The organism is Kutzneria sp. NPDC051319 (genome assembly GCF_040682195.1).
In the GTDB taxonomy this organism is placed as follows: Bacteria; Actinomycetota; Actinomycetes; order Mycobacteriales; family Pseudonocardiaceae; genus Kutzneria.
This window is the reverse complement of record NZ_JBFBAM010000016.1, coordinates 1-56,428: the sequence shown is the minus strand read 5'-3', so window position 1 is coordinate 56,428 and position 56,428 is coordinate 1. Positions and strand designations below refer to the sequence as shown.

57 protein-coding genes and 1 pseudogene (1 of these 58 cut by a window edge) are annotated in these 56,428 nt (G+C 70.3%); 36 read left to right on the top strand and 22 right to left on the bottom strand.

What is annotated here, in order from left to right; all coding sequences use genetic code 11:
* The 10 genes from AB0M73_RS18720 to AB0M73_RS18675 all read left to right on the top strand — a co-directional run.
* On the top strand, positions 1-113 hold the final stretch of the coding sequence (locus AB0M73_RS18720) for a hypothetical protein (RefSeq protein ID WP_363891875.1). The gene continues 343 nt to the left of window position 1, outside the view; the window shows 113 of its 456 coding nt (coding positions 344-456); its start codon lies beyond the left edge, outside the window; its stop codon occupies positions 111-113.
* A complete protein-coding gene (locus AB0M73_RS18715) occupies positions 106-552 on the top strand; it encodes a hypothetical protein (protein ID WP_363891873.1) in 447 nt (148 codons plus the stop codon). Before AB0M73_RS18720 ends, AB0M73_RS18715 begins: the two co-directional genes overlap by 8 nt.
* Entirely contained in the window at positions 549-1,124 is a 576-nt protein-coding gene (locus tag AB0M73_RS18710; RefSeq protein WP_363892095.1) for a GNAT family N-acetyltransferase, read from the top strand. The genes AB0M73_RS18715 and AB0M73_RS18710 overlap by 4 nt, the downstream gene beginning before the upstream one ends.
* Positions 1,121-4,096 carry a S41 family peptidase gene (locus AB0M73_RS18705; RefSeq protein WP_363891871.1) on the top strand — a complete coding sequence of 992 codons (2,976 nt, stop codon included), beginning with the start codon at positions 1,121-1,123 and terminating at the stop codon, positions 4,094-4,096. The genes AB0M73_RS18710 and AB0M73_RS18705 overlap by 4 nt, the downstream gene beginning before the upstream one ends.
* Complete coding sequence (locus AB0M73_RS18700; protein ID WP_363891868.1) at positions 4,093-4,809, top strand: 4'-phosphopantetheinyl transferase superfamily protein; 717 nt, start codon at positions 4,093-4,095, stop codon at positions 4,807-4,809. Before AB0M73_RS18705 ends, AB0M73_RS18700 begins: the two co-directional genes overlap by 4 nt.
* Before the next feature lie 5 nt (positions 4,810-4,814).
* Positions 4,815-5,297 carry a hypothetical protein gene (locus tag AB0M73_RS18695; protein WP_363891865.1) on the top strand — a complete coding sequence of 161 codons (483 nt, stop codon included), beginning with the start codon at positions 4,815-4,817 and terminating at the stop codon, positions 5,295-5,297.
* A gap of 51 nt (positions 5,298-5,348) precedes the next feature.
* Entirely contained in the window at positions 5,349-6,266 is a 918-nt protein-coding gene (locus tag AB0M73_RS18690; RefSeq protein WP_363891863.1) for a hypothetical protein, read from the top strand.
* Between the two features lie 133 nt (positions 6,267-6,399).
* Positions 6,400-7,134, top strand: a complete 735-nt coding sequence (locus AB0M73_RS18685; RefSeq protein WP_363891860.1) for a G1 family glutamic endopeptidase — start codon at positions 6,400-6,402, stop codon at positions 7,132-7,134.
* A 151-nt stretch (positions 7,135-7,285) separates the two neighbouring features.
* Positions 7,286-9,118, top strand: a complete 1,833-nt coding sequence (locus AB0M73_RS18680) for an FUSC family protein (protein WP_363891858.1) — start codon at positions 7,286-7,288, stop codon at positions 9,116-9,118.
* A gap of 79 nt (positions 9,119-9,197) precedes the next feature.
* Positions 9,198-9,548, top strand: coding sequence for a ClpX C4-type zinc finger protein (locus AB0M73_RS18675; protein WP_363891856.1), 351 nt, complete (start codon positions 9,198-9,200; stop codon positions 9,546-9,548).
* Here the strand turns inward: AB0M73_RS18675 and AB0M73_RS18670 are convergent.
* Positions 9,525-9,908, bottom strand: a complete 384-nt coding sequence (locus tag AB0M73_RS18670) for a hypothetical protein (protein ID WP_363891855.1) — start codon at positions 9,906-9,908, stop codon at positions 9,525-9,527. The genes AB0M73_RS18675 and AB0M73_RS18670 overlap by 24 nt on opposite strands.
* Positions 9,909-10,045: 137 nt before the next feature.
* Between AB0M73_RS18670 and AB0M73_RS18665 the strand changes: the two genes are divergently transcribed.
* The 4 genes from AB0M73_RS18665 (at position 10,046) to AB0M73_RS18650 (ending at position 14,572) form a co-directional block, all read left to right on the top strand.
* On the top strand, positions 10,046-10,831 hold the full coding sequence (locus tag AB0M73_RS18665; protein ID WP_363891854.1) for an alpha/beta hydrolase: 786 nt from the start codon (positions 10,046-10,048) through the stop codon (positions 10,829-10,831).
* 123 nt (positions 10,832-10,954) lie between these two features.
* The gene (gene ggt / locus AB0M73_RS18660; RefSeq protein ID WP_363891853.1) at positions 10,955-12,799 is read left to right on the top strand and encodes a gamma-glutamyltransferase; all 1,845 of its coding nucleotides are present in this window, start codon (positions 10,955-10,957) and stop codon (positions 12,797-12,799) included.
* Between the two features lie 141 nt (positions 12,800-12,940).
* Positions 12,941-14,149 carry a threonine--tRNA ligase gene (thrS, locus tag AB0M73_RS18655; protein WP_363891852.1) on the top strand — a complete coding sequence of 403 codons (1,209 nt, stop codon included), beginning with the start codon at positions 12,941-12,943 and terminating at the stop codon, positions 14,147-14,149.
* A gap of 9 nt (positions 14,150-14,158) precedes the next feature.
* Positions 14,159-14,572 (top strand): RidA family protein, encoded by a 414-nt coding sequence (locus AB0M73_RS18650; RefSeq protein ID WP_363891851.1) that lies wholly within the window; start codon positions 14,159-14,161, stop codon positions 14,570-14,572.
* On the opposite strand, the gene AB0M73_RS18645 is transcribed toward AB0M73_RS18650, so the two are convergent.
* Positions 14,559-15,575, bottom strand: a complete 1,017-nt coding sequence (locus AB0M73_RS18645) for a putative sulfate exporter family transporter (RefSeq protein WP_363891850.1) — start codon at positions 15,573-15,575, stop codon at positions 14,559-14,561. The two genes, AB0M73_RS18650 and AB0M73_RS18645, sit on opposite strands and share 14 nt — an antisense overlap.
* A gap of 72 nt (positions 15,576-15,647) precedes the next feature.
* Between AB0M73_RS18645 and AB0M73_RS18640 the strand changes: the two genes are divergently transcribed.
* On the top strand, positions 15,648-16,403 hold the full coding sequence (locus tag AB0M73_RS18640; protein ID WP_363891849.1) for a GntR family transcriptional regulator: 756 nt from the start codon (positions 15,648-15,650) through the stop codon (positions 16,401-16,403).
* Between the two features lie 9 nt (positions 16,404-16,412).
* Here the strand turns inward: AB0M73_RS18640 and AB0M73_RS18635 are convergent, their stop codons facing one another.
* On the bottom strand, positions 16,413-16,715 hold the full coding sequence (locus AB0M73_RS18635; RefSeq protein ID WP_363891848.1) for a hypothetical protein: 303 nt from the start codon (positions 16,713-16,715) through the stop codon (positions 16,413-16,415).
* Between the two features lie 21 nt (positions 16,716-16,736).
* On the opposite strand from AB0M73_RS18635, the gene AB0M73_RS18630 reads away from it, so the two are divergent.
* Positions 16,737-17,882, top strand: a complete 1,146-nt coding sequence (locus AB0M73_RS18630; protein WP_363891847.1) for a DUF222 domain-containing protein — start codon at positions 16,737-16,739, stop codon at positions 17,880-17,882.
* Here the strand turns inward: AB0M73_RS18630 and AB0M73_RS18625 are convergent.
* On the bottom strand, positions 17,879-18,193 hold the full coding sequence (locus tag AB0M73_RS18625) for a hypothetical protein (RefSeq protein WP_363891846.1): 315 nt from the start codon (positions 18,191-18,193) through the stop codon (positions 17,879-17,881). The genes AB0M73_RS18630 and AB0M73_RS18625 overlap by 4 nt on opposite strands.
* Before the next feature lie 267 nt (positions 18,194-18,460).
* Complete coding sequence (locus AB0M73_RS18620) at positions 18,461-20,713, bottom strand: excinuclease ABC subunit UvrA (RefSeq protein ID WP_363891845.1); 2,253 nt, start codon at positions 20,711-20,713, stop codon at positions 18,461-18,463.
* A 60-nt stretch (positions 20,714-20,773) separates the two neighbouring features.
* On the opposite strand from AB0M73_RS18620, the gene AB0M73_RS18615 reads away from it, so the two are divergent.
* The 4 genes from AB0M73_RS18615 to AB0M73_RS18600 all read left to right on the top strand — a co-directional run bounded on the left by AB0M73_RS18615 (position 20,774) and on the right by AB0M73_RS18600 (position 24,105).
* The gene (locus AB0M73_RS18615) at positions 20,774-21,478 is read left to right on the top strand and encodes a MerR family DNA-binding transcriptional regulator (protein ID WP_363891844.1); all 705 of its coding nucleotides are present in this window, start codon (positions 20,774-20,776) and stop codon (positions 21,476-21,478) included.
* 37 nt (positions 21,479-21,515) lie between these two features.
* Positions 21,516-21,986, top strand: coding sequence for an Lrp/AsnC family transcriptional regulator (locus AB0M73_RS18610; protein WP_363891843.1), 471 nt, complete (start codon positions 21,516-21,518; stop codon positions 21,984-21,986).
* A gap of 72 nt (positions 21,987-22,058) precedes the next feature.
* A complete protein-coding gene (locus tag AB0M73_RS18605) occupies positions 22,059-23,189 on the top strand; it encodes a cytochrome P450 (protein ID WP_363892093.1) in 1,131 nt (376 codons plus the stop codon).
* Between the two features lie 34 nt (positions 23,190-23,223).
* Positions 23,224-24,105, top strand: coding sequence for an aminoglycoside phosphotransferase family protein (locus AB0M73_RS18600; protein WP_363891842.1), 882 nt, complete (start codon positions 23,224-23,226; stop codon positions 24,103-24,105).
* Positions 24,106-24,117: 12 nt separating this feature from the next.
* On the opposite strand, the gene AB0M73_RS18595 is transcribed toward AB0M73_RS18600, so the two are convergent.
* From AB0M73_RS18595 to AB0M73_RS18580, 4 genes are all read right to left on the bottom strand, one after another.
* On the bottom strand, positions 24,118-25,050 hold the full coding sequence (locus AB0M73_RS18595) for a DJ-1/PfpI family protein (RefSeq protein WP_363891841.1): 933 nt from the start codon (positions 25,048-25,050) through the stop codon (positions 24,118-24,120).
* Positions 25,035-25,571 (bottom strand): NAD(P)H-dependent oxidoreductase, encoded by a 537-nt coding sequence (locus AB0M73_RS18590; protein ID WP_363891840.1) that lies wholly within the window; start codon positions 25,569-25,571, stop codon positions 25,035-25,037. Before AB0M73_RS18590 ends, AB0M73_RS18595 begins: the two co-directional genes overlap by 16 nt.
* Before the next feature lie 76 nt (positions 25,572-25,647).
* Positions 25,648-26,277 (bottom strand): response regulator transcription factor, encoded by a 630-nt coding sequence (locus AB0M73_RS18585; protein WP_363892091.1) that lies wholly within the window; start codon positions 26,275-26,277, stop codon positions 25,648-25,650.
* Positions 26,274-27,305 (bottom strand): histidine kinase, encoded by a 1,032-nt coding sequence (locus AB0M73_RS18580; protein WP_363891839.1) that lies wholly within the window; start codon positions 27,303-27,305, stop codon positions 26,274-26,276. The genes AB0M73_RS18585 and AB0M73_RS18580 overlap by 4 nt, the downstream gene beginning before the upstream one ends.
* A gap of 128 nt (positions 27,306-27,433) precedes the next feature.
* Between AB0M73_RS18580 and AB0M73_RS18575 the strand changes: the two genes are divergently transcribed.
* Positions 27,434-28,465 (top strand): hypothetical protein, encoded by a 1,032-nt coding sequence (locus tag AB0M73_RS18575; RefSeq protein WP_363891838.1) that lies wholly within the window; start codon positions 27,434-27,436, stop codon positions 28,463-28,465.
* Positions 28,466-28,479: 14 nt separating this feature from the next.
* Positions 28,480-29,598 carry a CoA transferase gene (locus AB0M73_RS18570; protein ID WP_363891837.1) on the top strand — a complete coding sequence of 373 codons (1,119 nt, stop codon included), beginning with the start codon at positions 28,480-28,482 and terminating at the stop codon, positions 29,596-29,598.
* On the opposite strand, the gene AB0M73_RS18565 is transcribed toward AB0M73_RS18570, so the two are convergent.
* On the bottom strand, positions 29,588-30,121 hold the full coding sequence (locus AB0M73_RS18565; protein WP_363891836.1) for a CGNR zinc finger domain-containing protein: 534 nt from the start codon (positions 30,119-30,121) through the stop codon (positions 29,588-29,590). The two genes, AB0M73_RS18570 and AB0M73_RS18565, sit on opposite strands and share 11 nt — an antisense overlap.
* 83 nt (positions 30,122-30,204) lie before the next feature.
* Here AB0M73_RS18565 and AB0M73_RS18560 point away from each other — a divergent pair, with 83 nt between their 5' ends.
* From AB0M73_RS18560 to yidD, 3 genes are all read left to right on the top strand, one after another.
* Positions 30,205-31,155, top strand: coding sequence for a hypothetical protein (locus AB0M73_RS18560; RefSeq protein ID WP_363891835.1), 951 nt, complete (start codon positions 30,205-30,207; stop codon positions 31,153-31,155).
* Between the two features lie 81 nt (positions 31,156-31,236).
* Positions 31,237-31,581: an STAS domain-containing protein gene (locus AB0M73_RS18555; protein ID WP_363891834.1), complete on the top strand. Its 345-nt coding sequence runs from the start codon at positions 31,237-31,239 to the stop codon at positions 31,579-31,581.
* 18 nt (positions 31,582-31,599) lie between these two features.
* Positions 31,600-32,037 carry a membrane protein insertion efficiency factor YidD gene (yidD, locus tag AB0M73_RS18550; RefSeq protein ID WP_363891833.1) on the top strand — a complete coding sequence of 146 codons (438 nt, stop codon included), beginning with the start codon at positions 31,600-31,602 and terminating at the stop codon, positions 32,035-32,037.
* A gap of 51 nt (positions 32,038-32,088) precedes the next feature.
* Here the strand turns inward: yidD and AB0M73_RS18545 are convergent, their stop codons facing one another.
* Together AB0M73_RS18545 and AB0M73_RS18540 are read right to left on the bottom strand one after the other, a co-directional pair.
* On the bottom strand, positions 32,089-33,213 hold the full coding sequence (locus tag AB0M73_RS18545; RefSeq protein WP_363891832.1) for a glycosyltransferase: 1,125 nt from the start codon (positions 33,211-33,213) through the stop codon (positions 32,089-32,091).
* A gap of 154 nt (positions 33,214-33,367) precedes the next feature.
* Positions 33,368-33,826 (bottom strand): MarR family transcriptional regulator, encoded by a 459-nt coding sequence (locus AB0M73_RS18540; protein WP_363891831.1) that lies wholly within the window; start codon positions 33,824-33,826, stop codon positions 33,368-33,370.
* Positions 33,827-33,900: 74 nt separating this feature from the next.
* On the opposite strand from AB0M73_RS18540, the gene AB0M73_RS18535 reads away from it, so the two are divergent.
* Genes AB0M73_RS18535 through AB0M73_RS18525 form a run of 3 tightly spaced genes read left to right on the top strand, consistent with a single transcriptional unit; the run spans position 33,901 to position 35,815 of the window.
* Complete coding sequence (locus AB0M73_RS18535; RefSeq protein WP_363891830.1) at positions 33,901-34,470, top strand: NAD(P)H-dependent oxidoreductase; 570 nt, start codon at positions 33,901-33,903, stop codon at positions 34,468-34,470.
* Positions 34,467-34,970 (top strand): cupin domain-containing protein, encoded by a 504-nt coding sequence (locus AB0M73_RS18530; protein ID WP_363891829.1) that lies wholly within the window; start codon positions 34,467-34,469, stop codon positions 34,968-34,970. Before AB0M73_RS18535 ends, AB0M73_RS18530 begins: the two co-directional genes overlap by 4 nt.
* The gene (locus tag AB0M73_RS18525) at positions 34,967-35,815 is read left to right on the top strand and encodes an alpha/beta hydrolase (protein ID WP_363891828.1); all 849 of its coding nucleotides are present in this window, start codon (positions 34,967-34,969) and stop codon (positions 35,813-35,815) included. Before AB0M73_RS18530 ends, AB0M73_RS18525 begins: the two co-directional genes overlap by 4 nt.
* Positions 35,816-35,860: 45 nt before the next feature.
* On the opposite strand, the gene AB0M73_RS18520 is transcribed toward AB0M73_RS18525, so the two are convergent.
* Positions 35,861-36,553 (bottom strand): RraA family protein, encoded by a 693-nt coding sequence (locus AB0M73_RS18520; RefSeq protein WP_363891827.1) that lies wholly within the window; start codon positions 36,551-36,553, stop codon positions 35,861-35,863.
* Positions 36,554-36,618: 65 nt separating this feature from the next.
* Complete coding sequence (locus AB0M73_RS18515; protein ID WP_363891826.1) at positions 36,619-37,173, bottom strand: transglycosylase family protein; 555 nt, start codon at positions 37,171-37,173, stop codon at positions 36,619-36,621.
* Positions 37,174-37,566: 393 nt separating this feature from the next.
* On the opposite strand from AB0M73_RS18515, the gene AB0M73_RS18510 reads away from it, so the two are divergent.
* The 4 genes from AB0M73_RS18510 (at position 37,567) to AB0M73_RS18495 (ending at position 44,108) form a co-directional block, all read left to right on the top strand.
* Complete coding sequence (locus tag AB0M73_RS18510; RefSeq protein WP_363891825.1) at positions 37,567-38,658, top strand: hypothetical protein; 1,092 nt, start codon at positions 37,567-37,569, stop codon at positions 38,656-38,658.
* Positions 38,655-39,563, top strand: a complete 909-nt coding sequence (locus tag AB0M73_RS18505) for an ABC transporter ATP-binding protein (protein WP_363891824.1) — start codon at positions 38,655-38,657, stop codon at positions 39,561-39,563. Before AB0M73_RS18510 ends, AB0M73_RS18505 begins: the two co-directional genes overlap by 4 nt.
* Positions 39,564-39,672: 109 nt before the next feature.
* The gene (locus AB0M73_RS18500; protein ID WP_363891823.1) at positions 39,673-40,506 is read left to right on the top strand and encodes an ABC transporter permease; all 834 of its coding nucleotides are present in this window, start codon (positions 39,673-39,675) and stop codon (positions 40,504-40,506) included.
* Positions 40,507-40,631: 125 nt separating this feature from the next.
* Positions 40,632-44,108 (top strand): hypothetical protein, encoded by a 3,477-nt coding sequence (locus AB0M73_RS18495; RefSeq protein WP_363891822.1) that lies wholly within the window; start codon positions 40,632-40,634, stop codon positions 44,106-44,108.
* A gap of 2 nt (positions 44,109-44,110) precedes the next feature.
* Here AB0M73_RS18495 and AB0M73_RS18490 read toward each other — a convergent pair whose 3' ends face one another.
* From AB0M73_RS18490 to AB0M73_RS18480, 3 genes are all read right to left on the bottom strand, one after another.
* Entirely contained in the window at positions 44,111-45,400 is a 1,290-nt protein-coding gene (locus AB0M73_RS18490; RefSeq protein WP_363891821.1) for a hypothetical protein, read from the bottom strand.
* Positions 45,401-45,642: 242 nt separating this feature from the next.
* Entirely contained in the window at positions 45,643-46,377 is a 735-nt protein-coding gene (locus tag AB0M73_RS18485; RefSeq protein ID WP_363891820.1) for a lipase, read from the bottom strand.
* A gap of 11 nt (positions 46,378-46,388) precedes the next feature.
* A complete protein-coding gene (locus AB0M73_RS18480) occupies positions 46,389-47,171 on the bottom strand; it encodes an inositol monophosphatase (RefSeq protein WP_363891819.1) in 783 nt (260 codons plus the stop codon).
* 82 nt (positions 47,172-47,253) lie between these two features.
* On the opposite strand from AB0M73_RS18480, the gene AB0M73_RS18475 reads away from it, so the two are divergent.
* Positions 47,254-48,216, top strand: coding sequence for an Lrp/AsnC family transcriptional regulator (locus AB0M73_RS18475; protein ID WP_363891818.1), 963 nt, complete (start codon positions 47,254-47,256; stop codon positions 48,214-48,216).
* On the opposite strand, the gene AB0M73_RS18470 is transcribed toward AB0M73_RS18475, so the two are convergent.
* Complete coding sequence (locus AB0M73_RS18470) at positions 48,167-49,060, bottom strand: NAD(P)/FAD-dependent oxidoreductase (protein WP_363891817.1); 894 nt, start codon at positions 49,058-49,060, stop codon at positions 48,167-48,169. The two genes, AB0M73_RS18475 and AB0M73_RS18470, sit on opposite strands and share 50 nt — an antisense overlap.
* A gap of 68 nt (positions 49,061-49,128) precedes the next feature.
* On the opposite strand from AB0M73_RS18470, the pseudogene AB0M73_RS18465 reads away from it, so the two are divergent.
* Both AB0M73_RS18465 and AB0M73_RS18460 read left to right on the top strand, forming a co-directional pair.
* Positions 49,129-49,972 (top strand): annotated as a pseudogene (locus AB0M73_RS18465) (pyridoxal-phosphate dependent enzyme).
* Between the two features lie 8 nt (positions 49,973-49,980).
* Positions 49,981-50,688 (top strand): class I SAM-dependent methyltransferase, encoded by a 708-nt coding sequence (locus tag AB0M73_RS18460; protein ID WP_363891816.1) that lies wholly within the window; start codon positions 49,981-49,983, stop codon positions 50,686-50,688.
* Here AB0M73_RS18460 and AB0M73_RS18455 read toward each other — a convergent pair.
* The 4 genes from AB0M73_RS18455 to AB0M73_RS18440 all read right to left on the bottom strand — a co-directional run bounded on the left by AB0M73_RS18455 (position 50,598) and on the right by AB0M73_RS18440 (position 55,590).
* Positions 50,598-52,073, bottom strand: coding sequence for an FAD-dependent monooxygenase (locus AB0M73_RS18455; protein WP_363892089.1), 1,476 nt, complete (start codon positions 52,071-52,073; stop codon positions 50,598-50,600). The genes AB0M73_RS18460 and AB0M73_RS18455 overlap by 91 nt on opposite strands.
* Before the next feature lie 35 nt (positions 52,074-52,108).
* The gene (locus tag AB0M73_RS18450) at positions 52,109-52,915 is read right to left on the bottom strand and encodes a TetR family transcriptional regulator (protein ID WP_363891815.1); all 807 of its coding nucleotides are present in this window, start codon (positions 52,913-52,915) and stop codon (positions 52,109-52,111) included.
* Positions 52,916-53,226: 311 nt separating this feature from the next.
* Complete coding sequence (locus AB0M73_RS18445; protein ID WP_363891814.1) at positions 53,227-54,615, bottom strand: MFS transporter; 1,389 nt, start codon at positions 54,613-54,615, stop codon at positions 53,227-53,229.
* A 54-nt stretch (positions 54,616-54,669) separates the two neighbouring features.
* Complete coding sequence (locus AB0M73_RS18440) at positions 54,670-55,590, bottom strand: hypothetical protein (RefSeq protein WP_363891813.1); 921 nt, start codon at positions 55,588-55,590, stop codon at positions 54,670-54,672.
* Positions 55,591-55,727: 137 nt separating this feature from the next.
* On the opposite strand from AB0M73_RS18440, the gene AB0M73_RS18435 reads away from it, so the two are divergent.
* Positions 55,728-56,408, top strand: coding sequence for a response regulator transcription factor (locus tag AB0M73_RS18435; RefSeq protein WP_363891812.1), 681 nt, complete (start codon positions 55,728-55,730; stop codon positions 56,406-56,408).
* The last annotated feature ends 20 nt before the right edge of the window (positions 56,409-56,428 follow it).

Here is a 56,428-nt window from a genome sequence, read left to right as displayed (position 1 = left end):
CCGACGTGCTGGCCGATGTCGGGTTCCAGCGCGAGGCGGTCGTGCCGGAGGGCACGTGGCTGGACGGCCGGCCGGTCGACCGGGAGATCTGGGGAGCTGTGCGCAATGACTGAGATCCAACGCCTCGATCCCGCGGTGGCGGTGGCCGAGCTGCGGGCGTCCGGCGCCTGCGCGCGAGGCTTTCTCGGCCTCGATCCCGTGACCCAGAACGACTCCCTGCTGACCCAGGAGCTGGAGTCGTTGCAGGCCCAGCTGTTCAGCGCCGGCGAGACCCTGGTCGGCTTCGCCCCCAACGCCGACCAGCCGCGCCAGGCCTACGTCGCCAGCACCTCGGCCGACCCGGAGCCGCTGCGGGCGCTGCTGGAGTTCCTGGCCACCTACCAGCGCTGCACCACGTTCGTGGCGATGGGGCCGGACGGCGTCGAGGCCGCGCAGGGGTTCGCGGCGTGCGGGTTCGAGCAGGTGGGGGTGCTGCCGCGGCACCGGTGGCAGAACTACGACTGGCAGGATGTCCTGGTCTACGTGGGGAGGGCGGACACGTGCCGTTCATGACGGTCCGGCACTTCACCGAGGCGGACATCCCGGTTCGCACGGAGTTGTTGCGGGAGAACAAGTACCAGACCAACCTGAACGACTTCGCGATGTCGGCCGACGACCGCGCGCTGGCCGAGGGCATGGCGCGGACCATCTCCGAGCAGCACGACACCAAGCGGCTGTTCACCATGTGCGGGTCGAAGGGGCAGGTGGTCGGCTTCTCGTGGATCACCTCCATCGACTGGCGCAGCCAGGCCTGTGAGCTGTCGTTCGCGGTGCTTCCCCGCTACCGCAGCGGATTCGGCTTCAAGGCGGTCGAGGCCGCGCACGAGTACCTGCGCGAGCAGCTGCACATGGACGTGATCATCAACCAGGTGCTGTCGCACAACACGATGATGCTGTCGGCCGACGAGCTGGAGGCCAACGCGCAGATCCGTGCCGAGTACGACTCCTACACCGTCGGCCAGTGGCGCACGGCGTGCTACTGGACGGTTACGCGGGACGACGTGCGGAACCGCAAGCTGCGGGAACAGGCGCGGCGGCAGGAGATCGCGGACCGGGTTCGTGCGGGAGTGCAGGGGTTGTCGTGACCGGATATCTGCCCGGATACATGCGCTGGCCGACCATCGCCGGCGACACGGTCGTCTTCGCGTGCGAGGACGACCTGTGGTCGGTGCCGGTCACTGGCGGAAGCGCGCGGCGGCTGACCGCCGGCGTCTCGGAGGCCAGCCGGCCACGGCTGTCGCCGGACGGTTCGCTGGTGGCGTTCGTCGGCTCCGACGACGGGCCGTCCGAGCTGTACGTCATGCCCGCCACCGGCGGGCCTTCGCGCCGGCTGACCTACCAGGCCGCGCGGTGCGCAACCGTGGGCTGGCACCCGTCGACCGGCGAGATCATCTACGCCTCGACGGCCGAGCAGCCGGCCGGTTTCGGCTTCCGGCTGTTCGCGGTGTCCCCCGACGGCGGACTCCCCCGCCTGCTGCGGCCCGGCCTGGCCGACGCCATCGCATTTGGGCCCGATGGGCGAGTGGTCATCGGCCGCAACACCGCGGATCCCGCGCGCTGGAAGCGTTATCGCGGCGGGCTGGCCGGCGAGCTGTGGACGGCGTCCACAGTGGATGGTCCGCTGACGCCGCTGCTGTCGCTGCCGGGGAACCTGGCCAACCCGTGCTGGGTCGGCGACCGGATCTTCTTCATCAGCGACCACGAAGGCGTCGGCAATGTGTACTCGTGCCGTCCCGACGGCGCCGACCTGCACCGGCACACCGAGCACCGGGAGTACTACGCCCGCAACCTCTCGTCCGACGGCCGGCGGCTGGTCCACCACGCCGGCGCCGAGCTCTTCCTGCTGGACGAGCACCTTCCGGTGGAGGTGGCCGGCTCGCGGTCACAGTGCGCCCGGCGGATCGTGTCCGCCGCCGACCACCTTGAGGACGCCCGGCTCGGCCCGGACGGCAAGTCGGTGGCCCTGACCGTGCGCGGCAAGGCGTTCACCATGAACCCGGTGAGCGGACCGGTGTGCCAGCGCGGCAACGCCGACGGCGTGCGGTACCGGCTGCTGGACTGGTTGTCCGACGGCCGCCTGGTGGCCGTGGCCGGCGACGCCGAGCCGGAGGAGCGGCTGGTCTTCCTCGGGCCGGAGGAGACGACCGTTCCCACCGGATCCGTCGGCACGATCACCGAGCTCGCCACTCATGGCGACCGGGTCGCGTTCGCCACCAACCGGCAGCAGCTGTGGGTCGTTGACAACGGATGTTGTCGGCTCCTCGACCACAGCCCACACGAACGGATCGAGGACCTGGCCTGGTCGCCCGACGGCCGCTGGCTGGCCTACACCTATCCCCTGTCGTCCCGGCGCTCGGCGATCAAGGTGGCGGAGCCGGCGTCGGGCCACACCTTCCAGGCCACCGAACCGGTGCTGCGTGACTCCCGGCCCGCCTTCGACCCCGGCGGCCGGTACCTGTACTTCGTCGGGCAGCGGGACCTGGTCGTCGATCACGACCAGGTGCAGTTCGATCTGGGCTTCCCCTACGCGGGGCGGCCCTACCTGATCACGCTGTGCTCGGAGGAGCCCCCGCCCTTCGAGCACAGCACCCCCGACCCCGTCGCCGAGGTCGAGATCGACTTCGGCGGCATCGACCGGCGCGTGCTGCCACTGCCCGTGCCCGAGGGGCGGTACCTGAAGATCATCGGCCTGCCGGGCAAGGTGCTGCTGCACTCCGTTCCCCTGGCCGCGCCGGACGTCGCCGAGCCCGACGCCACCCCGGACGGCGTCGTCACGCTGGTCGACCTGGTCACCGGCGAGGTCGAGGAGGAGGTGCTCAGCCCCGTCGACGAGCTGTGCGTCTCCGGGGAAACGGTCCTGTACCGGCATTCTTCGAGCCTTCGCACGGTGAAGGTCGAGGACATCGCCGACGAGGACGAGTCCGACGAGATCGACCTGGCCCGGCTCAAGGTGGCCGTGCAGCCGGAATCCGAGTGGCGGCAGATGTTCCGGGAGACCTGGCGCCTTCAGCGCGAGGGATTCTGGGACGCGGCGATGAACGGTGTCGACTGGGACGCCATGCATGACCGGTACGCCAAGCTGCTGCCCCGCGTCGGCACCCGGGCCGAGCTGTCGGACCTGTTGTGGGAGCTCCAGGCCGAACTCGGCACCTCGCACACGTACGAGCGGGGCGGCGAGTACCGGCCGACTCCCCAGCACGGCCAGGGTTTTCTCGGTGTGGACTGGGATTCCGGTTGGCGCATCGGCAACATACTGCGCGGCGACCCGTGGAACCCGCGCCTGACCTCGCCGTGCAACCGCCTCGGCGCCGACATCCGTACCGGCGACCAGCTGGTGGCGATCAACGGCCGGCCCGTGTCGAGCCCCGGCGAACTACTGGTCGGCCAGGCTGATCGCCAGGTCGAGCTGACGCTGGTCCGCGACGGCGTCAGCCGTGATGTAACGGTGACGGCGTTAGCCGATGAGTCGGCCGCCCGCTACCGGGACTGGGTGTCGGCCAACCGCGCTGCCGTCAAAGAACTGTCCGGCGGGCGGCTCGGCTACGTGCACGTGCCCGACATGAACGCCGGCGGCTACGCCGAGTTCGTGCGGGGCTTCCTGACCGAGCTCGACTGCGAGGGGCTGATCGTGGACGTCCGGTTCAACGGCGGCGGCCAGATCGCGCCGCTGCTGCTGGATCGCTTGACCCGCCGGCGTTTCGGCACCGAGACCGGCCGCTGGAGCTCGACCACGCCGTACCCGGGAGAGGCCCCGCGCGGGCCGATGGCGTTGCTGGTCAACGAGCACACGGGGTCCAACGGCGAGATCTTCGCCCAGGGCTTCCGGTCGCTCGGCCTCGGCCCGATCGTCGGCCGGCGAACCTGGGGCGGCGTGATCGCCACCTGGCCTCGACACGGCCTCGTCGACGGCACCGTCACCACCCAGCCCGAGTTCCGCTACGTGCTCGACGGCCAGATCCTGGAGAACCGCGGCGTGCAGCCGGACGTGCAGATCGACGACGAGGATCGGCAGCTGGCGGCGGCGGTCGAGCAGCTCCTCCCGGTGCCGGCGCCGTGAACCTCGGCGAGGTCCACGTCTGGCTCGTGCCGGTGCGCCCCCGCGCCGGCTGGCTCGCCATGCTCGATGCCGAGGAGCGCCTGCGCGCGGCCAAGCTCGCCAGCACCCCCGCCGGCGACACCTTCGTGACTTCCCGTGCCACGCAACGACTTGTCGGCTCCCACTACCTCGGAATCCCGCCCGGCGACATCGTCACCGACCGCACCTGCACCCATTGCGACACCGGCGCCCGTCACGGCCGGCCCCGCTTCCGCGACGCTGCCATCGACTACTCCGTCTCCCACACCGAGCACTGGGTGATCATGGCCGTCACCGACGGCGGGCTCGTCGGCGTGGACATCGAGGACCTCCGCGCCGCCCCCGATCCCGCCGGCCTCGCCCGCGCCTGCCTGACCACCGACGAACGCCGGCACTTCGACGCCATAGCCGAACCCGACCGCGCCCCGTGGCTGGTGTCGGCCTGGACCCGCAAGGAGGCTGCCATGAAGCTCACCGGCCTCGGTCTCCGCGCCCCGCCCAAGCACCTCGACGTCAGCGGCCCCACCGTCGCCACCGCCATCCCGCGGTGGCCTTCCGCCGCCGTGCACCTGCGCGACCTCCCCGCCCCGGTCGGCCACCTCGCCGCACTGGCCACCACCGTGCCCGTGCTGTCGGTCCACTCCGCCACCCTCGACGACCTGGAGGTAAACCGGTTTGCCCCGTCGCTAGCCTGAAAATCGTGCTGACAGCCGAGGACGTGCTGGAGATTCTGGGGCTGCTGCGTGAGTTCAACGTCTGGGTCGCTGGCGGCTGGGGCATCGACGCCCTCATCGGCGAGCAGACGCGCGAACACCGCGACCTCGACCTGCTCCACCGCGAGGAGCAGGAGTCGGCGGTCGTCGCCGCCCTGGCCGATTTCACCGAGACCCTGGACTGGCGGCCGGTGCGGTTCGTCGTCACGGACCCGCGGCAGCGGGAGATCGACCTGCACCCGCTGGTCTTCGGGCCGGACGGGTCGGCGGTGCAGGCGTCGCTCGATCCCGGCCGGCCGTTCCGCTACCCGGCCTCGTGTTTCGTCACGGGCACGATCGGCGGCGTCACGGTGCCATGCCTGTCGGCCGAGCAGCAGGTGTACTTCCATCAGGGCTACGAGCCGGCCGACCGCGACCGGCACGACATGGCCCGGCTGCGGGCGGCGTTCGGCATCGCCATCCACTTCTGACCGACTTCCAGCCCTGGTCGGGGGCCGCTGTGGGGCTCTACCGTTCGGCGGATGGAACGCCAGCTGGCCGCCGCGCTGGAGTCGGGATCGTTCGCGCACGGGCTGCGGACGGCGATCCGGGTGCGGGGCATGACCTTGGAGCAGGTCCAGCGGCAACTGACCGCCCGGGGCGTGGTGGTCAGCTCGGTGACGCTGTCGTACTGGAGCCGCGGCCGCAGCCAGCCCGAGCGGGCGGAGTCGATCAAGGCCGTGAAGCTGCTGGAGGACATCCTCGACACACCACAGGGATCGCTGACGGCGCTGTTGGCCCCGCCACGGCCGCGCGGTCCGCGGCGAACGCACGTGCCGGTCAGCATCGACCGCGGCCGGCTGTGGAGCGAGGCGCACCGGCTCGACCGTGTGATGGCGCAACTGGGCGTGCTGGATGAGGAACGGCTGTGTCTGCTGTCGGTGCACGACCGGTTCCAACTGGACGAACACCGCCGCCCGAACCGACTGACGATCACCGAAGTCCTTCGCGCGCAACGGGATCGGGTCGACCGGGCGCTGGTGATCTTCCAGGGCCGCGAGCTGGGCCGCACGCCGAAGCTGACCGTGGTCCGGGGCGGCTGGCCGGGACGGGTCCGCACGGACGAGGCCGCCGGCTTCCTCGTCGCCGAGGTCATGCTGGACCGCATCCTCGACCGCGGCGACACCGCCGTCATCGAATGCGCGCTCCACCACAGCGGAGAACCCGCGCCGATGACCGACTACGACCGGCGGCTGCCGTACTCGATGCGCAGTTATCTGCTGGAGATTGAATTCCACCCCACGGCCATGCCCGTGCGTTGTCACGCCACGACGCGGCCCACCATCGAGAACGCCCGGCGCGACGTCCGTGAGCTCATGCTCGGCGGCGCACCCCACGCCCACCTGGCGTTGTTCGACGTCGAGGCGGGCATCCACGGCCTGCGCTGGGAATGGGACTAACAGTTTCAAACAGAGTTCGCGAGCACCCGAAACACTGTTTCTCGCAATGCGGGAGCCCCGCTTGTCCTGATTCGATCCGCCGCTTTACCGTCCGAGACCCCTGCATTTCTCCACGGACGGAGAGTTCCCTGCCATGCGCGCACCCCTGATCGCGTTGCTACTCGGCACGTCCCTGCTCGCCCCCACGCAAGCCGCCGCCCCGATGGGCGCCCCGGCCGGCCACATCGACGGCAGTGTCGACGGCTCTTGGGCGGCGACCCGCACCAACGACCACTGGAGCGGCTACTCGGCCCACTCCGGCGACTACAGCAGCGTCTCCGCCAGCTGGACCGAACCCAACGTCGACTGCCGCACCGGCGGCGAGGTCGTGTTCTGGGTCGGCCTCGACGGCGACGGCAACGACAATGTCGAGCAGACCGGCACTCACGTGTTGTGCCGCAACGGAAAAGCCATCCACACCGGCTGGTGGGAGACCTACCCCTGCTACAACATCATCGACTACGGCCACACCGTCCAGCCGGGCGACAAGATCAGCTCCACCGTCACGGACAACGGCAACGGCACCTATAGCCTCTACCTGCGCGACGCGACCCAGGGCTGGACCGAGCAGCCCAACAAGCGCGCCTGCTCCGGCGCCGGCGACGTGTCGGCCGAGGTGATCACCGAGACCCCGATCTACTCCAACGGCCCCTCGCCGCTGGCCAACTTCGGCACGGTCACCTACACCAACGTCAGCATCAACGGCCGCCCCCTGTCCAACGCCGGCCCGCAGGCGATCACCATGGCCCGCCACGGCCGCAACATCGACACCACCTCCGCCATCAGCGGCGGCACCCAGTTCAGCAACACCTGGCTCGCCACCAACTGATCCCCCACGCACGTGAGTGGCTCACTTTCGCCCCGGGCACACCTGAGCCACTCACGTGCCCCACCCCGCACGTGAGTGGCTCAGGTGGCGGTGAACGCGAAATGAGCCACTCACGTGCGGCGCCACCCGCCGGCCCCGCTAGATTCCCCACGTGAAGGCACTGGCACAGGGCGCGACCATGCTCGTGGTGATCGTCATCGTGGTGGGCAGCGCGGCCGGCGTCGGGGCCGCGCTCGGCCTGGGCAACGTGACGATCCTGGCCGGACTGACGGCGCTGTTCTGCTTCATCGCCGCCAACGGCGGGCCGCTGCGAGCAGACCTCAAGCTGCTGGCGGCGTTCGCCCCGGCGGTGATCATCGGCGGCGCGCTGCCGAGGCTGCTGGGCGAGGTGTCGCTCATCGCGGCCATCGCGGCGCTGGTGGTCATCGTGTTCATCGCGTCCCTGCTGCCGGTGTTCGGCACCCGCTTCGTGACGGTCGGCCTCGGCCTGGGCATGGCCTCGGTCTTCGGTTACGGCTACCAGCTCACCGGCAGCGAAAGCCTGTGGCAGATCGTGGCCGCACCGGCCATCGCCGTCGGCGTGGTGATCATCCTGCGCACGCTCATGAGCGCCGGCGACCCGGACAAGCCGACGCGGGTGGCGCTGGCCGGCGCCCTGATCGGAGGCACGGGCACGGCGGAACGGGCGGCTCGGGTGTGGCTGGCCGACCGTCCGAGGGTGTGGCAGTCCCGCGTTCTTGGCGCGGGGGCCCGGTTCCGGGCGACCATGGGTGTCCTCAAAGGACGCCAGCAGGCGCTGCCGCCCGAGCAGGCCGAAGCGCTGGCCGAGGTGATCCAGGCGGCCGAGGACCAGATGGCGACGCTGGCCGAGGCGGTCAAGGCGAAGTCCACTCCGGACGGTCTGCCGCCGGTGGAACGCAAGTCCCCCAAGGTAACCCTGCCCGGTGCGACCGAGCGTCTCCTCGACGACCTGTGGCGGCTGCTCGACACCGTGCACGACGCTGTCACCACCCGAGACCGGTCCACGTCGAACTTTCCCCGGCACTTCATCGAACAGGCGCTGCGGCGCGAGGTGGCGGGCACGTTCTCGTGGCGAAGTGCCCAGCTGCGGCATGCGATCCGGTGCGCCATCGGCATGGCCATCGCCCTGACGATCGCCGCGTTCCGCCCGGGCGACCCGCTGACCGTGAGCTTCCTGATGACGACGTTCGCGATCATGCAGCCGGAGTGGCGTGACACGCTCGCCAAGGCGTGGCAACGGGTCGGCGGCGCGCTGGCCGGCGCGGCGGTGCTGGCGCTGGTGCTGTGGCTGCTGCCGCAGTCGGCGCTGATGCCGATCGCCCTGGTGGCGCTGCTGATCGGCTTCCCGTTCATGCAGACGCTGCCGATGCTGTTCAACGGCTGCATGGTGTTCCTCAGCGTCGGCCTCAACGCCTCCAGCCGCCACCTCGACCCCGTCTCCACGCTGATCGAGTACGTGCTGCTGATGGCCGGGGCGGTGGCGATCGGCCTGCTCTTCGGCTTCCTCGCGGTGCCGGGCGTGCCGCGCCCGCCGCTGAGCGCGCGGTTCGCCGACGCCACCGCCGAGCTCCAGCGCCTGCTCCGCATGGTCGCCGGCCTGCTGCGTGGCGACGAGGTGCTCGGCCGCGCGATCGGCGTCCGCTTCCGTGACGCCGCGCGGGCACACCAGAACCTGGTCGCGCCGGAGCCCGGCAGCAAGGCCCCGGCGGCCGACCAGCAGGAGGCCCTGGAGGAGGCCGGCGAGGGCCTGCGGGGCCTGGCGGCGTCCTCGCTGGCCCTGTTCCGACTCGGCAGCACCGCGCCGGCACTGGCCGATTTCACCGCCGACGCGGCTCGCGTGCTGGTCAACGGGGGCGAGGCGCCGGAGCCGCCGGCCGGCCTGGACGACGAGCAGCAGCTGATCGCCGACATGGTCGTGGCCGACCTGCTCCGGGTCCAGCACGCGCGGCCTCAACTCGTCTGAGAAATCTGTCAGGCCCCACCTGACAAACCGCCCGACGGTGGTCTACCGTGTCAGGCACAACCTGACAAGGGAGGACACCGTGCTGAGCTGTTCGTTCTGCACGAAGGACGAGGAACACGTCGAGAAGCTGGTCGCCGGCCCCGGCGTCTACATCTGCGACGGCTGCGTCGACCTCTGCGTGAAGATCATCACCGAGGAGAAGTCGAACGGCCGCGTGCCGGAATGGGCCGAGATGACCGACGAGCAGATGCTGGAGAAGCTCCCCCGCATCGCCGGCACCATGGCCCAGGTCGAGGCCGGCCTGGACGGCTGGGTCGGCGAGCTGCGGCGACGCGGCGTGACCTGGGTGCGCATCGGCGAGAAGCTGAGCATGACCAGGCAGTCGGCCTGGGAGCGGTTCAAGCCCTCAGCCGAGGATGGGGCCGAGTAGGCCGCCGTCGCCGGTCGTCGTGGTGGTGCTGGACGGCCCGGTGGTGGTCGGCTTCGGGGGCTTCGGCTTGGACGTCTTCGTCGGCCGGGTCGTCGTCGTGGTCGTCGACGGCGTGGTGGTGGTCGTGGTGGTGGTGGTTGTCGTCGTGGTCGACGACGACGACGGCCGCGGCGGCCGGCTGGTGCTGGTGCTGGTGCTGGTCACCGGCGCCGGCGCCACCGGGAAGGTGGTGGTCGTGGTCTGCACGGGAGCCTGCTGGCCCTGGAAGTCCGCGGTCATCGGCTGGGGCATCTTGACGAACGCCATGCCCAGCACCACGCCGGCGATCGCGGACACCACGAGCGCGGTGCTCGCGCTCATCACGCGGTCGAACGAGGTACTCGCGGCCCGGTCCACTCTCTGCGCCCTTCTCCGGTTGCGGTTCAGCAGTGGGTACGCGGCCGGACACGCAGAGGTTCAGCCCGATCGGGAACCGGTTCCACCGCTACCCTGATCCGGTGACTCAGGGGCGGATCACAGTCGACGGCGGGGAACTCCACTACGAGGTCGCGGGGGCCGGGCGCGCAGTCGTGCTGCTGCACGGCGGCGGGCTCAGCTCGCGGGTCTGGGACCGCGAGTTCGAGCTGCTAACGGTTGAGCACACCGCCATCCGTTACGACGCGCGCAACCACGGCCTGTCCTCCACAGCTACCGAGCCGTACTCCAACCCGGACGACCTTCGACTGCTGCTGGACGGCCTCGGCATCGAGCGGGCCAGCCTGGTCGGGACGTCGTTGGGCGCACGGACGGCCGTCGACTTCGCGCTGACCTGGCCCGATCGGGTCGAGCGGCTCATGCTGAACGCGCCCGGGGTCAGCGGCATGGCGTTCCACGACCCGTTCATTCTCGACCAGCAGGCCCGCATGCTGACCGCGACGGACGCCGAGGGCATCGTCGACCCACTGCTGCGGATGTGGGTCGACGGCCCGCTGCGCACGCCGGAGCAGGTCGACCCCGACGTGCGGGCGCTCTGCCGGCAGATCAAGACCGACACCGTCACCCGGCACGGCTTGGGGTGGCGGTTCCCGCCGGCCGAGGTGGGCGCGATCGACCGGCTCGGCGAGCTGGCCATGCCGATCACCGTGGTGCTGGGCGATTTCGACTCCACCGACATCGTCGCCGTGGTCGAGCGCATCGCCGCTGACGCCCGTCAGGTCGAGGTCGTCAAGCTGGCCGACGCCGGGCACGTGGTCAACCTGGAACGACCCGACCACTTCGCCAAGATCCTGTTCAGGTCCGTCTGAAGTGGACTCCTGACCACCCCCTTCACCACTTTGCCGCAGCGTGACCCGCGGGCAAGCCTGGCCAGCACGCTCTGTGTGCGAGTAGAAACATGGAGATCTGTTGGTAGAGCGGAAGGGATCGCCATGCGACTACGCCGAAGCGTCAGCTCGGTACTGTCGGTAGGGCTCATGGCCGGCCTCACCCTCGTGGCCGGCGCGACGCCGGGCTCGGCACGGCCCGCACCCGCCAAACACCCGGTCGCACAGGGCTACTTCGGCGCGGTCGTCTCGGACACGCCGGAGTCGACGCAGGCCGGCATCGACGTGCTGCGCCGGGGCGGCACCGCCGCCGACGCCGCGGTCGCGGTGGCCGCGACCCTCGGCGTCACCGATCCGTACGTGGCCGGCATCGGCGGCGGCGGATTCTTCGTGTACTACGACGCCCGCACCCATCAGGTGTCCACAATAGACGGTCGCGAGACCACCCCGGCCGCCGACGGCGAGACCATGTTCGTCGATCCGGCCACCGGCAAGCCCTACGCCTTCCCCACCGCCGTCACCAGCGGCCTGTCCGTCGGCGTGCCGGGCAACCTGGCCACCTGGCAGCGGGCGCTGCAGCGCTGGGGCCGGTTCAGCCTGGCCGACAACCTCAGGCCGGCCGAGGAGGTCGCCGACCGCGGCTTCGTCGTCGACGACACCTTCCGCGAACTGACCAGGGAGAACGCTTCCCGGTTCGCCCAGTTCTCGTCCTCGGCGGCGCAGTACCTGCCGGGCGGGCAGCTGCCCGTGGTCGGCTCCACCATGCGCAACAAGGACCTGGCCGACACCTACCGGGAGATCGGGCGCAAGGGCATCGGGGCGCTGTACGGCGGCTCGATCGGGCGTGACCTCGTCAACTCCGTGCAGCACCTGCCGCTGGCGCCGGGATCCACGCTCAACCCCATCCCCGGGCCGATGCAGCTGTCGGACCTCAGCTCGTACAAGGCGCTGGACACCGCGCCGACGCACGTGAACTACCGCGGCTACGACGTGTACGGCATGGCCCCGTCCTCCAGCGGCGGCATCACCATCGGCGAGTCGCTGAACATCCTGCAGAACTTCGACCTCAAGCACATGGACCCGGTCCAGGCCCTGCACCACTACCTGGAGGCGACGCGGCTGGCCTTCGCCGACCGCGGCCGCTACATCGGCGACTCGCGCTATGTGAACGTGCCGCAGCAACAGTTGTTGTCGCCGCAGTTCGCCGCCAGCCGCGCCTGCCTGATCGACCCGACCAAGGCCGGCAAGAGCCCGGTCGCGCCCGGCAACCCCGCGTCGCCCACGCCCTGCGCCACCGGCACGGCGGCCTCGGCCAGCGACCAGGAGAACCACACCAACCACTTCGTGGTCTCCGATGCCTTCGGCAATGTGGTGTCCTACACCAACACCATCGAGGAGCTCGGCGGCAGCGGCATCGTCGTGCCGGGCCGGGGTTTCCTGCTCAACAACGAGCTGACCGACTTCAACTTCACGCCCACGCAGGGCACCGCGCCCGACCCGAACCTGCCGGCCGCCGGCAAGCGCCCGCGGTCCAGCATGTCGCCGACGATCGTGCTGCAGCACGGCAAGCCGTTTCTCGCGGTCGGCTCGCCCGGCGGCTCCACGATCATCACCACCGTGCTGCAGATCCTGCTCAACCGGATCGACTTCGGCATGAACCTGGAGGACGCCATCGCCGCGCCGCGGGCCACGCAGCGCAACACGGCGACCTCCACCGCCGAGCCGGCGTTCATCGCCCTGCCGACCACGGCCGGACTGCAGGCCCTGGGTCAGACCTTCGCGATCAGCGACACGTCGCCGCTGGATCCGACCATCAAGATCGCGCCGACCATCGGTGTGGCCTCCGGCATCGAGTTCAAGCCCAACGGCCGGGTCATCGCGGCCGGCGAGCCCTCGCGGCGGGGCGGAAGTGCCGCCGCGGTCGTGCTTCCGACGTGCTACTGTGATTGACATGCAGCGCGCCAACGTCACGACGACGCCGGACACAGTCCCGGCGCGCTGATCCACGTATTCCAGCGAAAGCCCCGGGGCCGGTGCCCCGGGGCTTTTGCTTTGCGGTCACCTGCTCCCCCGTTCTTCGAGGAGACCGCCATGCATGACCACCGCAAGCTCGGCCGCGAGCTCGGCCTGTTCGACACCGATCCGTTGATGGGCGCCGGTTTGCCGTACTGGCTGCCGGCCGGCGCGGCGATCCGCCACGTGCTGGAGGAGTACGTGCGGGACCTGGAACGCCGGGCCGGCTACCAGCACGTCTACTCGCCGGTGTTGGGCAAACGCGCGTTGTTCGAGCAGTCCGGGCACTGGTCGCACTACAACCACGACATGTTCCCACCGATGGACGTCGGCGGCGAGCAGATGTTGTTGCGCCCCAGCCTGTGCCCGCACCACGCCCTGATCTATCGCTCGCGGGCCCACAGCTACCGCGAACTTCCCTTGCGCATGGCCGAAATCGGCGGCATGTACCGGGCCGAACTGTCCGGCGTGCTCGGTGGCCTGTCGCGGGTGCGGTCCATCCAGCTCAACGACGCCCACGTTTTCTGTACCCCCGACCAGGTTCTGGGCGAGGCGCGGGCGGCGTTGGAGCTCATCCAGCGAGCGCACCATGATCTCGGCATCAAGCCCGTGCGGTATCGGCTGTCCCTGCGGGGCGACGGCGGCAAGTACGTCGACAATCCCTCGATGTGGCAACGATCCGAGGCGTTGTTGCGGGAGGTGCTGTCCGGCATCGAGCACGAGGAGGCCCCGGGCGAGGCCGCCTTCTACGGGCCGAAGATCGACATCCAGATCGCCGACAGCGCCGAGCGGGAGTCCAGCATCTCCACCGTCCAGGTCGATTTCCATCAACCCGCCCAGTTCGACCTCAGCTACATCGGGGCCGATTCGGCTCGGCACCGGCCCGTGATGGTGCACCGAAGTCTGATCGGCAGCATGGAACGTGTTGTGGCGCACCTGATCGAGGTGCATGGCGGTGCATTCCCGGCTTGGTTCGCGCCCGTCCAGGTTGTTGTGTTGCCGGTGTCGGATGAGGAGTGGGCGGCGGCTTCTGTTGTTGCCGCTCGGTGCATGGATCTCGGGTTGCGGGCCGAAGTCGTTGGCGTGGAACGGGGTTCCCTGGGTGCGCGGATCCGGGAGTCGCGGCTGGCGCCGTACCAGGCGGTGATCGGTCCGAAGGAAGTGGCCAACGAGGAGATTGCGCTGCGGCTGCGGGACGGCCGGCGACTGGATCCGATGCCTGTGGAATCGGCGTTGGGGCGCATCGGGGCGTTGGTGGGGGCGCGGTCGTTGGAGCTGTGGGATTAGGCTCCGGGCATGATCCGTCGTTGGAATCCGCCGTCGGTCGCCGCGCCTGCCGGGCAGTACAGCCACTTGGCCGCCGTGCCGGCCGGGCACGAGCTGGTGTTCGTGTCCGGCCAGCTCGGCCTGTCGCCCGACGGCACACTGGCCGGTCCGGACGCGGAAAGCCAGACGCGGCAGGCACTTGCCAACATCCGGGAGCTGCTCGCGGCGGCCGGCGGCGGGCCCGAGCACGTCGTCAAGTTCCTGTCGCTGATCGCCGGCGTCGAGCACCTGGACGGGAGCCGGGCGGCGCGGTCGGAGATCTTCGCGCAGTGGTACCCGGGCGGGGACTTCCCGGCGCACTCGTTGATGGTCGTGACACAGCTGGCCGCGCCGCAGTTCGCCGTGGAAATCGAGGCTGTGGCGGCGATTCCTACAGGCCGGTGAGTGCTTGGAGACCGAGGCTGCTGGCGGCGACGGCGATCCAGAGGATGCCGCCCAGCAGCAGCGGTCGGGCGCCGGCCTTGCGCATGTCGGCGAACCGCAGCGACAGGCCGATGCCGGCCAGGGCCGTCGTGATCAGGAAGGTGCCGACCGTGGACAGCGCCGGGTGCCAGGAGTCGGGGATCAGGCCCGCGGTGTCGACGGCCGCCGCGAGGACGAAGCCGATCAGGAACGCTGGCACGATCCGGTGCCACGGCAGGTGCACCTCGTCGTCCTTGCGGGCCTTGAGCCAGGCCAGCGTGATGACGATCGGGATGATCATCAGGCTGCGGGTCAGCTTCACCACGATCGCGTACGGGCCGGCGTCGCCGCCGTAGGCGTAGGCCGCCGCGACCACCGAGGAGGTGTCGTTGACCGCCGTGCCGGCCCAGAGGCCGAAGGCGTGCGGGCTCAGGCCCAGCAGGTGGCCCAGCGGCGGGAACAGCAGCACCGCCGCGATGTTGAACGTGAAGATCGTGCCGATGGCGTAGGCGACCGCCGTGTCCTTCGGCTTGATCACCGCCGTCGTCGCCGCGATCGCCGAGGCGCCGCAGATGCCCGTGCCCACGCCGATCAGGGTCTTCGTGTCCGTGCCCACCTTGAGCCACTTGCCCAGCAGCCAGGCCCCGCCCAGGGCCACCGCCAGCGTGCCGAGCATGACCGGCAGCGAGGACACCCCGACGTGCACCACCTGCTGCAGGGACAGGCCCGTGCCCAGGACCACGATCGACAGCTGGAGCACGCCCTTCGACGCCATGGCGTACCCCGGGGCGAGCCGGGTGCTGCGCAGCGGCTTCACGATCGTCGCCGCGAGGACGCCCAGGATGATCGCGAACACCGGTCCGCCGATCACCGGAACCAGCAGGCCCAGGCCCGTGGCCACGGCCGCGACGAGGAGGGTCACGGCCAGGCCGGGCAGCCTGTTCACGATCTGCGTCTGCGGTGCCGCGACGGCGGTGCGGGCCATGACCACCTCCTAATGTCCGTACATTTAAGCTACGAGATGTCCGGACATTAGGCAACCGGTAGCGTTGCCCTCGTGGTGGGGCGCACATTGGACCGGTCCGGGTCGACACCGCTGTGGCGGCAGCTCCAGGAGGCTCTGCTGGCCCGGTTGGCCGGGGGCGAGTTCGTGGAGCACTTCCCCGGCGAGCTGGCCCTGGTCGAGGAGTACGACGTCAGCCGCTCCACCGTTCGGCAGGCCCTACGCCAGCTCCGCACCGACGGCGTCATCGTCGCCGAGCGCGGGCGGCAGCCCCGGGTGGCGGAGGTGCCGGAGATCCACCAGCCTCTCGGGGCTCTGTACAGCCTGTTCGCTTCGGTGGAGGCCGCTGGGCTGTCCCAGGATTCTGTGGTTCGGGTGCTGGACGTTCGGGCCGATGCGCTGGTGGCGGAACGGCTGGGGCTGGAGGGGTCGACGCCGTTGGTCTATCTGGAGCGGTTGCGGTTGGCGGGTGGGGAACCGTTGGCGATTGACCGGGTGTGGCTGCCGGCTTCGGTGGCGTCGCCGTTGCTGTCGGCGGATTTTCGACACACGAGTCTGTATGGGGAGCTGGCCGCGCGGACGGGTGTTCGGCTGGATGCCGGGCAGGAGGACGTGCATGCCGTGGTGCCGAGCGCCGCGGAGGTGAAGCAGCTTCGGTGTCCCGCGGGGACCGCGTTGTTCGCCATCAACCGGCTCGGGTCGTCACAGGGGCGGGCGGTGGAGTGGCGGCAGACCCGGGTTCGGGGGGACCGGTTCGCGCTGACGGCGGAGTTCAATGCGCAGATCGGGTATCGGTTCATGCAGAAGTGAGCTGGTTGGTTATACCGCCAGCTTTGCCGGGTCGCGTGGATTTGGCGCGGAGCCTCTGATCGATGTCGCGAAGGGCAAATACCGGGCAGGCAAGCCTGCCCTTCGCTTGGTCGATTGTACGACATCGATCCCCTCCACGCAAAATCCACGCTTCTCTGGATAGAGGAGGAGGAAGCGAGGTTGAAAGGCTTCTCGATGCCGCCACGCATAGCTGGCGCGACCGTTGTTGATGCGGCCGTTGTTGGCGCGGCCGTCGTGGTCGACGCGATTATGCATGAGAACATCACCCATTAGTGATTCGAGTTCGATCACGTGTGCGAGTATCCTGGAGACATGAGGGAAATCACCCGAGAAATGGAGAACATGGAGCCGGACGGGGCCATGTTCGACCTCCTCGCTACGGTGGATCTCGACGGTCTCTGCACTGACCAGTTAGTCACTCTCGCCATCCTCGCCCGGAAGATAAGATCGGCCTGTGAATGGGCGGAGCTGGCCATACTGAAACGTGTCGACGACACCACCGAACTCGCGATGGCGATCAGAGAACCTGAGCAGAGCGTGGCGCGCAGGAAAGAGGCCAGCGAGGGGTTGGATGTGCTGCCTCGGTTGGCCGAGCAGCTGCGGCGTGGAGAGCTGGACTTCGGCCGGTTCAACGCGGTCAGGGAGCGGGTTCGGCACCTGGACCGGCCGGAGCAGGTCGCCGAGGTCGAAGACGCGTTGGTGGGAGTGGCGGCCGGGCTGAACCGGACGCAGCTGTGCCGCAGAACAACGGGGCTGGTCGCGAAAGCGGACCCTGAGGGGTACGAGACGCGGTGCCAGAAGGCGGCGAAGGAGCGGCGGGTCGAGTTCAGCCCGTTGCCGGACGGCATGGCGAAGTTGAGCTGGATTCTGCCCGCGACCGACGCCCATCGGCTGTTTCAGCAGATTTGCGTAGATGCCAAGGGCTTGCCGAAAGGCGACCGGACCACGGACCAGAAGCGGTCCGATGTGCTGATGGATCGGGTACTGGGGAAGAATCGGGACTTCACCGTCAGGACGTATGTGACGGTGTCCCTGGAGACTCTGTTGGGCTTGACTAACGACCCGGGTCAGCTCGCCGGGTATGGGCCGATCTCCGCCGACACCGCCCGCGAACTCGCCATGCACGGGCCGTGGCGCGGCATCCTGCTGGACGAATACCGCCACGCCACCGCCATCAGCACCGACACCTACCGCCCCACCGCGTTGATGAAGGAATTCACCCGCGCCCAGTCGGGCGGCATGTGTACGGTGCCGGGCTGCAACCGGCCCATCCAGGAACACGACCACATCAGGCCTTGGCCGCAGGGGAACACCACGCCGGCCAATCTCCAAGGGCTCTGCAGCCGGCACCATCACGTGAAGCACGACAACTACCGCGTTACCCGGGATACGGACGGCACGACGCACTGGACCACGCCCAGCGGCCGGCAGTACAGCACTCAGCCCACCCGGCACTAAACCCGGCCGCGCAGCTTACGGGCGGTCTGGTGGGCGGTGGCGAGTTCGCGGCGGGCCTGGACGCGCATGGAGTCGGGGAGCTCCTCGAAGCCGTGGAAGAGCACGGCGACGTGCTGCAGGCACATCATCAGAAGGGCGATCTGAGAGGCGTCGGGGCCAAGCGGGCCGGGGGTGTCCTCGACGGCCTGGCGCATGACGGAGAGCTCGGCCGACAAGGACCGGACGACCGCGCCAATGGGATAGGACCCGCTCCCCAGAACGGGATGGGCGTCCAGCAAGGCGGCGACGCGGCCGGCGGACTCGGCGATCACCGGACAGCCGATCGCAGAGCGGCGGCCGTGCCGGAAAAGAGGGGCCGGCCACCAGACTCGACGATCGCCGGACGACCGACCCCAAAGCACCGACAGCGTAAACGAGCAACAGACAACAGACCGGAAGGGGCACCAGAAAAGACAACCCAGCCAACAGACCCGACAATCACCGGACAGCCGACCGTATGGCACCGACGGCGTGCACGAGCAACAGACAACAGACCGAAAGACACACCAGAAAAGACAACCAGCCAGCAGACCCGGCAATCACTGGAGGGCCGATCGCAGGGCGGCGGCCGTGTGGGAATCAGAGGCGGTCAACAAGTCGGCGGGGGTGCCGGAGAAGAGCAGCCGACCGCCTGAACTGCCGCCGTCGGGGCCGAGGTCGATGACCCAGTCGGCGCGGGCGATGACCTCCAGGTTGTGCTCTATGACGATGACGCTGGCGCCACGATCGGACACGAGGCGGTCCAGGACGGCCACCAGACGGTCCACATCGGACATGTGGAGGCCGGTGGTGGGCTCGTCCAAGACATACACGGCACCGGAGCGGTGGAGGTGGGAGGCGAGCTTGATGCGCTGGCACTCGCCGCCGGAAAGGCTGGGTAAGGGCTGACCGAGGCGCAAGTACTCCAAACCGACGTCGATGAGGGAGCGAAGGACGGCGGCGACGGGTTTGCTGGCGGCGAAGAAGGGCAAAGCCTCAGCGACGGTCATGTCCAAGACGTCGCTGATGGAGCGACCATCGACCAGGTAACCGAGAACCTCGGCGGAGTAACGGCGGCCCTCGCACTCACCGCAGACGGAGGTGATGCCCTCCAAGAAGCCGAGATCGGTGACGATGACCCCGGCCCCCTCGCACGAAGGGCAAGCGCCGGCGGAATTGGCGCTGAACAAGCCTGGACTGACGCCACTAGCCCGAGCGAAGGCCTTACGGATGTGATCCATGGCGCCGGTGTAGGTGACAACGCTGGAACGACGGTTGGTGGTCGGGGCGGACTGGTCGACGACAACGGCATCGGGGTAACGAGAGCAGAAGGCCCCGAACATCAAGGAAGACTTGCCGGAGCCGGCGACACCGGTCACGGCGGTGAGCACACCGGTGGGGATGTCGACGCTGACGTCACGAAGGTTGTGCAGGGTCACGCCGGAAAGTGGCAACCAGCCGGTCGGCGGGCGGAACGAAGACCGCAATGAAGGGCGTTCCTTCACACAACGGCCGGTGATGGTGCCGGAATCGGCAAGCCCGGCAACGGTTCCGGCGAAAACGACCTGACCGCCGGCGCCGCCGGCACCGGGGCCGACGTCGATCACATGGTCGGCGAAGGTGATGACATCCCGGTCGTGCTCGACGACAAGAACCGAATTCCCGTTGTCACGCAAGGTGGCGAGCAGACGAGTGAGCCGACCGACGTCCCGGGCGTGCAAGCCGATGCTGGGCTCGTCGAACACGTACAACAGGTCCGACAAGGTGCTGGCCAACTGGCGAACGATCTTGATTCGCTGGGATTCCCCGCCGGACAAGGTGTCGGTGGCCCGGTCCAACGACAGGTAGCCGAGACCGATCTCCACGAGATGCCCGACCCGACGGCGCAAACCGTCCAGCACCGGGGCGACGACCGGAAGATCGAAGCCCTCCAGGACGGAAAGCAGGGCGGAAGCCTCCAAAGAGGACAGTTCGGCGATGTTGTGACCGCCGACCCGGGACTCCAATGCCGCCAAGGAAAGCCGAGAACCGGAGCAGTCTGGACACACGGCGGAGGTGGTGAACTGCGAGACCATCTGCTTGGTCCGGGCCGAGGTCTCCGCACTGTCCTTACGGACGTACAGACGCCGGAACTTGACCACGGCCCCCTCGTAGGTGGCGTTGATCTTCTGACCGAGATTCTCGACGGAGACGGTCCCGCCCTCGCCGTACAACAGGTCCTCCAGCTCGGCGGCGGAGAACGAGCCCACCGGCCGGGAGACGTCGAAGCGGTTGGCGAAGATCTGCCAGTGCCAGGTGCCGACCTTGAACGACGGGGCCGACAATGCCCCCTCGGCCAACGACAGCGCGGGATCGAGGAAAGCGGCCAGGTCGACGTCGGTGACGACGCCGAGCCCCTCGCACGTGGGGCACATGCCGGATGGCATGTTGAACGAGAACGAGTCGGCCGGCCCGACGTATGGCTCGCCGGCGCGGGAGAACATCAGCCGCAGCAGGGGCGCGATGTCGGTGATGGTGCCGACGGTGGACCGCGACCCACCGCCGAGGCGCCGCTGGTCGACGAGCACCACGGCAGGCAGGTGCTCGACGAGGTCGACGTCCGGGCGCGACCGATGGGGCAGAAAACTGCGTACGAAGGCCGGCAAAGTCTCGTGCAGCTGCCGCTGGGCCTCCGCCGCGATCGTGTCGAACACGAGCGACGACTTGCCGGAGCCGGACACGCCCGTGACGACGGTGACGACCCGCTTGGGGATGTCCACGTCCACGCCGGCCAGGTTGTGCTCGCGGGCGCCCACCACCCGAACGAATTCCATGGCTTCAAGCGTATCGTTGAACCGCCCATTGCAGACTTTTCCACTACGACCGGGGGAAACGTGGGAAAAACCCTCAACAGGCCCGTTGACCTGGCCCGACTCGCCGGCATCTCGCCGCAGCAGATCCGCAACTACCTGGACGCGGGCGTGCTGCCGCCGGCGACCCGGTCCGACACCGGCTACCGCCAGCTCGACGACCGGCACCGCAGGGCACTGCTGGCCTACCGGGCGCTGGCCGTCGGCCACGGTTGGAACCCGGCCGGGGACATCATGCGCGCCATTCACGCCGGCGACACGCAGCAGGCGCTGGCGATGATCGACGCCGGTCACGCCGACCTGCACCGGCAGCGGGAGGCCCTCCGGCTCACCGCCGACGCGCTGGAAACGGTGGTGGACACCGAGCCGCCGGCCCGGGCAGCGATGCAGATCGGCGAGCTGGCCGACCACCTCGGCGTGCGGACGTCGACGCTGCGCGTCTGGGAGGAGGCCGAACTCCTTACGCCGCAGCGGAATCCGGCCACCGGCTACCGCACGTACGGGCCGCGGGAGGCCAGGGACGCCCGGATCATCCTGATGCTGCGCCAGGGCATGCACGGCCTGCCACAGATCCGGCCGATCCTCGACGACCTGCGCCGCAGCGGCAGCCGCGACGCGCTGCGGGCGGCGATCGCCGAGCGGCACGGGGAGCTGGGCCGACGGGCCGAGGCCATGCTGGCATCCGCCGCCCTGCTGCACGCCTATCTCGCGGCGGGGAACCCCGGATAGCCGCCGAGGTCGCGAAGCCGGATGTTTGAATGGCGCGGTGGATCGAATCGACCGGCAGATCCTTCGGGAGCTGCAACGCGACGGCAGGCTCAGCAACGCCGAGCTGGCCGAGCGAGTGGGCCTCACCCCGTCGCCGTGCCTGCGCCGGGTGAACCGACTCGAGCAGGACGGTGTGATCCGCGGCTACCGTGCGCTACTGGATCCGACCGCGGTCGGCCGCGGTTTCCAGGCTTACGTCAGCGTGGTCATGGCGCAGGAGGACCGGCCGACGGTGGCGGAGTTCGAGCGCCGGATCGCCGAGCTGCCCGAAGTGGTGGAGGCGTTGCGGCTGTTCGGCGACCCCGATTACCTGCTGCGGATCGCGGTGGCCGACATCGCCGCCTACGAGCGTTTCCACACCGAGGCGCTGTCGCTGCTGCCGGGCGTGGCCCGGCTGACTTCGCACCTGACCATGAAGCAGGTGAAAGAGGATGCAGGATTGCCGGTGGAAACGGCCAAAGCGCCCTGACCCGCTGGCATCATCGGCGGGGTGAAGCTCGACAAGGCGTGGATCCAGGACCCGTGGCCGCTGTACGACGAGATGCGCCGCGAGGGACCGCTGCGCCGCGTCACCATGCCCGACGGGGTGCCCGGCTGGCTGGTGACCGACCACGCCCAGGCGCGGACCCTGCTCGACGACCGCAGGCTGAGCAAGGACGTCCGGATCGCCCGGCCGCTGTTCCCGCGGGACGCGGCCGCCGGCTACGGCACGAAGCTGTCCGAGCACATGCTCAACGACGACCCGCCCAATCACACCCGCCTGCGCAGGCTGGTGACGAAGGCGTTCACCAGCCGGGCGGTGAGCCGGCTGCGGCCGCAGATCGAACGCATCGTGGACGAGCTGCTGGACGGCATCGACGGCGAGACCGAGCTGATCGAGTCGTTCGCGTTCCCGCTGCCCATCGCGGTGATCAGCGAGCTGCTCGGCGTGCCGCACGAGGACCGCTCGCGGATCAGGGCCTGGAGCAAGGTCTTCGTCTCGGGCGTCACGGGTGAGCCGCTGGCCGCCGCCGCCCGCGACCAGGAGCAGCTGCTGCGGGACCTGATCCGGGTCAAGCGGGCGGCGCCGGCCGAGGACCTGCTCAGCGATCTTGTGCACGTCTCCGACGAGGGCGACCAGCTGTCGGAGGACGAGCTGGTGTCGATGGCCTTCCTGCTGCTGTTCGCCGGCCACGAGACGACGGTGCACCTGCTGGGCAACGCCGTCCACCAGCTGCTGACCAACCCCACGCAGCAGGAGCTGCTGCGCGCCGACCATTCCCTGCTGCCCGGGGCGGTGGAGGAGGTTTTGCGCATCGCCAGCCCGATCCACATCGCCACGCTGCGTTTCACCACGGAACCGGTGCTGGTGGACGACGTCGAGATCCCGGCCGACGAGTTCGTGATGATCTCGCTGCTGGCCGCGAACGCCGACGCCGCCCGTTTCGACGACCCGCGCGACCTGGACGTCACGCGGCCGGCGGGCGGGCATTTGGCGTTCGGGCACGGCATCCACTACTGCCTCGGCGCGCCGCTGGCCCGGTTGGAGGGCGAGATCGCCCTCGGCCGGCTGCTGGACCGGTTCCCGTCGCTGCGGCTGGCGGTCGACCCGGCCGAGCTGCGGTGGAGGAGCAGCACCCTGGTGCACGGGCTGCGCGTGCTGCCGGTAATTGCCTCGACACGTGCGGTGTGATGGAGACACACCGAGTCGTTGAGGAGCCGCCGCGTTGTCCGTCCACGTCGACATCCCGCAGGCGCAGCGCCTGGTGGCCGCGCAGTTCCCGGAGTGGGCCGACCTTGAGGTGACGGCGGTGCCGTCGTCCGGCGTCGACAACATCACCTTCCGCCTCGGCGACGACAAGCTGCTCCGGATGCCGCGGTTCGCCCGCTGGACCGGACAGGTCACGCGGGAACAGCGGTGGCTGCCGGTGTTGGCGCCGCACCTGCCGCTGGCCGTGCCGACGCCGTTGGCCACGGGTCGGCCCGGACAGGGATACCCGTTCCCCTGGTCGGTCTACAACTGGATCGACGGCACGAACGCCGACCAGATCACCGACTTCCACCAGGCAGCCGTCGACCTGGCCGATTTCCTGTTGGCACTGCAGGAGATCGACGCCGAGGAGGGGCCGCCGCCGGAGTGGAGCAACGGCTTCCGCGGCGTCGATCTGCACGACGACCGTGACTCCCCCGTCGTCGCCTCCCGGATGGCCGAGCGGATCGGTGCGCTCACAGGGTTTTTCGACGTCGACGCGGTGACCGAGGTGTGGCAGGCCGGACTGGACGCGCCGGTCTGGGACGGGCCGCCGGTGTGGGTGCACGGGGATCCCGTGGGCGCCAACATGATCGCCCGGGACGGCCGGCTCGCGGCGGTGATCGACTTCGGCACGCTGGCGGTGGGCGATCCGGCGTGCGATCTCATTGCGGCGTGGGGATTTCTGCCCGCCGACGCGCGGGCCGAGTTCCGCAAGCTGCTGGCCGTCGACGACGCCACCTGGGCCCGCGGACGGGCGTGGGGGCTGACCTCGATCCTGCCCTCCAAGGCCGATATGGCCGACCCCGACCGGGCCGCGCGGGCCCACCGGGCGCTGACCGAGATCGTCAGCGGATGATGAGTTCCTGTTTCAGTGTTGAGCCCGGTACGCCCCGGGGGTGACGCCGAGCCGCTGCGCGAACACCCGGCGCAGGGTCTCGTCGCTGCCGAAGCCGCTGCGCGCGGCGGCGGAGGCGACGGTGTGCCCACGGGACAACAGGTCCTGGGCGGCCTCAAGGCGGACGAGTTCGACGTAACGGGCGGGCGTGGTGCCGATCTCGTCGTGGAACAGCCGGGTCAGCTGCCGCGGGCTGACGGATGCCTTGGCGGACATGGTGGCCACGGTCCAATTTTCAGCCGGGTCGAGGGCGACGGCGTCCAGCAGGGTCCGAAGTGGACTGTCCCGGCCGACGTGGGTCCGTGACGGAGCGGAGAACTGGGACTGGCCGCCGGGGCGCTGCATGAACACGACCATCGACCGGGCGACCTCGGCCGCCAGGTCGGGGCCGTAGTCGGACTCCACGAGCGACAGCGCCAGGTCGATGCCCGAGCTGACGCCGGCCGAGGTGACGATGTCGCCGTCCCGCACGTACAGGGCGTCGGCCTGCACGGCAATACGCGGGTACCGCTGGGCGAACCGCTCCACCTGGCGCCAGTGGGTGGTGGCCTTGCGGCCGTCGAGCAGCCCGATCTCGGCCAGCAGAAAGGATCCCGTGCACACGGAGGTGATCCGCCCGGCGGCGGACACCACCTGCCGCACGGCATCCACCAGTCCCGGCGCGAACGGGAAGTCGACCATGCCGTAGGCGCCGGGGACCAGAACCGTCCCCTGTGGACTGTCGACGACGCCGTCGACGCCCAGCGTGGTGCCGCTGGCCGTCCGCACCGGCTGCCCGTCGGGCGAGACGACCCGCAGGGCGTAGTCGGCGCCGAGCCGGGTGGCGTGGCCGAACACGTCCGACGGGCCGGCGACGTCGATCATGGTCACGCCGTCGAAGGCCAGGATGGTCACGCGATGAGGCACGCCTCAGATGATGCCAGCAACTCGCGGTAGCGCTCACTGTGCTCGGCCAGCTCGATCGGCGTGACGGCCCGCACGTCGTGCAGGATCAGCGGCGGCGCGAACGCCATCCCGGTCCGGTGGGCGGTGTTCTCCAGCGGCGCCAGCAGCGCGGACATCGGATAGCGGTGGAAACCGCCTTCCCGGTACGCCTCCTCGACGCCGCCGGTGGAGGTGACGACCTGCAGCGTCTTGCCGGTCAGCAGCGGCTTCCCGCCGTCGTAGGCGAAGCCGCGCAGCAGCACGTCGTCCATCCACTGCTTGAGCAGGGAAGGCACCGAGTACCACTGGAACGGGAACTGGAAGACGATCAGGTCGTGCGCCCGCACCAGCCGCTGCTCCCGGGCGACGTCGATGCGACGGTCGGGGTACTCGGCCCGGAGATCGTGCAGCGTCACCCCGGGCAGCCCGCGCACGGCGTCGGCCAGCGTCGCGTTGATCCGGGACGAGGCGAGGTCCGGGTGGTCCAACAACACCAGTGTCATGCCACCAAAACTAGGTCCGCCACAACCGACAGGGACCCCGAGATCCGGCCTGGAAGTCCACAGATCGGGCGTGGTCTCAGGGCCGGGCCAGGCCCGTCGACCAGGCCCACGAGGCGATGCCGACGCGGTTGCGCGCGCCGACCTTGCGCTGCACGGCGGCGACGTGGTTCTTGACCGTGCCGGGGCTGATGAACAACTCGGTCCCGATCTCGGCGTTGCTCATCCCGCCGGCCACCAGCCGCGCCACGTCGTTCTCCCGCTCGGTCAGCGCCTCGGCCGGATTCGCGGCTGAGCCGCCGACACCGAGCTGGCGCAGCAGCCGAACGGTGATCTGCGGGCTGATCAGGGTGTCGCCGGCCATCGCGGCCCGGATCGCCTCGATCAGCAGGGTCGGCCCGGATCGCTTGAGCAGGAAACCGGCCGCGCCGGCGGCCAACGCCTCCCGGACGTACGAGTCGAGGTCGAAGGTCGTCACCACGATCACCTTCGTCTCGCCGGCAAGCTCCCTGGTCACCGCGAGGCCGTCCAGGCCGGGCATGCGGATGTCGGCCAGCACCACGTCGGGACGCAGCAGCCGGGCCTGCTCGACAGCGGCACAACCGTCGGCGGCCTGGCCGACGACTCGCATGTCCGGCTGGGCGTCGAGCACCATCTGGAAGGCGCTGCGGATGTTCTCCTGGTCGTCGGCGACCACCACCCGGATCACGGCGTGGCCGCCGGAATGACCGTGAGGACCTGCCATCCGTCGTCGGCCGGCCCCGCGCTCAGCCGGCCGCCGACCGCCTCGACCCGTTCCCGCAGGCCGGCCAGCCCATGGCCGCCGTGTCGTCGCCCGAGGTTGGTCAACCCCGGCGCGGCCACGGCCTGGTCGTTCGTGACCCGGATCTCGACGCGGTCGGCCTTCCTGGCGACGGCGACCCGGACCAGCGTCGCAGCCGGCGCGTGCCGGCGGATGTTGGTCAGGGCCTCCACGACCACTCGGTACGCCGTGGTCGCCGCCTCGCCGGACAACGTCGCCGACGGGTCCAGATCGAGGGTCGCCGTCGCCGAGCCGGAGGCCGCGAACCGGTCGACCACGGCCGGCAGGGCCTCGATGCCCGGTGCCTCCGCCCGGACGTCCTCGGCCAGATCACGCAGCGCCACAACGCTTCGGTCGATCGCTGCCATGGCGTGCAGGCCGGCCTGCTCGATGCGGCCCAGTGCGTCGCGGGCCGGGCCGTCCTCGGCCAGGTAGTGGGCGGCCTGGGCCTGCGCGAGGATCGCGCTCACGTCGTGGGCGACGAAGTCGTGCAGGTCACGGGCGAGGGTGAGGCGCTGGGCCCGCACCGACTCCTGCTCCTTGCGGGCCAGGCTCCGCAGGTACAGGCCGACGCCCGCGCCCACGGCCGGCACCACCGCAATGCCGACGCACATCCCCACCGCGTCGAGGACCGTTTCCGGCTCGATGAACCGCAGCAGCGAACACGCCACCGCCAAGACCGGCGGCACCGCGTGGCGTATGGGTGCCGAACGCACGACCAGCAGCACCAGGACGGTGAGGGCGGCGACCTCGACCATCCAGCAAGGGCCGGTCAGCGGGCTCGACGGCCGTTCAGCCAGCACAGCGCCGATCGTGACGACGATGGTCGCCGGCCCGGCGATCCACGCGGCACGCACAGGCCGCCGCCAGCCGGCCACCAGCCCGACGACCGCGACCGCGGCCGGCAGGATCGCCGTGAGTTCCCCCAGTCCCATGCGACCAGCCTAGGCGTGAGAGAGCCGGACCGGGGCATGTCGAACGGCATGGTCGGGAAGCCTCACACAGCCCCGAACATCCCGATCGGCACATGGTGGCCCGGACGCCGCCGGCCGACGCTCTACCCATGAACGAAACCAAGGCCCCGCACGCCGCGGCCATATGGTCGCTGCTGTACGCCGTGGCCGGCCTGTGCTGGGCGTTGGGTGTCGGCGGTTTCCCTTTCGGGGAAGGAGATCCGGACGGCCGGTTCACGTGGTTCGCCGGGCTGCGACCACAACCGGGCGGCTGGGTGATCGCCGCGACCGGGCTGGCCTGCACCGCCACAGCGTTGGCCATGACCCGCCGGCAACCGCGACTTCACTTGCCGCTGCTGGTATTCGGCTGTTGCGCCGCCGCGCTGCTGCTGATCATCGTGCCGGACGTTCGGGTCCTCACGACCGTCGCGCATGCCCCGATCTTCTTGGTGGGCGGGATGTTCGGCTGGCAGGAGGCGTGGACCGACCTCGCGGCGTCCTTCGCCGCCCCGGTGCTCAACCAGTCGGTCTGCGTCCTCGGCGGGGCGTTGTGGCTCACCGCGACGCTCAACTTCGCCCGCCGGGCCAGCGATTCGTGCGTGCACTGCGGTCGCGGCGCCGGCTGGGACCGGCAGGCGACCCTGGGCACCGCCGTCTACGTCGGCCGCCTGGCCACCTGGATCGCCGTCATCGCCCCGCTCCCTTACGCCGTGAGCCGGTGGTCCTGGGCGCTCGGCATTCCCCTTGGCGTGTCCGACGACTTCCTCCGCTGGATGCGGGAATCGGGGGCCGACATCGGCGGCGCGGTGCTGGCCACCATGGCCGTCGGCGGCTCGCTGTTGACCCTCGGGCTGGTCCAGCGCTGGGGCGAGGTATTCCCGCGCTGGATCCTCGGCCTGGCCGGCCGCCGCGTCCCCCCGATGCTGGCCGTCGTCCCCGCCCTGGCGGCCGCGGTGCTGCTGGCCTCCGGCGGCATCACCATGGTGCACGTCTCCGCCGCCGAGATCGGCACCGGCGACGGCGGTCTCGGCCAGTTCTTCCCGGCCTTCACCTGGCCGGTCTGGGGCGCCGCCCTCGCCGTCGCGACCGTCGCCTACCACTACCGGCGCCATGGCGCGTGCCGCCACTGCCACCGCGCGTAGTTAACTTCGGCAGCATGGGTGCTCTGGACGGAATTGTGGTCGCCGACTTCTCGCGGGTGCTGGCCGGGCCGTACTGCACGATGCTGCTGGCCGACCTGGGCGCGGACGTGATCAAGGTGGAGGGCCCGCGCGGCGACGACACCCGGCAGTGGCTGCCGCCGACCGACGCGGACGGCGTCGGCACGTACTACCTGTCGGTGAACCGGAACAAGCGGTCCATCGCCCTGGATCTGACCGATCCGACCGACCTCGACGCCGCCCGGGAGCTGGCCCGGCGGGCCGATGTGCTGGTGCACAACCTGAGGCCGGGGGCCATGGAGCGCTTCGGCCTCGGCTACGACGACGTGGCGGCGACCAACGCCGGGGTCGTCTACTGCTCGATCAGCGGCTTCGGGCCGAAGGCCACGCTCCCCGGCTACGACCTGCTGGTGCAGGCGCTGTCGGGGATGATGAGCCTCACCGGCTCCCCCGACGGGCCGCCGTACCGGGCCGGCGTCGCGGTGATCGACGTGATGACCGGGCTGCACGCGGCGACCGGCATCCTGGCCGCCCTGCACCACCGGGACACCACCGGCCAGGGCCAGCACGTGGAGACCAATCTGCTGTCGGCGGCGCTGTCCTCGCTGGTCAACCAGACCTCGGCGTACGTGGCCGGCGGCGTGGTGCCGCACCGCATGGGCAACGAGCACCTCAGCCTCTACCCGTACGAGCCGATGGCCACCGGCGACGGCGAGCTGATCATCGCCGTGGGCAACGACCAGCAGTTCCGGCGGCTGGCCGCCGCCCTCGGCGCACCGGGGCTGGCCGACGACCTCCGGTTCGCGACCATGGCCCAGCGCAACGCCAATCGCCGTGAGCTGCGGGCTCTGCTGCTCGACCGGCTGGCGGAGCGGCCGGCGCAGGAGTGGTTCCGCGTCCTCACCGACGCCGACATCCCGTGCGGGCCGATCAACGACGTCCGCCAGGGCGTGGACCTGGCCACCGAACTGGGCCTCGCGCCGATTGCACTGGCCGATAAAGTGCCGACGATCCGCAATCCGCTCACGCTTTCCGCCACGCCGACACGACACGACCTGGCACCGCCCGAATTGGACGAGCACGGCGCGGAAATCAGGAAATGGCTCAAGAACTAGAGGCCTTTTTCCTTTCGCGGTACGCACGCATCGCCGCCTTCGACGCACAGCCGGGCGAGCAGTAGACGGCCGAGCCGTTGCGGGTCTGGTCGACGAACACCCACCGGCACGGATGGGCCCGGCAGGTCTTCAACCGCGCCCACCGCCCGGACAACGACAGCTCCGCCACGCCGGCCAGCACCTCGCCGAACACCCCCGGCTGCGCCGGCCGCAACGCAACGCCGGACGCCGTGATCACGGACGTCAACGGGTGCCGTAACGCGAAGCGTGAGAGCTGCGCCTCGGCCTCGACCAGCCGCTCGGCCGCCACCTCGGCGGAATGCGTGCGCACGAGGTCGATCAGCGCCTCCCGCAGCTCGCGGGCGGCCGCCGCGTCGGCGTCGGAGGCCTCCGACGGCAGCTCACGGGCGGTCAGCCAGTCCCGGAAGCGCGCGCCGTCGACGAAGTTGTCGACCCGGTTGGGGTCGACGGCGGCGCCGTCGTGCGAGTTGACGAAGCCGAGCACCGTGTCCGTCGCATCCACGTTATGAGCGTAGCGAGTTCGATGCTAACCCCACAATCCCCGCCAGGTTGATAGTTACGAGCTAACTGACTACGGTCGTATCCATGCGGAAGGTTCCCCTCACCCTCTTCGGCATGGCCTTCGGCCTGGCCGGCCTCGGCGGCAGCTGGCTGACCGCCGCCAACCAGGGATATGCGCCGGCGGCCATCGGCCTCGGCCTGCTCGGGCTGGCCGCCGTCGTATGGGCCGTCGTCCTCGTCGTGTACGCCAGGTCCGCGATCGCCCGGCGCGCCCTGGCCCAGGACATGGTCGACCCGATCCTCGGACCGTTCGCCGCGCTGATCCTCATCGCCCCCATGCTGGTGGCCGCCCCGGTGCTGCCCCACCCGGCCAACACCATCGCGGTAGACGTGTTCGCCACCCTGATCCTGCTGCACGGCTCGTGGTTCACCGGCCAGCTCATCTACTCCCGTGTGGACTTCGACCAGCTGCATCCCGGCTACTTCCTGCCGAGCGCGGCCGGCGGCCTGGTCGCTGCCGCCTGCGCCGCGCAGGTCGGCCAGCACGAGTTCGGCGTCGTGATGCTGGGCTTCGGGCTGGTGTCGTGGCTGATCCTGGGTTCGCTGATCCTGGGACGGCTGGTGTTCCGGCCGCAGCTGCCGGATCCGCTGGTCCCGACCATCGCCATCGAGGTGGCCCCGGCCGCGGTGGCCAGCAACGCCTACTTCGCCCTGTTCGGCGAGCGGGTGGACGTGCCGGCGGCGCTGCTCGGCGGCTACGGCCTGCTGATGGTGCTGGCCCAGCTGCGGATCCTGCCCCGTTATCTCAAGCTGCGCTTCGGCGCCGGCTTTTGGGCGTTCACCTTCGCCTGGGCCGGCGTGGCCACCGCCGTCCTGCACTGGCTCAACTGGGAACACCCGGCCGGCCAGGCCGTGTGGGCCTACCTGGTGCTGGCGGCGATCACGGTGCTGGTGGCCGGCATCGCCGTGCGGACGGTCGTCGCCGTCGTGCGCGACACCCTGCTCCCGCTGCCGGTAGTGGTGCCGGCGACTTGATCGGCCTACGGTGAGTGGTGCCGGTTGAGACCACAGCCGCGTGGGCGTCTGGTGCCCACAATGCAAGCTGAGGAGCCGGCCATGCCGCCGAATGCCACCGTAATCCTGGAACGTGTCGGGCCGACCGCATTGATCCACGTCACCGGCGAGGTCGACATGGCCTCCGAGGAGCTGCTGCGCAAGCATCTGAGCGACGCCAGGGCCGAAGAGCCCTCGTCGCTCGTGTTGGACCTGTCCGGCGTCACGTTCTTCGCCTCGGCCGGCCTGCATGTGCTGGTGGACCTCTACCACGACGCCACGGCCCAGGGCGTGCGGCTGTTGGTGGTGGCCAGCAGCCGGATCGTGCTGCGGCCGATGCAGATCACCGGGGTTGATCAGCTGGTCACGCTCGTCGACTCGGTCGATCAGGCCATGGCCCACAGCTGACGTGCGTACATTGGCGTCGTGCCCATCTTTCGACGCCGCCGGCGCTACGACGACCAGTACTACGAGCGGCGCCCGTACCGGGGCGGCGGCGGCAACTCCTGCCTGCGCGACGCCTGCCTCCTCGAAAGTGGTTGCTGCATCGCGGAAAGCTGCGACGGCAACTGCCTCATCGCCGGCCTGTTGACCCTGCCGCACCTGTTGGTGGCGGCCGGGTCGGCGGTGCCGCGCACGCGTCGGCCGTCCGGGCTGATGATCTCGGCGATTCGGGTGTACCAACGGGAGATCAGCGCCAAGAGGCCGGCCGTGTGCCGCTTCGAGCCGAGCTGTTCGGAGTACGCCGCGCAGGCCATTTCCCGCCACGGCGCGCTTCGCGGCACGAAGCTGATGATCGGCCGCCTGCTGCGCTGCCGCCCCGGCGGCCGGCGCGGCGCCGACCCGGTCCCCCCGGTCCGCTAGCGTCGAAGGGTGTTCAGGCCGTGACGACCTGAACACCCGCCACTGGTCAGGTCACAGCGCGGCCGCCAGGTGCTCGGCCACCTCGACGGGGCTGGGCATGGCGGCGATCTCCGCGGCGATCTTCCGCGCGATGTCCCGGTAGACGGGATCGGCCAGCACCATGGCCGACGCCCTGGCCACGGCGTCGGGGGCGGCGCCAAGCGGGAACGAGATACCCGCGCCCGCGGCGGCGACCCGCTCGGCGTGAATCGGTTGATCGGCCCCCATCGGCGTCACGACGAGCGGGACACCATGGGCGAGCGAGCCCAGGACCGTGCCCGCACCGCCGACGGTCACCACCACGTCGACGTCGATCAGCAGCTCCGCGAGTGGGGTGAACCCGACGAACTCCAGCCGGTCGGACTGCACGTCGAAGTCCGCCGCCGTTGCCCGGGTGCCCAGCGTGACGCGGATGTCCACGTCCTGCAGCAGCAGTTCGCGCAGGATGGGGGTGATGACCTCGGGGACGACGTACACCGTGCCGAAGGTCACCAGCACGCGCGGACGGCGGCCGCGGTCGGACGCGGCGGTCGGCGCGGAGCCATCGGGGACGAGGTGGGCTTCGGGCCGCAGCGCGAGCCGGTTGCGCGGAGCACGCCAGCCCGAGAGTTGCAGGGCGGGCGGACAGGTGTCGAGATACCAGCGTGCGGGCTCGTAGGTCAGGCCGCGCTCCTGGAATCGGCGGGCGATGCGCACCGTGACGGCCTCGGTCGTCTCGGGAATCATCGCGGGACCGTAGGCCAGGGACGCGACGGGCACGTCGAGAGCCGCCCCGACGAGGCGGCCGATGAAATCGAAGTGCTCCGCGATGATCAGGTCCGGCTGCCAGGAGCGGGCGGCGCGGAGCGCGTCGTCGTGGTCGAGATCGACCCGGGCGCCGGCGAAGAACTCCGCCTCCGTCTCGACGGTGACGCCCTGCATCAGGTCGTGGCCGGTGGTGCGCAGCACCTCCGCGACCACGTCCTCGACGCTGTGTCCGACCGGCAGCAGCTCCATGCCCTCGGCCGCGAGGACCGGGGCGACGGACTCGCCGGCCACCCACGCCACCTCGTCGCCCCGGCCCTGAAAGACGCGGGCGATGGGCAGCTGCGGGATGATGTGGCCGAGCTCGGGCATGCCGAAGAAGAGAATTCGCATGGTGTCCCCCACGAGTCGCGGACGCAGGGGAGTCAACGGCTGGACCCGACCTGCGACCAGAAAAAAGTTCCTTCGGTAAGAAAGTAGTTTGGGAGCGCGTGCCGGGCCAAGCCGGCGGCACGAACGGACACCGAAGACGTGCCCGGGCGACCGGTCAGTCGGTGCCGATCTTCTCGAACGCCTCGGCCAGCGCCCGCAGGTCGAAGCCCGCCAGGTGGGCCAGGACGAACTTGCGCACGGCGAGCAGGTTGCTCGACCACGCCGTGTCGAGGCGCTCGAAGCCCCGGTCGGTGAGCACGGCGTGCCAGCCGCGACGGTCGTGCTCGTCCCGCACCCGCTCGACCAGGCCCTGCGCCTGCAGCCGGGTGATCACGTGCGTCATCCCGCTCAGCGACAGGTACGACATCTCGGCCAGCTCGCTCATCCGCAGCCGCCGCTCCGGCGCCTCGGACAGGCGTGACAGCGTTAGGTAGTCGGTCATCGACAGCTGCCGCTCGCGCAGCATCGTGGCGTCCATCACCCGCGGCAGCACGTTCACCACCCGGTCGAGGGACCTGGTCAGGGCTTCCTCGTCGGGGCTGAGCGGGATGACGGGTGTGTCGTCGGCGTGCATGTGTCCCACTTTACTTGCTTCGGAGAGGAACCAGCAGATACTTTCTTCTCGAAGGAACTATCTCGGAGGTTGGCGTGACCAAGATCGGCATCATCCTGGGCAGCACCCGTCCCGGCCGCAACGGCGAGGCCGTGGCCAAGTGGGTACACAAGATCGCCAGCGAGCGCACGGACGCCGAGTTCGAGCTGGTCGACCTGCTCGACTACCCGCTACCGCACCTGGACGAGGCGTTGCCGCCCTCGCTGGGCCAGTACACCCAGCCGCACACGATGCAGTGGGCCGCGAAGATCGCCTCCTTCGACGGCTTCGTGTTCGTCACGCCGGAGTACAACCACTCCACCTCCGGCGCGCTCAAGAACGCCATCGACTTTCTGTACGCGGAGTGGAACAACAAGGCCGCCGGCTTCGTCAGCTACGGCTCGGTCGGCGGCGCCCGCGCGGTCGAGCACCTGCGCCTGATCTGCGCCGAGCTGCAGATGGCCGACGTGCGCACGCAGGTGGCCCTGTCGCTGTTCACCGACTTCGAGAACTTCCGCGACTTCGCCCCGGGCGAGCACCAGATCGCCACCCTGGAGACCACGCTGGACCAGGTCGTGGCCTGGAGCGAGGCCCTCGCCCCGCTGCGGTCGAAGGTGGCCGCGTGAGCTTCGGCCAGGAATGGCGCAGCGACGCGATCCACGTGCCGGCGGGCGAGGGCATCCAGCGCTGGGTGGCCGGCGACACGTACTCGGTGAAGCTGACGTCCGAGATGACCGGCGGCGCCCTCAGCTTCATCGAGGCCTCGGTGCCACCGGGCGCCGGGCCGGTCGCGCACGTGCACAAGGCCGGCGCCGAGGGCTTCTACCTGCTCGACGGGGAACTGGAGTTCCTCAACGGGGACAAGACGTTCACCGCGCGCAGCGGCGACCTCGTGTACGTGCCGGCCGGCATCCGGCACCGGTTCAGGAACAAGCACGTGCACACCGCGAAGATGCTGTTCTTCTTCACCCCGGCCGGACTGGAGCGCTCCTTCCTGAACACCGGCGACGAGGCGGTGCCGGGCACGCCGCCGCCCGCGTGGGACGCGGACCGCTTCGTCGAGGCCGGCGAGATCCTCAAGACGTTGAACATCAACATCGACTTCTTCCCCGAGGAGAACCAGTGACCACGCCCGCGGACTTCGAGCACGACTACGCCGACGTCAACGGCACTCGCCTGCACTACGTGACGGCCGGCGAGGGCCATCCCCTCGTGCTGCTGCCGGGCTGGCCGCGCACCTGGTGGCAGTTCCACCAGGCGATCCCGCTGCTGGCCAAGCGGTACCGAGTGATCGCCGTGGACATTCGCGGCATGGGCGACTCGGCCAAGCCGGAATCGGGCTACGACAAGAAGAACATGGCCCGCGACATCCACGAGCTGATCCACCACCTCGGCTACCAGCGCGCCCACGTCTCCGGTGACGACATCGGCGGCATGGTGTCGTTCAGCCTGGCCTGGAACCATCCGGAGTCGGTGGCCGGCCTGGTCATCGGCGACGGCATGCACCCCAACCCGGGCTTCGAGTCGTTCAGCATGATCCGCAAGCCGGGCCAGCTGGTGTACCCGTGGTGGTGGGCGACCGGCGCGACCGAGCGCCTGCCGGAATCGTGGTTCGCCGGCAAGTTCCGGGAGATCATCGACTGGAACATCGAGCACATCGGCGGCGACCCGAGCCGGTTCAGCGAGCAGACGCGGGACATCTACGCCGCCGGCTACGACACCGCCGAGGCGATCCGGGCCACCAACGGCTGGTTCCGCACGTTCCACCAGGACATCGTGGACTACGGGTCGTACGGCAAGCTGGACAAGCCGCTGCTGTACCTGGGTGGCACGCTGCTGGAGGTGTCCAAGCACTGGGTGCAGGAGATCGCGCCCAACGCCACCTTCCAGTTCTTCGCCGACACCGGCCACTTCATGCCCGAGGAGCAGCCGAAGCAGTGGGCCGAGGCGCTGATCAAGCACTTCGGCTGACCGGCGCACCGGGTGTCTCCGCCGCCACGGAGACCACCGCGGCGCTCATTCCTCCACGACGCCGCCGACCCGGCGGATGTGCTCGCGAAAGGACAGTTCCGGGTTCTCCGCCCGGTTGGCCAGGAAGGTGGCGAAGCCCAGCTGGCTGCGCAGCGTCTCGCCGCCCCGGATGCGCTCGGCCTGGCGTCGCTCCTTGTCGCGAATCCCTTCCGCCAGCAGCACAAGGTCCTCGATGTGCTGACCGGGAACGAAGACCACACCGTCGTCGTCGCCCAAGACCACGTCGCCGGAGTCGACGACCCACTCCCCCATCCGCGCGGAGGCCAGCGCGTCGGCCGGCCGCTCCTCGACGGCCAGTGGACCGGTCGGCAGCGAGCCCAGGCTGAACACCGGCAGTCCGATCGCCCGCACGTCGGCGGTGTCCCGGTGCAGGCCCCAGATCGCCACGCCGCCCAGGCCCGCGGTCTGGGCCTCCTGCACGATCAGGTCGCCGACGCAGGCATGGTCGCGGCGGCCGCCGTTGTCCACCACCAGGACGTCACCGGGCTCGGCGCTCTCGAACGCCTCCAGGAACACGTCGACGCTGCCCGCGTGCCGGGCCGGCAACACCCGCCCGGCGATCTTGGCGCCGGGCACCACCGCGTGAATTCCCAGGCAGCGCACCGGAAGCTGAGCCCGCACGCAGGCGTCGGCCATGTGCGCGGTGGTGAGCGTCTCGAACCGCTGGCGAAGATCCATGACTCGACAATAGATCCGCCGGCACGCCGCCCGACAGAACAATCGGGCGGCGTGCCGTCCTGCGGTTACTTCGTGACGATGCGCGCGCCCGGGAAGATCAGGTCCGGGTTGAGCAGCGCGGCCGGATTCAGCTCCACGAGGCGCTGCCAGCCGCCCTCGACGTGGAGCCGGTCGGCGATGCCGGTGAGCGTGTCACCGGCCTGGATCGTGTAGTCGCCGACCGGGTTGTCGACCGAGCCCGGCAGGGCTTTCGCCGCCGGGGCAACGGGTCCGCTGCGGACCGGTGCGGAGTGCCGTGCGCCGCCGCCGCGGACGCAGTTCGGCCACGCGCCGGCTCCCTGGGAGCGCACCACGTTCTCGGCGACCCGGATCTGCTCCTCGCGGGTGGCCTGGCTCGGCGAGCCGTGGCCGCCGTTGGCCTGCCACGTGCCCGGCGAGAACTGGAGCCCGCCGAGATAGCCGTTGCCGGTGTTGGCGCCCCAGTTGCCGCCGCTCTCGCAGTGCGCGACCGAGTCCCAGTCGATGCCGGAATCCGCGGCGGCAAATCCCGCCGCCGGCCCGACCGTCAAAACCAGTGCCGCGATTCCCGCTGCGGAACCCACGGCGATCCGCCGATTCACTCGACGATGAGACATCATTGCCTCTCCCGCTTCGCCTCGCGCACAAGCGCCCTCCATCCTGCGGTTCCCTTCACGCGACAACGTAAGCCGATCCGGTTTCCGGACGGAGCGAGGCGCTCACCGGATCGGTACCGCGGGCCGAGACTCCGGCCCGGCGACAACGTAAGCACGAGGATGACCGCCGGCAAGGGATATCGGTTGTCTATCGTGTCGCGATAAAAACGTGATTCGGCAGGTAGATAGATATTTGATCTTCCTTATTCGATCCGACGAATCACCCGAAACGGTGGTGCGGGCGTTGGGAAACGTGACCTGCCCCACTCCGTAAGACTTCGATCACAACCGAACGGGCCTCCGCAGGCGTAGAAAGGGATGACGGGGAAGGTGGTGGGCGTGTCGACGACCCGGTGGCGCTGGGCGCTGGTGGCCGCGGTGGCGGCCGTCCTGGTCGCCGCGCCCGTGGCGCTGACCGCGCTGCCGGCCTCCGCGACCATGGCCCCGGCCGCGCTGCGCGCACGGGTGCTGGCCTCGATAAACCGGCCGTACCAGGGTTATGCGGAGAGCACCGGCTCCCTCGGACTGCCGGCGCTGCCCAACCTGTCGGAGGTGACGTCGCTGCTCGGCGGCACCACGCGGCTGCGGTCCTGGTACGTGGCCCCGGAGCACTGGCGGGTCGACGAGATCACCGGCGTCGGCGAGCGCGACACCTACGCCGTGCCGGGCAGCCAGTACGTCTGGGACAACGGGCAGAACCAGTACACCCAGGTGGTCGGCGACGAGCCGATCCGGCTGCCGCGCGGCGGCGATCTGCTGCCGCCCGACCTGGCCCGCCGCGTGCTCTCCGACGAGGACAAGGTCGCGGCCCTGCCGGCGAAACGCGTCGCCGGCATCGACGCCGCCGGCCTGCGCGTGACACCGTCCGACCCGCAGACCGCGATCGGACAGGTCGACATCTGGGCCGATCCGGACACCGGGCTGCCGCTGCGGGTCGAGGTCACCGCCAAGGGCCAGCACGCGCCCTTCGTGGTCACCGCCTTCCAGTCCGTGAGCACGCAGCGCCCGGACGACGACGTGATCGCGCCGAAACCCTCGCCCGACAGCGGTTTCGCCACCACCGACGCCCCGGACGTGATCGGCGCGTTCGGCGGCTTCCCGCTGCCGGCCCAGCTGGCCGGGCGCCCGTTGCAGACCGACCGGGTCGGCAGCGGCCGCGGACTCGGCTTCTACGGCACCGGTTTGTCGGCTTTCATCGCCGTGCCGCTGCCGCGCAATGTCGGCGAGGGCGTGGTGAACTCGATGGGCAAGGTCGGCGCGAAGACCGTGCCGCTACCGATCGGCCAGGGCACCCTGCTGACCATCAACCCTTTGTCGGTGCTGGTCGAACGGGCCGGCTACCGCACCTTCCTGCTCGCCGGCGCCGTCGATCCGGCGCTGCTCACCCAGGCGGCCGCCGAGCTGTCGACGCTGCCCAGGAGGCGCCCATGATCGTCACGCGCGGGCTGACCAAGCGCTACGGCTCGGTCCTCGCGGTCGACGCCGTGGACCTCACCGTGCGCGAAGGCGACCGCTACGGCTTCCTGGGCCCCAACGGCTCCGGCAAGACCACGACCGTGCGCATGTTGCTGGGCCTGGTCTTCGCCACCTCCGGTGAGATCGACGTGCTCGGCTCGCGGATGCCGCGGCGGGCGGCCGAGGTGTTGCCGCAGATCGGCGCCATGGTCGAGGGTCCGGCGGCCTACCCGCACCTGTCCGGCCGGCGGAATCTGTCCCTGCTGGACGCCAGCGGTCCCGGCGGCAGCCGCCGGACCCGGCGCGCCCGCATCGAGGAAGCCCTTGCCCAGGTGGGACTTTCGGGTATCGACCGACGGCCGGTGAAGGCCTATTCGCTCGGCATGCGGCAGCGGCTCGGGCTGGCCGCCGCACTGCTGCGCAAACCCCGGCTGCTCATCCTGGACGAACCGACCAACGGCCTCGACCCCAAGGGAATTCACGAGGTCCGGGATCTGCTGATCGAGCTGAACCGGTCCGGCACCACCGTTTTCCTGTCCAGTCACCTGTTGTCCGAGGTGGAGCAGCTGTGCACCCGGGTCGGCGTCGTGGATCGCGGTCGCCTTGTCCTGGAAGAGGAATTGGCCACCCTTCGCGGCGGCACCGGACTGGTCGAGGTGCGCAGCCCCGACGCCGCCGACGCGGTTTCCCTGCTCAACGGCCAACTCGTCGCTCGTGACGGAGAGAACCTGGTGATACGACACGGAGATCCGGCCGCGCTGAACGCGATGCTGGTGGCCGCTGGGCTGCGGGTGGCCGCGATCACCGAGCAGCGCCGGACCTTGGAACAGGTCGTGCTGGACGTGACCGGCGCCGGCTCGGACCGGGTGGACGCCTCGTGATCACGGTCAAGCGGCAACCACGGCACGCGCGCAGGACATCGGGCGGACGCCTCACGAACACCGTCGAGCGGCAACCACGGTGCCGCGCGGGGCATCGGGCGGTCGCCGCATGATCACCGTCGAGCTGCGCAAACTCGTTCTGCGGCCCCGCATCTGGACCAACATCCTGCTGCTGTGCGCGCTGCCGATCATCGTGGGCGTGTTCCTCAAGACCGCCGACTTCGCGCCGCCGCCGGGGCAGGGCGGCGCGTTCCTGTCGGCCGTGCGGGGCAACGGTTTGCTGTTCCCGGCCGCGGCGCTGGCGTTGGTGCTGCCCATCTTCCTGCCGCTGTCGGTGGCCGTGGTGGCGGGCGACTCGATCGCCGGCGAGTCCGTCGGCGGAACGCTGCGGTACCTGCTGATCCGGCCGGTGGGGCGCTCGCGGCTGCTGGTCGCCAAGATCGTCGCCCTGGTGGCCTTCGTGTTGCTGGCCATCGCCTGCGTGGTGATCAGCTCGCTGATCGTCGGCGTGATCCTGTTCGGCACGGGCACCAGCGCGGCCGGCGGCGCGGCGGCGGGGGCGGCGACGTCGCTGTCGGGCGTCTCGCTGACCCACGGCCAGCTCACCGCGCGGCTGCTGTACTCCATCGGCTACATCGTGGTGGCGATGATCGGCTTCGGCGCGATCGGCCTGTTCCTGTCCACGCTGACCAGTTCCTCGCTCGGCGCGGCCCTCGGCGCGCTGTCGATCCTGATCACCAGCGCCGTGCTGCAGACCCTGGACGCGGCGGCGGTGATCCGGCCGTACCTGCCGACCAACTACTGGCTCTCGTGGATCGACTTCTTCCGCGACCCCATCTTCTGGGACTCCATCGACAAGGGCCTGTTGCTCCAGGCGGGGTACGTGGTGGTGTTCTTCGGCGCGGCGTGGGCCAACCTGGCCACCAAGGACGTGACCTCCTAGTCCCTGGTGTGCGGGAGATGGACCAACGGTCACGGTCCGTTCGGGTGATGTGATCACCGCATCCGTGCCGTATTCGGGCGGGTCTGCGATACATGGGAAAGAAAACCTTCCGTTCGGAGGGACCCGTGCCCGACGTAAGACGCCTGCCCCCGGCCACGGCGCTGGCCGCCCGGCTGCTGTGGAACCGCGACGCCGGCGGCCCGCGCCGCCGGCAGCCCGTCGTGGTGCTGCTCGGCCCGACCGGGGCCGGCAAGAGCTTCACGCTGCGCTCCATCGCCGAGAGCTGCGGCAACGACGTGGTGCACACCGACTACGACTTCCAGCGCACCACCCCGGCCGACACCATGGAAGTGCTGACACAACTGGCTTACAGCCTCAGCCGCAAGTGGCCGCAGCGCGGACGGCCGCGGTTCGCCCGCCTGGCCACCGGGCTGATCGCGGTGCGCACCCAGCTGACCGACCTGCACCACAAGAAGGCCAAGGAGAAGCTGCGGGCCGAGTTCGCCCAGTACACGGGGCGGCAGCGGCCGGCCCTGGGCGCGCTGCTGCGCGGCGTCGTGGACACCGCCGTGCACGCCGACATGATCGACAAGAACGTCGGCGCGGTGCTGAGCACCGCCCTGCCCGAGCTGGTGAACGCGGCCGGCCGGGAGTCGCTGCGGCGGGCGATCCGGTGGCACGGCGAGCATCCCGACCCGCGCGCCGAGGACCCGTACGACGCGCTGCTCGACCTCAACCGGATGCCGGCCGCCGGCCGGAACGTGTGGCTGATGGCCGCGTTCCTGGCCGATGTGCGGGAGAGCCAGGAACGGCTGTCCCGGGCCGATCTGGGCAGCCGGTGCCGGTGCGACCGGCCGAGCCGGCCCCGGCACTGGCACAACTGGTTGCTGCTGCTGGACAACGTGGACCATCCCGACGGCGAACGCTTCCTGCGCGACCTGACCACCGCCCGCGAGCAGGTGCTCGCCCACGACCGCAATGCTCACGACCCGCTGCTGGTGATGGCGACCAGTGGCCGCTGGAATCCCGGCTGGGAACCGGATTGGCGGCCGCCGTGGCTGTCCGCGGCGGCGGTCAAGGCCCGGACCGTCCAGTCCTGCCGCCACGCCGACTACGACGACTGGGCCGCCGAGTCGACCAGCCCCTACTATCCCGTCGTGCTGGAGGCGCTGACCCTGCGCGAGACGGCGCATATGCTTGGCGTGTCAGAGGATTCCCCGGCGGCGCTGCTGGCCTTGCGGGCCACCGGCGGGTTGCCGGCGGCGGTGAAGAGTGTGCGACCGCTGGTGGAGAAGGCCACGCTCACGCCCGGCGCCCGGGACGTGCTCGATCCCGGTGATCACCCGTGGCAGCAACGGCTCACCGACCTCGGCCTCGCCCGGCACGCCCCGGATCTCGGCATCGAGGAGTTCGTCAGCGCCGCCCCGTTCGCCACCGCGCCGTGGCTGCTGCCGTCGGCGGCGACCCGCGTCAACCACCGCAACGTCGGCCGGATCCTGACCGAGCTGCGCAATGCCCTGTGGGTGGTGGAAAGGCGGGACGGCAGCGCCACCGCCGACCCGGCCGTGCTGCAGCCGTGGATCGCCGGCAATCTGGTGCTGGCGTTGACCCATCGCGATCCGACCTCGGGGCTGCCGTCGTACGAGGAGCAGTTCTCGGTGCTGCTCAACGACTTCGGCACCGACCGGGCCCGCCGCGCCTACTGCCAGCTGGCGCTGGGGCGGGTTGTCGCCGTGGTCGACGACTTCGCGACCGCGTTCGACAACGAACCGCACCGGGACTGGGTGGACCGCCTGGAGATGGTCTGCCGCGCGCCCGACGCGCAGCCGCTGGGCCGGACCGTCACGCAGCTGTTCGACACGTTGGTCAAGCAGGCCAACCGGGATCGCGACCGGAGCCACGTGGTGCGCAACGTGGTCAGCCGGCTGGTGGTCGCCAACTGGTTGACCACCACCCTGTTCACGGTGCCGTCGCCGGAGCGGGACATCGTCGAGCACGCCTACGGCCAGGAACTGCCGCCGCAGTCGCACCAGGGCGACGTCAACGCGCTGCTCAACGCCGCCCGCCGGGCCGCGGAACCGTTGGTGGAGCGGGGAGTCATCGCCCCGAGCGCACCGTGGCTGTTGACCCCACGCACCCGGTTCCGCCGCGCTGTCCCCTACGTCGCCGTGGGCATTGTCGCCGCCGTGGTCGCCGCCCTGTTCTCCTTGCACCCGTGGCAGACCTGCGGCCGGGGCCTGACCGATGCCGGCGGTGCCGCCGGGTGTGTCGGCCTGAACCTGGATGCCACGGCGTTCCGTGACCACGATCCGCTCTTCGACCTCGAACAGAAGGTGGCCGGGCTGAACCCGCCGCGGACCGGCGCGTACGCCACGGTCGTGCTGCTGGAGGACATGACGCCCGATCCGGACGCCGACAGCCTGCTGGTGCAGGTCACCCGGCACGACATCGAGGGCGCGGCGGCCGCGCTGTGGCGGGCCGACAACTCCTCGGCCGCGTTCGGCACCACGCCGCGAATTCGCTTGCTGCTGGCCAACTTCGGCAGCAACGGCGAGCAGCAGGAGGCCGCCGTGGCGGCGATCGTCAAGGCCAGGGCCGAGGAGCACATCGTCGCTGTGGTCGGGCTCGGGCAGAGCCTGGACAGCACCCGCGCCGCCGCCGCGTCCCTGTCCGCCGCCGACATCACGGTGATCGGCTCGCAGGTGACCGCCGACGACATGAACCAGGACCTCGCCGGCCACCCCATCGACAACTTCTTTCGCGTCTCCCCCACCAACAGCGAGGAGGTGCGGGCCGGCGTCGGCTACCTCAAGCAGCGGGGCTACCAGCACACGTTGTTGGTGCAGGACCTCAATCCCGCCGACAGCTACACGCGGACGCTGACCAAGGCCTTCACCGCGGCGATGAAGCCCGAGTACCAGTCGCCGTACAAGGCGCCGCCGCAGCTGACGGGGCAGACCCGGGCCGACTACATGACCAACGTGTTCGCGCAGAAGTACAGCAACATCTGCGCGGACAAGCCCGACGTGGTCTACTTCGCCGGCCGTGGCAGCGATCTGAAGTACTTCCTCCAGGCGTTGGCCGACGGCGGCACGTGCGGGCTGGGGCCGATGGACATCGTCACCGGCGACGACGCCTCCAGCCTGGTCGGCGTCAAGGACCTGGCCCTGTCCAAGGACATCCACGTCTACTACACGGCCATCGCGCACGGCGGTCAGTGGCGGGCGCTGCCGGCCGGCTCCGAGTACGTGCGCAACTACGACGCCTTCGCGAAAGCGTTTGCGGACAACGGCTTCCCCGCCGCCGACCTCGACGACGGGCAGGCCATGTCCGAGCACGACGCCGTGTTCACCGCGGCCATCGCCACCCGCAGGGCGAAGGACGTCACCACGGTGAACACGGTCGCGCCGTTCGTGATGCAGTTGCAGTGCAAGAACCCGGTCGGCGGGGCCACCGGCTACATCGCGTTCCCCAACACCGGGGGCAGCGACCCCGTCGACAAGGCCATGCCCATCATGCAGATCCATGCGGACGGGTCGGCGACGCAGGAGGGCCTGGTGTGGCCGTCCGGCACGCCGCTCGACCCCGACACCACCTGCTGAGCTCAGCCCAGGTCGCGGACGAACGTGTTGGCCGAGGGCTGCGGGGTGTCCGGCGCGAACGTGGTGGCGTAGGTCTTGAAGGCCAGCTGCCGGCCGTCCGGCGTGATCGACGGTTCCAGGGAGTCGCTGTCGCCCTGCGTGCCGTTGGTGGCCACGCTGGCCAGCGCCGTCGTGCCGGCCACGGTGTCGCGGACCACCACGTCCCAGTGGCCGTTGCTGTCACCCGGCACGAGGAAGTCCTGGGGCGACGAGAAGGCGACGTAGCGGCCGTCGCCCGAGATCGCCGTCCGGCCGCCGGTGTAACCGCCCACCACCGCACCGGTCGGGTCCACGTTCACGCGGGTGATCGTGTCCCAGTACTCCACCTTGGCCGTGAACAGGTCCGAGCGGTTGTTCGTGTCGCCCGGCACCAGGTTCGTCGCGTACGACTCGAACACGATGTGCCGGCCGTCGGCCGAGAGCCTCGCGCCGCGGCTCGTGCCGTTGCCCAGCGCGCCGTCGCTGCCCCGGCTGACCAGGCGGGTGTCCCCCGGCTGGCGCACGAAGACGTCCGTCGAGTGGTTGGTGTCCGCCCGCAGGTCGAGGTTGTCGGCGTCCGAGTTGAACGCCACCGTGTCCCCGTTGGCCGAGATCGTGGGCGCCCAGCTCGGCCCATCCGCCTCGCGGAAGTAGTCGTCGAGGTTGATCCGGTAGCTGAACAGGTCCCCCCGCTTCCACTGGAAGATGTCCGACACGCCGTTGGTGTCCCCGCTGGCCAGGTTGCTGGCCAGCGAGTCGTACACGATCGTCTGCCCGTCCTGCGAGATCGCCGGATCCGCGCTCTCGCCGTTGGCCTGCGTCCACGGGTCGCCGCTGACGCGGGTCGTCTTCCCGGTCACCAGGTCGCGTTCGAAGATGTCCTGCACCCCGTTCGTGTCGCCCGGCACCAGGTTCGTCGCCAGGGACTCGAACACCACGTACCGGCCGTCGCCCGAGATCACCGGGTTGCCGCTGGCCCCGTCGCCCTCGACGCCGGCCGTGCTCACGCTGACCCGGGTGGTAGTGCCGTTCTGCCGGTCCCGCACGAAGATGTCCGACACCCCGTTGCCGTCACCCCGCACCAGGTTCTTCGCCGACGACGAGAAGGCCACGAACCGCCCGTCCGTCGAGATCGCCGGCCGCCCGCTCATCCCCGACGCCGGCGCGCCGTCCACCGTGACGCTGACCAGCGTCGTGTCCGCCGTCGTCGCGGCGAACGCGACTCCCCCCGGCGCCAACGCCATGACCGCCAGGACGGTCCCGATACGTCTCATCAACAAGCCCCTCTGCTCGGATCTGTGCCGCCGGAGCATGCCCAGCCGACCCCTCGCCCAGCATCGGGACATTCCCTACCAAACACCCTCCCCAGGACAATCGGGCAATCCGCTCCGCGCGGACGCCCGCCGCAATACCCCCACGGTTTCCCGAAGTCAAACGCCCCCGCCTCAGATGATCTTCTTCCCGCCACCCTGTCGGCCCACCGTGCTTGGATCGATTCGGGGGCTGCTCAGAACGATCATGTGGGGCAGTCGGTCGGCGTCGTGCCGGCCAGGCTGGCCAGCACCAGTCCGATGACCCGGGGATCGGTCGGCAGCTGCCCGTGGTCCACGCTCGCGCCGGGGCAGATCTGCTGGAGTGGCAGGTTGATCGCCCCCGGCAGCCGGGCGGAGTCGGGCGGGGTGACGGTCTGGTCGTCCTCCGTCCAGATGGACACCCAGGGCACGTCGGCGGCGCCGGCGATGGGCGTGAGCACGGGGCTGCCGGGGGCGAGTTGCTGGCACGCGGTCGGGCAGGCGCTGGGGGCCAGCGCACCGCCTTGGGCTGCCAACTGTGTCCCGTGCAACGGCGAACCCAGCGTCACGACCCGCCGGACGCCCTTGTGGCCGGCCACCCACAGCCGCGCCACGACGCCGCCGGCCGAGTAGCCCACGATGTCCACCGAGGACGTGCCGCCCGCAAGGGCGGAGTTCACTGCGGCGTCCAGGACCTGGGTCTGCTGCTGCAGATCCCCCGTCCCGTCCCCCGGCAACGTCAGGACGACGGCGTTCTTGCCGTCCTGGCGGAGGCGTTGGGCCAGCGGCTCCAGGGAGGTCCGGTCACCGCCGAAGCCCGGCACCAGCAGCACCGTGCCCGGCTTGTCGGGGGCGAGCGCCGTCGCCGGCCCGGGCCACACCCGGACCACGACCACGACTCCCAGCGCCACGATCACCGCCGCCACCAGCGCGAACAGCATCCGTCGCCGGGGACTCAACCCTTGCCAGCTCACACCCCATCATGCAGCAGCGGCAATACCTTGTGGTGCAGCGTCGGCGGCGCGGCCAGGAAGCTGCGATCCCCGGTCCGCCATGGGAGGCCGTCAAGATCAGTGACGAGCGCGCCGGCCTCGCGGGCGATCAGCGCGCCCGGCAGCAGGTTGGTCTCGTCCCGGCCGAACTCCCAGAAGGCGTCGATCCGGCCCGCCGCGGTGTCGGCAATCTGCCACGACGTCGGCCCGAGATTGCGCACGGCGCCGACCTTCGGCAGCACGGCGGCGAGCGCGCGGCCGGCGTCGGCGATCGCGGTGGGTTCGTCGGCCACGGTCGGCGGCTGGCTGGTGGCGACCAGGCACACTGACAGGTCGATCTTCGTGGACGGCGCGATCGGCTCGCCGTTACGGAACGCGCCGCGGCCCCGCTCGGCCGTGTAGGTCTCCCCCAGCACCGACGAGTGCAGCACGGTGGCAATCGGTTCGCGGTCGCGGACCAGCGTGACGCTCACGCACCATTGCGGCAGGCCCTGGATGTACTGCACCACGCCGTCGATCGGGTCGACCACCCACACCTCACCGGTTTCCGGCACCTCCGTGCGCATTTCCGCCGCCCACGGCACGCCCGGCCTGATCCGGTCGAGGTGCTCGGCGAGCAGCGCGGACGCCGGCTTGTCGATCTCGTCGGAGACGGCGACGAACTGGGGCATCGAGTCGGGCCGGGTGATCGGGTGTGCGGTGACGAGCGCGGCGACCGCCTTGGCGGCCTCGGTCAGCTGGGTGATGAGCTCTGAGGTCATGCCCCGAGCATCGCCGCCGTTGGCGGTTTCGGACTGGTTCTCGCCGCTGATCTGAGCGAAACTGGCAGTTATGGCGTCTGACATGGCGGTTGAGGTCCTCGACGACCGCGATCTGCGGCTGATCGCGGCCCTTCAGTGCGACGGGCGATTGACCGCCGAGCGGGCCTCCGAGGTGCTCGACATCAGCACCCGGATGGTGCGGCGGCGCTGGGCCGAGCTGCTGGGCACCGGGACGATCCGGGTCACCACCATCCCCGACCGCCCGGCCGGCACGGGTGCGATGCTGCTGCGGATCAAGGTCCTGCGCGGCAAGGTGGACTCCATCGCCGCCGCCCTCGCCGTCCGCGACGATGTGCCGTTCATCGACCTCACTGCCGCCGGCGACGAGATCAGCGCCGTCATGCTCACCCGGGACGGCGCCCACAACGGCTTGCTGCACAACCAGCTTCCCGCGACGTCGGCCGTAACCTCCGTCGAGGCGAAGACCGTGCTGCACGTGTTCTCCGAGGCCCCCGCCTGGCGTCTCGGCGTGCTCTCGCACCGCGAACGCACTGATCTGACACCGAAACCCTCCGCCGAGTCCACAGTGGATGGTGTCGATGCGTCCATTCTGGACTGTCTGGCTACGGACGCCCGCGAGTCCGCCGCCTCCGTCGCCGCACAGACCGGCCTCCCCGAATCCACTGTGCGACGCCGGATCGGCGCGCTGGCCCGAAGTGGCTCGCTGCGCACCCAGGTGTCGTTCGATCCCCGGCGCGCCGGTCTCGCCGTCGACGCCAACCTGTGGATCCAGGTCGAACCGTCCCGTTTGGACCATGTCGGCCGCACCATGGCCGTGCACCCGGCCGTGCACGGGTGCGTGGCCACCACCGGCCAGTCCAATCTCCAGGTCGCCGTCTGGGTCCGCGACCTCGACGACCTGTACCGCCTCGGCACGCGGGAGCTGGGCGCCCTCGGCGTCACCGCCGTCGACACCGTTCTCGTCGGCCGGGCCGTCAAGCGGCCGGAAACGCCTTGGCTACCGCCAGTTCGGTCTCCTCGGTGATCAGGTCCGCGTTGATCGCCGCCCCGGCCCGCACGCCCGCGGCCGCCGCGCCGATGACCTGCTCCATGAGGTTCGTGACGTTGCCCGCGACCCACACGCCGGGGACCGCGGTCGCCTCGCCGTCGGCCGGGATGTAGGTGCCGGCCGGGTGTTCGACGACGGCAAGGCCGAGGGCGGTGAGCACGTCGGCGTTGGAACGGCCGTTGGGGGCGACGACAAAGGCATCGTGGTCAAGGTCGTCCAAGCTGCGCACGACGCCCTTGACCACGCGGATGCCGCGCGCCTCGAACTGCTTCCGTTGCGTGTCATCGAGTTCGACGATGTCGTTGAGGTAGAAGGTGACGTCGTCGCTCCACTGCCGCCACATCAGCGCCTGGTGCGCGGAGATCGGACTGCACGCGATGACGCCGATGCTCCGGTCGCGCACTTCCCAGCCGTGGCAGTACGGGCAGTGCAGCACGTCCTTGCCCCACCGCTCCGCCACGCCTTCGATGTCGGGCAGCTCGTCGGTGAGACCGGTCGCCACCAGGAGCCTTCGGCCGTCCACAGTGGATCCGTCGGCCAGCTCGACCGTGAAGCCGTGCCCCGTTCCGGACACCTTCACCGCTTCACCGGCGACGATCTCCCCGCCGTACGACTCGACCTCACCGCGCCCGATGCGCAGCAGCTCCAGCGGGTTGACCCCCTCCCGGCCGAGGTAGTTGTGCGCGTTGCCGGCCGGCGCGTTGCGGGGCCGGCCCGCGTCGATCACCAGCACCGACCTCCGGGCCCGGCTCAACGTCAACGCCCCGCTCAGCCCAGCGGCACCGCCACCGATCACGATCACGTCGTAGTTACTGTTCATACCAGGATGATGCGACCGCCCGGCACGGTCGGCAAAAGAACTTGCTGTTTCAGCAACAGGGAGGGCCAGTGGTCGACATCACGGACATCCAGGCCGCCGCGTCCCGCATCGCCGGGCACGTGCTTCGAACTCCCACCGTTGCCAGCCCCGGCCTGTCCGAGCTGCTCGGCGTGCCCGTCACGGCCAAGCTGGAGCTGCTCCAGCTCGGCGGCTCCTTCAAGGTCCGCGGCGCCGCCTCGAAGTTGCTGACCCTGACCGACGACGAGCGGGCGGCCGGGGTCGTCGCCGTCAGCGGCGGCAACCACGCCATCGGCGTCGCCGTCATGGCCGGCGCGTTGGGCGTGTCGGCCACCGTTGTCATGCCTCGTTCCGCCCCGGCCCGCGCCGCCTCCGCCGCTCGTGCCGCCGGCGCCGACGTCCGTCTCACCGATGACATGGCTGGCGCTTTCGCCTTGATGGACCAGCTCCAGCGGGGCGGGATGACCTTGCTACATCCCTTCGCCGACCCCGTCGTGCTGGCCGGTCAGGGCACCGTCGGGTTGGAACTCGCCGCCGACGCCACCGACCTGACCGATGTGCTCGTCAGCATCGGTGGCCGCGGGCGGTCCGGTGCCGACCAAGCTGTCGTCGGTCGTGTCCACCTTGAGCGCCCCCAGCGTCTCTCAGCTCACCTACGACCATGTGTCCACTTTGGTCACCGAGGTGCTGCTGGTGTCCGACGCCGAGGCCGTGCGGGGCACGCTTGACCTGGCCGAGCACGCGAAGGTCTGGGCCGAGCCCGCCGCCGGCTGCCTCGTCCCGGCCGCGCGGCGGGTTGTGGAGCGGTTGGGCGGCGATGTGAAGCTCGGATTTGTCGTGTGCGGCGGCAATGCCACCACCGATGACGTGTTCAAGTGGTCGCGGCTCGGATGAGGAGGAACGTGGACGGAACGGCGAAGGACGGCAGCCCGGTCGGGCTCTACGCGCTGCTGCCGGAGATGGGCGAGGCCACCCTGGTCCACGGCGCGATCCCGGCCGGCGCGACCGTGCTGGAACTCGGCGCGGGCGCCGGCCGGGTGACGCAACCGCTTGCGGCGCTGGGACATCCGGCGCTGGCGGTGGACAACTCCTCGGAGATGCTTGCGCACGTCCTCACGGCCGAGACGATCCGGGCGGACATCGAGTCGCTGCGGCTGGACCGGCGGTTCGACGCCGTGCTGCTGGCGAGCCATCTCGTCAACACCGCCGACGCCGAACTCCGTCGGGGATTGCTTGCCACGGCGGCACATCACGTGCGCGACAGCGGCACGGTGCTGATCCAGTGGCACCCGCCGACCTGGTTCGACCGGGTGGACTCCGTTGCACGGGAGCTGGGCCCGGTGACGATCGCCGTCAAGGACATCGTCCTCGACGGCGATCTGCTCACCGCGACGGTCCACTACGACGGGGCCGGCCAGCACTGGGAACACCCGTTCACCGCCCGCCGACTGTCCATATCGGACATGACCGCCGAGCTCGACGCCGTCGGACTTCAGTTCGGCGAGTGGCTCACCGACGATCAGACGTGGTTCACGGCGACCCCGAACCAGCGGTCGAGCGCGTCCGAAAGCCCTTCTGTGTCAGGAGACTCGGACGCCCAGGCGACGTAGTTGTCCGGCCGGATCAGCACCGCGGCCGGGATGCCCTCGATCGGTTCGGCCGCGATCACGTCGACGACGCCTTGGAAGCGACCCAGGCTGCCGGTGAAGTCCAGCAGGAGAGGCCGCCCCGAGCGGGCGAGTCCGGCCAGGCGCGACGGGCCGTCCGGCGTCACCAGATCCATCGGCGGGGCGAACCGGCCGACCAGCGGATGCGCGTCGGCGACACCCATGTCGTAGCGGACGTCCGAGCCGGCCAGCAGTTCCGCGATGCGCCGGACCGCGGCCGGATCGCCGAGCATCTCGCCGAACAGGACCCGCAGGGCGGTGACGTCGCCGCCCGGCGCCACCAGGGCATTCGTGGCCTGGCCGTAGATGTGCATGCGTTCGGCGGCGATGCGGCGCTCGGTGTCGTACGTGTCGAGCAGGCCGGCCGGCGCGGTGCCGTTGATCTCGGCGGCCAGCTTCCAGCCCAGGTTGGCCGCGTCCTGCATGCCCAGGTTGAGGCCGCCTCCGCCGTAGGCCAGGATGTGCGCCGCGTCGCCGAGCAGGAACACCCGACCGTCCCGAAACCGTTCGGCGACCCGGTTGTGGCCCTTGGTCAGGCGGTTCATCAGGTGCGGGCCGTCGCCCTCCGGCTCGCCGAGCGGCACCTCCACGCCGAGCACCCGGCGCACGCTGGCCCGCAGCTCGTCCATGCTCATCGGCTCGTCGGTCGGCGGCTGGTCCCACTCCACGGTCGCGATCGTCGGCGGGTGATCGGGCAGCGGCGCGTAGGAGAAGCCGCCCTGCTCGGTGCGCAGTCCCAGGAACGGCAACGCCAGGCCGTAGCCGGGGACCTTCAGGCCCCGCGTGGTCGGATCCACCCAGTCCGCCGGCACCGTGGCGTGGGCCATCCGCAGGGTGCGGCGGTCGTAGGTGACGCCGCCGAAGTCGATGCCCGACAGCTTCCGCACCGCGCTGCGGGCCCCGTCCGCGCCGATCAGATAGGCGCCTTGCAGTTCGTACCGGCCGTCCGGGCCGTTCACCTCGACCGTGACCTCGGACGCATCCTGTTCGAGGCCAACCAGTTCGTGCCCGTACCGGATCTCGACACCGAGCTGTCGTGCCCGCTCCGCCAGCACCCGAACGATCTTCTGTTGCGGCGCCGGCAGCACGTACAGCGGGCTCTCGTCGAGCACGCCGAGGTTGAGATACATTCCCGCGTAAGGGAAAAACCCCGAATTCGCCTTCGGCGGCCCCGGCGCCCCCGCGAGCTCCTCGAACAGCCCTCGGTGGTCGACCAGCCGCACCACCTCACCCACGAGCCCGTTCGCCTTGGGCTCCACACTCGGTTCCGCCAGCGCCTCCAGCACCACCGGTCTCACCCCGGCCAGCGCCAGTTCACAGGCCAGCATCAGCCCGTTCGGCCCGGCCCCCGAAATGATCACATTCACGATTCCCCCTCCGGCACGGGCAATCCGCGCCCGATTTCCTCGAACACTCGATCCATCACGTCGATCACCGACCCCTGGGGATCGTTGACCATCCAGAACCGCATCGCCGTCGCCACACCCGCCGCCACCACCGACGCCGCCAGCTGCGGAAACAGATCCCGCTCCCGATCCAGCCCCAGCCGCTCGGCAATCGCCGCCGCCAGCTCGTCCTTGGCCATGTCGTCCGCGCGGAGCAGTTCCGCGTGCAGAGACGGATGGCTCAGCACCAGCTTCACCCGCTCCATGTACGCCCCGTCGCGGGCAGGAGCTGTTGCCGCGCTTTGCGTTGAGGCGGGCGCAGTACCGTGCGGCGAAATGGAGGCGGCGTCAGCGGATGAGCCGGAAGCGGGCTCTGTCTTGCTCGGCGAGGCTGACACCGCGTCGCTGGGCGAAGCTCGCGGCACGTCGCGCGGCGAGGCAGGCGCTGCGCTGTGAGGCGAGGCAGGTGCGGTGTCGTGCGTCGAGACGGCCGCTCCGGTGACGCTCGACCGGACCGCCGCTCGCACCGCCGGCCAGAACGGATCCTCCGCCGGCCGGGACCGCAGTTCGTCGGCGACGACCAGCGCCCGCTCCAGGTGGCTGGCCGCCACCGCCTCCGCCTTGCTGCTGAAGTAGTTGCGGAACGTCCGGTCCGACACGTTCGCCGCCGCCGCGATCTCCTCGACGGTCACCCCGTCCCAGCCCCGCGCCACGAGCAGCCCGATCGCCGCCCGGCTCAGCGCCAGCCTGGTCTCACGCTTCTTCCGCTCCCGCAACCCCGTCACACCCCCACCCTACCCAGATTCTTTCCGCCTTGGCAAGAATTCCAATCCGGCAACTTCCCTAAGGCAAACGTCACATGTGGACCGCATTCGACTCAGGGCGCTTGTGGCGAAAACGGGGGTGGACGCGGGGCTGCGAGGGCCGGCCCATGGGAAGGGTGCGTGGGAGGCCGGGCCAAGGGCGAGACGGGAGTCAAGGGCCCGCGAGAGGGTGCGTGGGAGGCCGGGCCGACGGCGAGACGGGAGTCGAGGGCCATGCCCGGGAACCGCGAGGGGTCGGGGCGGAGCCGGGGACGGCTGACCGCCGCCGGCGGCTATGCGCGGGTGGCGGAGGTTCGGCGGCCGGCGCTGACCACGGCGCCGTCGGAGCGGTCCAGGCGGAGGAACATCAACGCCCCGGCCAAGGCGATCACGGCGCCAACCACGAAACCGAGGCGGAAGTCGAGGACGGTGGGGACGTGGCCACCGGCGGCAACGGCCACGACGGTGGCGGCGACGGCGACGCCGAGGCCGGTGGCGAGCTGGGTGATGGTGGCGTTGAGGGTGCTGGCGGCGCTCATGGACTCGGCGGGGACGTCGGCGAAGGCCAAGGTGTTGATGCCGGTGAACTCCAGGGAACGGAACGCGCCGCCGAGGAAGCAGACGACACAGATGAGCCAGTACGGCGTGGCGGCGCCGAACAGGGCGCAGGCCCCCAGGGACAGGGCGACGAGGATGCCGTTGCCGACCAACACGCGGCGGAAACCGAAGCGGCGCACGGTCGGGGTGGTGATGGTCTTCATGACGAGGTTGCCGGCGAACACCGTGAGCACCAGGAGACCGGAGGTGACGGCGCTGAGGCCGAAGCCGACCTGGAACAGCAGGGGCAGCAGGAAAGGCACCATGTTGATGGCGAGCCGAAGCAGGGCGCCGTCGCCGGAAGTGGCGGCATAGGTCCGAATGCGCAGCGGGGAGAGGTCCAACAAAGGCGTCGGATGACGCAGTGCATGACGCACGGCGACGACGCCGACGGCCAAGCCGATCACGAGCAGACCGGCGGTGACCAGCCAGTTCGTGCCGGCGGTGCCGGCCAGGTCCAGGCCGTACACGAGGCACGCGATGGACACCGCGCTCAGGGCGAAGCCGAGGCCGTCGAAAGGCCGCCGGGTGCGCTCGGACGTCCTCACGACCAGCAGCGCGGAGATCAGGGCGGCCACGCCCAAAGGCATGTTGATCAGGAAGATCCAGCGCCACGAGGCGTATGTGGTGATCACGCCACCGATGGGCGGGCCGAGCACGGGGGCGATCAGGCCGGGCCAGGTGATGATGGCGGTCGCCGCCATCAAGTCCGCCTTCGCGGCGCCACGCAGCACCACGGTGCGACCTACTGGCACCATCATCGCCCCGCCGATGCCCTGCAGGACCCGGGCCAGCACGAACTGCCACAGGGTCTGGGACGCCGCGCACAGCACCGAGGCGAGCGTGAACACGACGATCGCGGCGCAGAAAACGGGCCGCGCGCCGAAGCGGTCGGACAGCCAGCCGCTGAGCGGAATCATCACGGCGACCGTCAGCAGATACGCGGTCACGCCCAGGCCGGCGTCGACCGCGCCGACGTGGAACGAGCCGGCGATGCCGGGCAGCGCCGTGGTGATCACGGTGCCGTCCAGCAACTCCATGAAGAACGAACCCGCGACGATGACGGCGACCAGTCGACTGCTCACGACCAGCAACCTAGGTCGGCGCGCGCCCGCCTGTCATGGCCGCGGAGACAGCCGTCACACGTTGCTCGGCACGCCTCCGATCCGCAGCAGCGCGTGCGGGTACACGCCGGGCCCGAGCTGGCGGGCCAGGCCCTTGCGCACCTCGTCCAGCTTGATCAGCCGGGTCACCGGCCGGATCGCCAGCCCGAAGGCGGACGCCGACAGCCGGGCGTTCTGGATGGCGGCGCCGGCCAGGACGTGGTCACGGGCGGTGTCGCCGCTGGTCGTGACCACGAGGATCGGGTCGGCCACCAGCCGCGCGGCGATCGAGCAGACGGCGTCCGCGTACGGCTCGGCCGACATGGTGGCCAGCGGGCCGAACTGGGCGGCCACCTGAGCGACCGGCGTGGTCTGCTGCGGCTCCAGCCATGGGGCCAGCTCGTCGGCACACCAGCGGTCGCCGTCCATGCGTCTGCCGGCGTGCAACACGAGCCGGGCGGTCTCCATCGCCGCGGCCCGGTCGCTGAGCAGCCGCAACTCGGTGCCGGGACACCAGTTGGAGGCGACGAGCTTGGCCACGGCCGCCGAGTCGGGCACCCACTCGCCGGGCTCGGCCCAGTACGGCGGCATGCGCTCGATCTGACGGTGCAGCAGCGTCTCGCGGTCGGTCGGCGGCGTGGGCGTCAGCGCCTTCACGGTGGCCACCAGGTCGGGGGCCGTGCCGTCGCCGGCCAGCTCGATCGTGGCGCGCCAGCCCAGCACGCGCATGGCCAGGTACAGGTTGGCCAGCGCCGTGCCGCAGTACAGGAGGCGGTTCACGCCGGCCCGCTCGTAGCGCGTGCCCGGGCCCAGCTCGAACAGGGACGCCGCCCGCTCGCCCAGCTGGAGCACGTACGGCCGCTCGGGGTGTAGGACGGGGGCGTGCCGAATGGCGTTGAGCAGCGTGGTCGCCTCGAACTTGGTCCACTGGTCACCGGAATTGCGCCGGGTCAGCACAACGGTCCTCCGAACGTCGCCGGGCTGGTGTGAACACTCCCGAACGTGAAGACGCCTGGCGGCCACGTCTTGTTCACCTCAATCGGGGGGACCTTGGACACTGCCGCGAATCCTGGGCGGGTGACTAGTGTCTGGCCGTGTCCACCCGAGTGTTCCTGGTCGACGACCACGAGATCGTCCGGCGCGGCATCGCCGACCTGCTCGACGACGAGCCCGATCTCCAGGTGTGCGGCGAGGCCGCCTCGGTCGCCGAGGCGTTGGCCCGGATTCCCGCCACCAGCCCCGATGTCGCCGTGCTCGACGTGCGCCTGCCCGACGGCAACGGCGTCGAGCTGTGCCGTGAGCTGCGGGCCCGCAACCCCGAGCTGCACTGCCTGATGCTGACGTCCTTCTCCGACGACGAGGCCCTGCTCGACGCCATCATGGCCGGCGCCGCCGGCTTCGTGCTCAAGCAGGTGCTCGGCCACGACCTGCTGGCCGCGATCCGCACCGTGGCCGGCGGGCAGTCGCTGTTGGACGGCCGCACCACCGCCGCGCTGATGAACCGCCTGCGCCGCCAGCGCGACGACGCCGATCCCCTGCGCGAGCTGTCCGATCAGGAACGCACCGTGCTGGAGCTCATCGGCGACGGCCTGACCAACCGCCAGATCGCCGAGCGCATGTTCCTGGCCGAGAAGACCGTGAAGAACTACGTCTCGCACCTGCTGGCCAAGCTCGGCATGCAGCGCCGGACCCAGGTCGCCGTGCTGGCCACGGAATTGCGCAGCCGCGACAAATCTGACCCCGGCGAGTCGCGCTCTGGAGCACACCGAATGTAGGTCTCGGGCACATGCCCGAG

What these genes read in the sequence shown, in the direction of transcription:
- AB0M73_RS18715 (WP_363891873.1), top strand. Translation starts at nt 106, where the DNA reads ATGACTGAGATCCAACGCCTCGATCCCGCGGTGGCGGTGGCCGAGCTG.
- AB0M73_RS18710 (WP_363892095.1), top strand. Translation starts at nt 549, where the DNA reads ATGACGGTCCGGCACTTCACCGAGGCGGACATCCCGGTTCGCACGGAG.
- AB0M73_RS18690 (WP_363891863.1), top strand. Translation starts at nt 5,349, where the DNA reads ATGGAACGCCAGCTGGCCGCCGCGCTGGAGTCGGGATCGTTCGCGCAC.
- AB0M73_RS18685 (WP_363891860.1), top strand. Translation starts at nt 6,400, where the DNA reads ATGCGCGCACCCCTGATCGCGTTGCTACTCGGCACGTCCCTGCTCGCC.
- AB0M73_RS18670 (WP_363891855.1), bottom strand. Translation starts at nt 9,908, where the DNA reads ATGAGCGCGAGCACCGCGCTCGTGGTGTCCGCGATCGCCGGCGTGGTG.
- ggt (WP_363891853.1), top strand. Translation starts at nt 10,955, where the DNA reads ATGCGACTACGCCGAAGCGTCAGCTCGGTACTGTCGGTAGGGCTCATG.
- thrS (WP_363891852.1), top strand. Translation starts at nt 12,941, where the DNA reads ATGCATGACCACCGCAAGCTCGGCCGCGAGCTCGGCCTGTTCGACACC.
- AB0M73_RS18650 (WP_363891851.1), top strand. Translation starts at nt 14,159, where the DNA reads ATGATCCGTCGTTGGAATCCGCCGTCGGTCGCCGCGCCTGCCGGGCAG.
- AB0M73_RS18645 (WP_363891850.1), bottom strand. Translation starts at nt 15,575, where the DNA reads ATGGCCCGCACCGCCGTCGCGGCACCGCAGACGCAGATCGTGAACAGG.
- AB0M73_RS18630 (WP_363891847.1), top strand. Translation starts at nt 16,737, where the DNA reads ATGAGGGAAATCACCCGAGAAATGGAGAACATGGAGCCGGACGGGGCC.
- AB0M73_RS18620 (WP_363891845.1), bottom strand. Translation starts at nt 20,713, where the DNA reads ATGGAATTCGTTCGGGTGGTGGGCGCCCGCGAGCACAACCTGGCCGGC.
- AB0M73_RS18605 (WP_363892093.1), top strand. Translation starts at nt 22,059, where the DNA reads ATGCGCCGCGAGGGACCGCTGCGCCGCGTCACCATGCCCGACGGGGTG.
- AB0M73_RS18590 (WP_363891840.1), bottom strand. Translation starts at nt 25,571, where the DNA reads ATGACACTGGTGTTGTTGGACCACCCGGACCTCGCCTCGTCCCGGATC.
- AB0M73_RS18580 (WP_363891839.1), bottom strand. Translation starts at nt 27,305, where the DNA reads ATGGGACTGGGGGAACTCACGGCGATCCTGCCGGCCGCGGTCGCGGTC.
- AB0M73_RS18575 (WP_363891838.1), top strand. Translation starts at nt 27,434, where the DNA reads ATGAACGAAACCAAGGCCCCGCACGCCGCGGCCATATGGTCGCTGCTG.
- AB0M73_RS18570 (WP_363891837.1), top strand. Translation starts at nt 28,480, where the DNA reads ATGGGTGCTCTGGACGGAATTGTGGTCGCCGACTTCTCGCGGGTGCTG.
- AB0M73_RS18560 (WP_363891835.1), top strand. Translation starts at nt 30,205, where the DNA reads ATGCGGAAGGTTCCCCTCACCCTCTTCGGCATGGCCTTCGGCCTGGCC.
- AB0M73_RS18555 (WP_363891834.1), top strand. Translation starts at nt 31,237, where the DNA reads ATGCCGCCGAATGCCACCGTAATCCTGGAACGTGTCGGGCCGACCGCA.
- AB0M73_RS18545 (WP_363891832.1), bottom strand. Translation starts at nt 33,213, where the DNA reads ATGCGAATTCTCTTCTTCGGCATGCCCGAGCTCGGCCACATCATCCCG.
- AB0M73_RS18540 (WP_363891831.1), bottom strand. Translation starts at nt 33,826, where the DNA reads ATGCACGCCGACGACACACCCGTCATCCCGCTCAGCCCCGACGAGGAA.
- AB0M73_RS18520 (WP_363891827.1), bottom strand. Translation starts at nt 36,553, where the DNA reads ATGGATCTTCGCCAGCGGTTCGAGACGCTCACCACCGCGCACATGGCC.
- AB0M73_RS18505 (WP_363891824.1), top strand. Translation starts at nt 38,655, where the DNA reads ATGATCGTCACGCGCGGGCTGACCAAGCGCTACGGCTCGGTCCTCGCG.
- AB0M73_RS18500 (WP_363891823.1), top strand. Translation starts at nt 39,673, where the DNA reads ATGATCACCGTCGAGCTGCGCAAACTCGTTCTGCGGCCCCGCATCTGG.
- AB0M73_RS18490 (WP_363891821.1), bottom strand. Translation starts at nt 45,400, where the DNA reads ATGAGACGTATCGGGACCGTCCTGGCGGTCATGGCGTTGGCGCCGGGG.
- AB0M73_RS18480 (WP_363891819.1), bottom strand. Translation starts at nt 47,171, where the DNA reads ATGACCTCAGAGCTCATCACCCAGCTGACCGAGGCCGCCAAGGCGGTC.
- AB0M73_RS18475 (WP_363891818.1), top strand. Translation starts at nt 47,254, where the DNA reads ATGGCGGTTGAGGTCCTCGACGACCGCGATCTGCGGCTGATCGCGGCC.
- AB0M73_RS18470 (WP_363891817.1), bottom strand. Translation starts at nt 49,060, where the DNA reads ATGAACAGTAACTACGACGTGATCGTGATCGGTGGCGGTGCCGCTGGG.
- AB0M73_RS18455 (WP_363892089.1), bottom strand. Translation starts at nt 52,073, where the DNA reads ATGCTGGCCTGTGAACTGGCGCTGGCCGGGGTGAGACCGGTGGTGCTG.